Annotated in this window: 46 protein-coding genes and 2 tRNA genes (2 of these 48 only partly in view); 16 read left to right on the forward strand and 32 right to left on the reverse strand. The window is 43.0% G+C overall.

From position 1 onward, the window contains the following. The 7 genes from EZE20_RS07360 to mnmE form a co-directional block, all read right to left on the reverse strand. Window positions 1–823, reverse strand: partial view of an ATP-binding protein gene (locus EZE20_RS07360; RefSeq protein WP_132116073.1) — the 5' portion only. 554 nt of this gene lie to the left of the window's left edge; only the first 823 of its 1,377 coding nucleotides appear in the window; the start codon lies at window positions 821–823; its stop codon lies off the left edge, out of view. Between the two features lie 162 nt (window positions 824–985). Beyond that, the gene (locus EZE20_RS07365) at window positions 986–2,239 is read right to left on the reverse strand and encodes a restriction endonuclease subunit S (protein WP_132116075.1); all 1,254 of its coding nucleotides are present in this window, start codon (window positions 2,237–2,239) and stop codon (window positions 986–988) included. Further along, complete coding sequence (locus EZE20_RS07370) at window positions 2,236–3,672, reverse strand: class I SAM-dependent DNA methyltransferase (RefSeq protein ID WP_132116077.1); 1,437 nt, start codon at window positions 3,670–3,672, stop codon at window positions 2,236–2,238. The genes EZE20_RS07365 and EZE20_RS07370 overlap by 4 nt, the downstream gene beginning before the upstream one ends. 56 nt (window positions 3,673–3,728) lie before the next feature. Then, window positions 3,729–4,409 carry an ACT domain-containing protein gene (locus EZE20_RS07375; protein ID WP_132116079.1) on the reverse strand — a complete coding sequence of 227 codons (681 nt, stop codon included), beginning with the start codon at window positions 4,407–4,409 and terminating at the stop codon, window positions 3,729–3,731. Then, a complete protein-coding gene (locus EZE20_RS07380) occupies window positions 4,364–4,987 on the reverse strand; it encodes a hypothetical protein (RefSeq protein ID WP_132116081.1) in 624 nt (207 codons plus the stop codon). The genes EZE20_RS07375 and EZE20_RS07380 overlap by 46 nt, the downstream gene beginning before the upstream one ends. Window positions 4,988–5,048: 61 nt before the next feature. Beyond that, window positions 5,049–7,442 carry an EcoAI/FtnUII family type I restriction enzme subunit R gene (gene hsdR / locus EZE20_RS07385; protein ID WP_132116083.1) on the reverse strand — a complete coding sequence of 798 codons (2,394 nt, stop codon included), beginning with the start codon at window positions 7,440–7,442 and terminating at the stop codon, window positions 5,049–5,051. Window positions 7,443–7,665: 223 nt separating this feature from the next. Next, window positions 7,666–9,039 carry a tRNA uridine-5-carboxymethylaminomethyl(34) synthesis GTPase MnmE gene (mnmE, locus tag EZE20_RS07390; RefSeq protein WP_228713622.1) on the reverse strand — a complete coding sequence of 458 codons (1,374 nt, stop codon included), beginning with the start codon at window positions 9,037–9,039 and terminating at the stop codon, window positions 7,666–7,668. A gap of 95 nt (window positions 9,040–9,134) precedes the next feature. On the opposite strand from mnmE, the gene EZE20_RS07395 reads away from it, so the two are divergent. Beyond that, a complete protein-coding gene (locus EZE20_RS07395) occupies window positions 9,135–9,656 on the forward strand; it encodes a histidine phosphatase family protein (protein WP_132116085.1) in 522 nt (173 codons plus the stop codon). A 7-nt stretch (window positions 9,657–9,663) separates the two neighbouring features. Here EZE20_RS07395 and EZE20_RS07400 read toward each other — a convergent pair whose 3' ends face one another. Beyond that, window positions 9,664–10,701, reverse strand: a complete 1,038-nt coding sequence (locus tag EZE20_RS07400; RefSeq protein ID WP_132116087.1) for an oxygenase MpaB family protein — start codon at window positions 10,699–10,701, stop codon at window positions 9,664–9,666. A 122-nt stretch (window positions 10,702–10,823) separates the two neighbouring features. Here EZE20_RS07400 and EZE20_RS07405 point away from each other — a divergent pair, with 122 nt between their 5' ends. The 5 genes from EZE20_RS07405 (at window position 10,824) to bshB1 (ending at window position 16,312) form a co-directional block, all read left to right on the forward strand. Next, window positions 10,824–11,465: a 7-carboxy-7-deazaguanine synthase QueE gene (locus EZE20_RS07405; RefSeq protein ID WP_228713624.1), complete on the forward strand. Its 642-nt coding sequence runs from the start codon at window positions 10,824–10,826 to the stop codon at window positions 11,463–11,465. Next, the gene (locus EZE20_RS07410) at window positions 11,465–13,369 is read left to right on the forward strand and encodes an OmpA family protein (protein ID WP_132116089.1); all 1,905 of its coding nucleotides are present in this window, start codon (window positions 11,465–11,467) and stop codon (window positions 13,367–13,369) included. Before EZE20_RS07405 ends, EZE20_RS07410 begins: the two co-directional genes overlap by 1 nt. 108 nt (window positions 13,370–13,477) lie before the next feature. Beyond that, the gene (trxB, locus tag EZE20_RS07415; RefSeq protein WP_132116091.1) at window positions 13,478–14,434 is read left to right on the forward strand and encodes a thioredoxin-disulfide reductase; all 957 of its coding nucleotides are present in this window, start codon (window positions 13,478–13,480) and stop codon (window positions 14,432–14,434) included. 48 nt (window positions 14,435–14,482) lie between these two features. Further along, window positions 14,483–15,562, forward strand: a complete 1,080-nt coding sequence (locus EZE20_RS07420) for a M23 family metallopeptidase (RefSeq protein WP_132116093.1) — start codon at window positions 14,483–14,485, stop codon at window positions 15,560–15,562. 18 nt (window positions 15,563–15,580) lie between these two features. After that, window positions 15,581–16,312 carry a bacillithiol biosynthesis deacetylase BshB1 gene (bshB1, locus tag EZE20_RS07425; RefSeq protein ID WP_132116095.1) on the forward strand — a complete coding sequence of 244 codons (732 nt, stop codon included), beginning with the start codon at window positions 15,581–15,583 and terminating at the stop codon, window positions 16,310–16,312. Window positions 16,313–16,331: 19 nt separating this feature from the next. Here bshB1 and pdxH read toward each other — a convergent pair whose 3' ends face one another. Then, entirely contained in the window at window positions 16,332–16,979 is a 648-nt protein-coding gene (gene pdxH, locus EZE20_RS07430; RefSeq protein WP_132116097.1) for a pyridoxamine 5'-phosphate oxidase, read from the reverse strand. A 99-nt stretch (window positions 16,980–17,078) separates the two neighbouring features. On the opposite strand from pdxH, the gene EZE20_RS07435 reads away from it, so the two are divergent. Together EZE20_RS07435 and EZE20_RS07440 are read left to right on the forward strand one after the other, a co-directional pair. Then, window positions 17,079–19,310 carry a DUF349 domain-containing protein gene (locus tag EZE20_RS07435; protein ID WP_228713626.1) on the forward strand — a complete coding sequence of 744 codons (2,232 nt, stop codon included), beginning with the start codon at window positions 17,079–17,081 and terminating at the stop codon, window positions 19,308–19,310. A 126-nt stretch (window positions 19,311–19,436) separates the two neighbouring features. Further along, a tRNA-Thr gene (locus EZE20_RS07440) sits at window positions 19,437–19,509 on the forward strand. 650 nt (window positions 19,510–20,159) lie between these two features. Here EZE20_RS07440 and EZE20_RS07445 read toward each other — a convergent pair. From EZE20_RS07445 to EZE20_RS07460, 4 genes are read right to left on the reverse strand one after another with little or no spacing between them, the layout of a single operon-like run. After that, complete coding sequence (locus EZE20_RS07445) at window positions 20,160–21,230, reverse strand: dipeptidase (protein ID WP_132116099.1); 1,071 nt, start codon at window positions 21,228–21,230, stop codon at window positions 20,160–20,162. Between the two features lie 35 nt (window positions 21,231–21,265). Continuing rightward, window positions 21,266–22,372 (reverse strand): D-TA family PLP-dependent enzyme, encoded by a 1,107-nt coding sequence (locus EZE20_RS07450; RefSeq protein ID WP_132116101.1) that lies wholly within the window; start codon window positions 22,370–22,372, stop codon window positions 21,266–21,268. A gap of 16 nt (window positions 22,373–22,388) precedes the next feature. Next, window positions 22,389–22,859: a RidA family protein gene (locus EZE20_RS07455; protein WP_132116103.1), complete on the reverse strand. Its 471-nt coding sequence runs from the start codon at window positions 22,857–22,859 to the stop codon at window positions 22,389–22,391. A gap of 42 nt (window positions 22,860–22,901) precedes the next feature. Continuing rightward, window positions 22,902–24,206 (reverse strand): gluconate:H+ symporter, encoded by a 1,305-nt coding sequence (locus EZE20_RS07460; RefSeq protein WP_132116105.1) that lies wholly within the window; start codon window positions 24,204–24,206, stop codon window positions 22,902–22,904. A 352-nt stretch (window positions 24,207–24,558) separates the two neighbouring features. Here EZE20_RS07460 and gyrA point away from each other — a divergent pair, with 352 nt between their 5' ends. The 3 genes from gyrA (at window position 24,559) to EZE20_RS07475 (ending at window position 30,826) form a co-directional block, all read left to right on the forward strand. Continuing rightward, window positions 24,559–27,102 carry a DNA gyrase subunit A gene (gyrA, locus tag EZE20_RS07465; RefSeq protein WP_132116107.1) on the forward strand — a complete coding sequence of 848 codons (2,544 nt, stop codon included), beginning with the start codon at window positions 24,559–24,561 and terminating at the stop codon, window positions 27,100–27,102. Window positions 27,103–27,161: 59 nt separating this feature from the next. Beyond that, window positions 27,162–28,619, forward strand: coding sequence for a tetratricopeptide repeat protein (locus EZE20_RS07470; RefSeq protein WP_132116109.1), 1,458 nt, complete (start codon window positions 27,162–27,164; stop codon window positions 28,617–28,619). Window positions 28,620–28,957: 338 nt separating this feature from the next. Next, window positions 28,958–30,826 carry a gliding motility-associated C-terminal domain-containing protein gene (locus EZE20_RS07475; protein ID WP_165933434.1) on the forward strand — a complete coding sequence of 623 codons (1,869 nt, stop codon included), beginning with the start codon at window positions 28,958–28,960 and terminating at the stop codon, window positions 30,824–30,826. 500 nt (window positions 30,827–31,326) lie between these two features. Here the strand turns inward: EZE20_RS07475 and EZE20_RS07480 are convergent, their stop codons facing one another. Both EZE20_RS07480 and EZE20_RS07485 read right to left on the reverse strand, forming a co-directional pair. Next, window positions 31,327–31,764, reverse strand: a complete 438-nt coding sequence (locus EZE20_RS07480) for a helix-turn-helix transcriptional regulator (RefSeq protein ID WP_132116113.1) — start codon at window positions 31,762–31,764, stop codon at window positions 31,327–31,329. A gap of 252 nt (window positions 31,765–32,016) precedes the next feature. Then, on the reverse strand, window positions 32,017–32,832 hold the full coding sequence (locus EZE20_RS07485) for a 2,3,4,5-tetrahydropyridine-2,6-dicarboxylate N-succinyltransferase (RefSeq protein ID WP_132116115.1): 816 nt from the start codon (window positions 32,830–32,832) through the stop codon (window positions 32,017–32,019). Window positions 32,833–33,394: 562 nt separating this feature from the next. Between EZE20_RS07485 and gap the strand changes: the two genes are divergently transcribed. Continuing rightward, window positions 33,395–34,402 carry a type I glyceraldehyde-3-phosphate dehydrogenase gene (gap, locus tag EZE20_RS07490; RefSeq protein ID WP_132116117.1) on the forward strand — a complete coding sequence of 336 codons (1,008 nt, stop codon included), beginning with the start codon at window positions 33,395–33,397 and terminating at the stop codon, window positions 34,400–34,402. 3 nt (window positions 34,403–34,405) lie between these two features. Here gap and trmB read toward each other — a convergent pair whose 3' ends face one another. From trmB to EZE20_RS07525, 7 genes are all read right to left on the reverse strand, one after another. Continuing rightward, window positions 34,406–35,125 (reverse strand): tRNA (guanosine(46)-N7)-methyltransferase TrmB, encoded by a 720-nt coding sequence (gene trmB, locus EZE20_RS07495; protein WP_132116119.1) that lies wholly within the window; start codon window positions 35,123–35,125, stop codon window positions 34,406–34,408. A gap of 6 nt (window positions 35,126–35,131) precedes the next feature. Next, on the reverse strand, window positions 35,132–36,424 hold the full coding sequence (locus EZE20_RS07500) for a bifunctional folylpolyglutamate synthase/dihydrofolate synthase (protein WP_132116121.1): 1,293 nt from the start codon (window positions 36,422–36,424) through the stop codon (window positions 35,132–35,134). A gap of 5 nt (window positions 36,425–36,429) precedes the next feature. Beyond that, a complete protein-coding gene (locus tag EZE20_RS07505) occupies window positions 36,430–37,347 on the reverse strand; it encodes a hypothetical protein (RefSeq protein ID WP_132116123.1) in 918 nt (305 codons plus the stop codon). A gap of 111 nt (window positions 37,348–37,458) precedes the next feature. Then, window positions 37,459–38,544 (reverse strand): HU domain-containing protein, encoded by a 1,086-nt coding sequence (locus EZE20_RS07510; protein ID WP_132116125.1) that lies wholly within the window; start codon window positions 38,542–38,544, stop codon window positions 37,459–37,461. Between the two features lie 39 nt (window positions 38,545–38,583). Continuing rightward, window positions 38,584–40,257 carry a TonB-dependent receptor gene (locus EZE20_RS07515; RefSeq protein ID WP_228713628.1) on the reverse strand — a complete coding sequence of 558 codons (1,674 nt, stop codon included), beginning with the start codon at window positions 40,255–40,257 and terminating at the stop codon, window positions 38,584–38,586. Window positions 40,258–40,287: 30 nt separating this feature from the next. Then, window positions 40,288–43,299, reverse strand: a complete 3,012-nt coding sequence (locus tag EZE20_RS07520; protein WP_132116127.1) for a tetratricopeptide repeat protein — start codon at window positions 43,297–43,299, stop codon at window positions 40,288–40,290. A gap of 166 nt (window positions 43,300–43,465) precedes the next feature. Beyond that, window positions 43,466–43,720 carry a hypothetical protein gene (locus EZE20_RS07525; RefSeq protein WP_132116129.1) on the reverse strand — a complete coding sequence of 85 codons (255 nt, stop codon included), beginning with the start codon at window positions 43,718–43,720 and terminating at the stop codon, window positions 43,466–43,468. Between the two features lie 103 nt (window positions 43,721–43,823). Between EZE20_RS07525 and EZE20_RS07530 the strand changes: the two genes are divergently transcribed. Continuing rightward, the gene (locus tag EZE20_RS07530) at window positions 43,824–44,759 is read left to right on the forward strand and encodes a tetratricopeptide repeat protein (protein WP_228713630.1); all 936 of its coding nucleotides are present in this window, start codon (window positions 43,824–43,826) and stop codon (window positions 44,757–44,759) included. Here EZE20_RS07530 and menD read toward each other — a convergent pair. From menD to EZE20_RS07560, 6 genes are all read right to left on the reverse strand, one after another. Further along, window positions 44,756–46,582 (reverse strand): 2-succinyl-5-enolpyruvyl-6-hydroxy-3-cyclohexene-1-carboxylic-acid synthase, encoded by a 1,827-nt coding sequence (gene menD, locus EZE20_RS07535; RefSeq protein ID WP_228713632.1) that lies wholly within the window; start codon window positions 46,580–46,582, stop codon window positions 44,756–44,758. The genes EZE20_RS07530 and menD overlap by 4 nt on opposite strands. Then, window positions 46,542–47,405, reverse strand: coding sequence for a sigma-70 family RNA polymerase sigma factor (locus tag EZE20_RS07540; protein WP_132116133.1), 864 nt, complete (start codon window positions 47,403–47,405; stop codon window positions 46,542–46,544). Before EZE20_RS07540 ends, menD begins: the two co-directional genes overlap by 41 nt. 74 nt (window positions 47,406–47,479) lie before the next feature. Beyond that, window positions 47,480–49,615 carry a polyribonucleotide nucleotidyltransferase gene (gene pnp, locus EZE20_RS07545; RefSeq protein WP_228713633.1) on the reverse strand — a complete coding sequence of 712 codons (2,136 nt, stop codon included), beginning with the start codon at window positions 49,613–49,615 and terminating at the stop codon, window positions 47,480–47,482. A 225-nt stretch (window positions 49,616–49,840) separates the two neighbouring features. Further along, complete coding sequence (rpsO, locus tag EZE20_RS07550; RefSeq protein WP_132116135.1) at window positions 49,841–50,116, reverse strand: 30S ribosomal protein S15; 276 nt, start codon at window positions 50,114–50,116, stop codon at window positions 49,841–49,843. 88 nt (window positions 50,117–50,204) lie between these two features. Beyond that, window positions 50,205–51,713 carry an LptF/LptG family permease gene (locus tag EZE20_RS07555; protein WP_132116137.1) on the reverse strand — a complete coding sequence of 503 codons (1,509 nt, stop codon included), beginning with the start codon at window positions 51,711–51,713 and terminating at the stop codon, window positions 50,205–50,207. After that, window positions 51,713–52,105 carry an START-like domain-containing protein gene (locus EZE20_RS07560; RefSeq protein WP_132116139.1) on the reverse strand — a complete coding sequence of 131 codons (393 nt, stop codon included), beginning with the start codon at window positions 52,103–52,105 and terminating at the stop codon, window positions 51,713–51,715. The genes EZE20_RS07555 and EZE20_RS07560 overlap by 1 nt, the downstream gene beginning before the upstream one ends. Before the next feature lie 216 nt (window positions 52,106–52,321). Here EZE20_RS07560 and EZE20_RS07565 point away from each other — a divergent pair. Beyond that, window positions 52,322–52,395: transfer RNA gene (locus EZE20_RS07565), tRNA-Met, on the forward strand. Between the two features lie 83 nt (window positions 52,396–52,478). On the opposite strand, the gene holA is transcribed toward EZE20_RS07565, so the two are convergent. Then, window positions 52,479–53,501 carry a DNA polymerase III subunit delta gene (holA, locus tag EZE20_RS07570; RefSeq protein ID WP_132116141.1) on the reverse strand — a complete coding sequence of 341 codons (1,023 nt, stop codon included), beginning with the start codon at window positions 53,499–53,501 and terminating at the stop codon, window positions 52,479–52,481. A gap of 4 nt (window positions 53,502–53,505) precedes the next feature. Continuing rightward, window positions 53,506–54,111: an acyl carrier protein phosphodiesterase gene (locus tag EZE20_RS07575; protein WP_132116143.1), complete on the reverse strand. Its 606-nt coding sequence runs from the start codon at window positions 54,109–54,111 to the stop codon at window positions 53,506–53,508. Between the two features lie 102 nt (window positions 54,112–54,213). On the opposite strand from EZE20_RS07575, the gene EZE20_RS07580 reads away from it, so the two are divergent. Continuing rightward, window positions 54,214–54,726 (forward strand): FKBP-type peptidyl-prolyl cis-trans isomerase, encoded by a 513-nt coding sequence (locus tag EZE20_RS07580; protein WP_132116145.1) that lies wholly within the window; start codon window positions 54,214–54,216, stop codon window positions 54,724–54,726. 77 nt (window positions 54,727–54,803) lie between these two features. On the opposite strand, the gene EZE20_RS07585 is transcribed toward EZE20_RS07580, so the two are convergent. Further along, the gene (locus EZE20_RS07585; protein WP_132116147.1) at window positions 54,804–55,298 is read right to left on the reverse strand and encodes a deoxycytidylate deaminase; all 495 of its coding nucleotides are present in this window, start codon (window positions 55,296–55,298) and stop codon (window positions 54,804–54,806) included. Window positions 55,299–55,332: 34 nt separating this feature from the next. Here EZE20_RS07585 and EZE20_RS07590 point away from each other — a divergent pair, with 34 nt between their 5' ends. Continuing rightward, entirely contained in the window at window positions 55,333–56,448 is a 1,116-nt protein-coding gene (locus EZE20_RS07590; RefSeq protein WP_132116149.1) for a DUF922 domain-containing protein, read from the forward strand. On the opposite strand, the gene EZE20_RS07595 is transcribed toward EZE20_RS07590, so the two are convergent. After that, window positions 56,445–57,671, reverse strand: the 3' portion of a protein-coding gene (locus EZE20_RS07595) for an ABC1 kinase family protein (RefSeq protein ID WP_132116151.1). Its footprint extends 105 nt past the window's final position; only the last 1,227 of its 1,332 coding nucleotides appear in the window; the start codon falls outside the window, past its right edge — the gene reads right to left on this strand; it ends in the stop codon at window positions 56,445–56,447. The genes EZE20_RS07590 and EZE20_RS07595 overlap by 4 nt on opposite strands.

A 57,671-nucleotide genomic window follows, 5' to 3' on the forward strand; every position in this document is an offset into this window, starting at 1 on the left:
ATTTATATCCAATACTTAACTGTTTAATTGTTACCCATCCGAGCGAAACTTTAAATTCAACAATTGGTGTATAATTGGATAGAGAGGGTAAGTTGAACCGGATATCTTCAACTTCTGGTAAAAGATTTATCAACATATCCTTTACCAATTCTCGTTGACGCGTTGCCCGATTTTTAATTGACGATTCTTTGCTAGCCGCATAATCCAATCGTAAAAGCCATTCCTCTGCGTTTAGTAGGGTAGCATCCGGGGAAAATAATGTTTCATTATTTTGACTTTGACTTTCAGATAGGTTAGTTGAACTAATTCCTCTACTTGCTCCATATGCGTAAACTATTAACTGATTATTACTAAATTGAAAATCACCCCTAAGTTTTATTTGATTATTTTCAAGTGAAAACCATAAATCTATATCAGTTAATGCCTCATCAATAGAATGAATATTATCTATTTTAATTTGATTACTATTTTTTTTATTTTTGTAAAAAAGATTTGACTTAATAGCAGAAGGTTCATTATTTAACGCCAGTCTAAAATCATCTTTGTTGTTAAGAAAATAACCATTAAATAGGCGTATTGGGCCTTTGTATATATCTTCATTTCCAAAATTGTTTGTTTTGAAGTAGGCAGTTTCTAACAACGAAAGACATTGCAGCAGCGTTGTTTTACCTGTTCCATTATCGCCAAGTATTACGGTCCATTTTGCCCAGCTTCCATCGTCTTTTGTAAGATTCAATGTGGAGCGTTCTTTAAATCCCCGAATGTTTTTCAATTCAATACTTGAAAAATAAACAGGAGTATTGTCAGTTGATGTAGTATTCATTGTCCTATCGCTTTACCTTTTACTTCTCTTTGAACAAAAACAGAGTGACTGTGCATAAGTGCATGTCACTCAGATTTTTACATGAATAAACTTTATATAGCTTTTTTGTGGCTTTTGAGTAAAGTACGAAAAGATTTCCCAAAAAAAGAAAAACCGTACACCTCACTCCACCACCTGCCCCTCCGGCGCAAGCGCCTCCCGCAGCACCTGCTGCAATAGCTGCTCGTTGTGCTGCTGACTGCCCCGGATACTCGCCTCCAAAGCATCAGTATATTTGACTAAATTTTCGTATAAATCTTGTTCTGCTAATGATATGACTGGTAAAGGTGTTTCTAGAATTGATGAAACCTTTAATGAAACATTTGCAGCACCTTTCATTTTGTCAACAAAAAAAAAATGTTTGTAATAGTCAAGGTAATGATACATGAATTTCATATTAAAAAATTGAGGTAAGTATGTCATAACACAAGCAAGGATATTTCCGACAGCGAAGTCCCCATCTTCAAAATGAATTCTTTTTAGAGAAGCGTGGCCATGTCCAGTTGAAGAAACTAATGGAATTAAAATACCCTTACCGGAAAAATGAGATTCATTATGTGTTAACCTTTCTTCTCCTGTAACAACAAGTGGTATAACTCCATCAATTGCTTTCTTTATGCCTACTTTTCCTTTTTCCACAATACATACTTCACCTAATCGAATAAAAACTATTTTTTTCCAATAATCAAATGGTACTTCTTCTTCCGAAATAGGCGGTAGAGGTTTTTCTTTTTTGATTTTCTTTTCCTTCACCAACCGGCCTTTTTCGGCTTTTATGCGCGCCAACAGTTCGCTTGCGGGCTCGTCGGTGGGGTCTTGCGCCACAAGTTTTCCCTGCATCGCTTCCCGCAAAAATGCCTGCCGGAGTTGTTTGACGAGGTGTAGCTGGTGCGTGAGTTCGGTGGAGAGGTTGGCGTTTTGTGTTTCTAGGATCAGGTACTTTTCAACAAACTTTATCTGTTCCTCAATCGGAGGTAGCGGAATTTCGATTTTCGCTATTTCTTTCATGGGAAGAGATACATTAGCCATTCCCTTCATTCGCCCGACCAATTCTTCTTCCTTATTTAGATCAAGAAATCGATAGAGGTAATCTGCCCGTAAAACACTTTCGTCTTTTGGCTGAACCACACAAAGGATAGAACCGACTGCAAATTGGCCAGTTTGATAGTGAATCCTTTTCAAACTACGATGCCCATGTCCGGTAGAAGATACAAGAGGAATCACAACGGCGTTTCCTTCAAAATGAAACTCATTGTGTGTGAGTCTTTCTTCGGCGGTTACTACCAGTGGGTACTCGCCAGGAATTGCTTTACTAATACCAATTTTCCCTTTTTCGATTAAACATAACTCCCCGAGCGTAAATTTCTGCCAACTCATAACACCGCTACTTTTAACTGATTCAACAAATCACTACTTTTTTCAAAGGACGCTTCGAGCATCTGCAAGAGTTCGGCACTGCTGTATTCGATGCTTTCTTCGGTCTTTGTGGGGTTTTTGATGTCGAGGTCGTAGTTGCGGTCCAGGATCGTCTGTATGTCAACCTTCCAGCAGATGTCGCTTTCCTGCCGGTTGTTCCACCAGGTTTTGATGGGTTCAAACTCCTCCACCCGTATCGTCTTCGTTTTACTGTATGATTTTTGGCCTTCGGGCAGGCGGTGTTCGTAGTACCATATTTCTTTGGTGGGCTCGCCTTTGGTAAAAAACAGCAGGTTGGTAGCCACCGTCGCATAGGGCTGAAACACCGAGTTGGGCAGCCGGATAATCGTGTGCAGGTTGCAGTCTTCCACGAGTTTTTGGCGCACCCGCTGCTTCACGCCCTCGCCCGTGAGCGAGCCGTCGGGCAGCACAATACCGGCCCGTCCGCCCTGTTTGAGCAGGTGCATCATCAAAATCAGGAAAAGGTCGGCGCTTTCTTTGGTTCGGTAGTTGAGCGGAAAATTGTTCTCGTTGCTATTGGCCACAATGCCGCCAAAAGGCGGGTTGGCCACAATTGCATCCACGCGGTCTTTTTCGGTAAAACTGCTCAGCGGCTGATCCAGCGAATCACGAAACGTGATGTTGGGCACCTCCATGTCGTGCAAAATGAGGTTGGTGGTTGCCAGCAGGTAGGGCAGCGGCTTGTACTCCCAGCCCATGATATTCTGAGACATCAGCGCCAGGTCTTCCACGCTGTTGTTTAGCTTGCGGAGGTGCTCAATCGTGGCCGTCAGGTAGCCGCCCGTTCCGCAGCTTGGATCCAGAATCCGCTCGCCCAGCTGTGGGTTTATAATGTCGCAGATAAACTCCGTAATGGCACGGGGCGTATAAAACTCACCGCTTTTTCCGGCGCTTTGCAGTTCTTTCAGGATCGTTTCGTAGAGCTCGCCAAAAGCGTGACGGTCTTTGGACTTATTAAAATCAATTTTATTGAGTTCGTTCAGCACCTTGCGGAGGTTAATTCCGCTCTTCATGTAGTTGTTGTTTCCCTGAAACACCTCGCGCACCAGCAGCGCCCGCCGCCGGATTAGGCCATCCGTAACGCCCACCGACAGATTTCGCAGGGCAGGAAATAGCTCACGGTCCACAAATTCTACCAGTTCGTCGCCTGTCATGCCTTCGTCGTCCTGTGCCCACGCTTTCCAGTGCAGCAACGCCGGAATGGGGCTGACGTAATCGTCGTTCATGGTTTCGAGTTCAAGGTCTTTATCCGAAAATATTTTGAGGAAAAGCATCCAGCCGAGTTGTTCAATGCGTTGGGCGTCGCCGTTGAGGCCGGTGTCCTGCCACATAATCCGCCGGATGCTATCGAGGGTTCCTTTTAGGTTGGTCATTTTTGGGGGTTAAATTGGTTGAAATAGCACTAAACAGGTACACGGGATTTTTAAGTTTAAGAAATAAAAGTTAGAATCCAGTTGTAAATATATTTACTAAAAACTCCCAATAAATATATAATTATTGTAGAGATTATGTCAGAAAGTACCGAGTTTTTTGTCCCAGAAATTAAACCATAAATTCTAGTATTTTGAATTTTGAAAAATAAATTATCAATGTAACTGGATTTTATTTTTAGAATTTTAACATTATCATATTTTTTAACTTCCATTAGTTTGCTTTCAATATTTAGTGAATAGCCTTGAATTATAACCTTATTAACTGAGGGTAATTTGGAAAGTTCATTGATTAAATTTTTTAATTTATTTAATTGTTCTAATTCCACGAGTGTAAAAAAATGACAGTTATTACCTTCATGGCTTTCAATTATTGCTGTGGCTAATAAAATATTTCCATAATCATTTGAAATTACTTTTGTAATGCTGTTAATGGATCCAATCTTATCTTCATTTAATATATTTAAATTAATAAGATTCCTTTGTCCGTCGAACACACTGGCAATAAAATATGATTTTTGATTTGGATTTGAAATAATTGAATATTGTACTGATGATAAATCAATCCCACATGATTTAAGTATATAGTTAGGCAAAAAGCCTTCATATTTTGAAATTTTGAGAGTACCTTTTTCTAAAATTGAAAACTCCTTCCATAATTCCATATAATTTTTTTCCATATCTCTAACATGATGGTACAAAAATTCCACCCTCTTACATCATCAATGTAACCTAGTCCTTTGAGAATTTTATCGATTTCTTCTTTAATTCTTAATGTTCTTTTTTTATAAAAATATTTTGCGTTGACATTATAATCAAGTTCTTTTTCAAGCTCTGAATCAATGCTTACAGTCTTATCCCAATTAGAAATATCTGTTAGTAACCAAAAGGAATAAGGTTCGCCTGGAAATGTAGGATTGCTTTGTAGTTTTAAGATATTTATATTATGATTTTTCAGTATTCTTGAAAATTTTTCAATATAACCTAATTCATCATTTTTTTTACTAGGAGACACCCTTATTGCATAAATATTCTTCCAGGTCTTTGGTTTAAAAGGACAAAATAAAATATTTATATCACCCTTTTTACCAAGGTAATTAATACTATTTCCAGAGGTTTTTTCTATTGGAATTGGAAAAGCAAATACTTCAATATCGCTTGAATACCAATAATCCTCAGATATTTTTATTTTCAGACCTTTTGACTTATGTATAAATTCAGTTTCAAGTTGACCTAATTGGAAGTAATTATCTTTCATAACAAAAAGTAAACTTTAATTTCATTAACCGACTAACATAAATTTTTTGATAGAAATAGAACTAACCCATTTTATAAAGTTCTGATTCCAATTCTTTGATCGCTTGCAGGTAGTTCTGTTTACTGCCAAACTGACTGATGATTTCCAGCGGGGAGCCGTAGTTGGTCAGAGGTTTTACTTTGAGAATATCCATACTTTCAATATTCGTGACGCCTTCGTCAGCATATTTATCAAGCAGCGATTCGAGTACCTGCCGGGCTTGTCCGCCATACTTTGTGAAATAATCCCGCTTTTTTACAACATTGGCCCGTTCCTTCCGGGTGAGTGGCGGCTGATCAAACGCTACGTGGCAAATCAGGTCAAAGAGATCTACTTCCCGGTTCACGGCATCGCGCAGGGCTTCTACCATCACGCCCCGTTCTTCCAGCTCCTGAACAATCAGTTCTTTCTTATCAGTAGCGTTCCAGTGCGTCAGAAAATCGTCCAGCGAAGCATATTTTCCTTTGATGAGCTCCCTTGTATGGTCTTTCAGACTAGTGGTAATGGGCTTGCCGTTTTTATCAAAATACAGTTCCCGACTAATCAGGATCGACACATCGACGCCATTTACATATATTTTTTGTCGAGGCTCAGCAAGCGTCGGGCTTGTGCCCACCGGAGGGTAGCGAATGGAAGGCTTCACCACCTCAATCGATTCGCCCGTCGTTTCATCCACAAGCGGCGACTCGTCCTGTTCTTCCTCCTCAATCAGCGTAGAGAGGTCGGTATCTTCCGAAACGGGTTTCACCCGGATAGGGTCGCCGTCAAACTCAGCATCTGCAAAAAGGTCGGTTACGTTGCGGAAATCCAGAATGGTAAAAAACAGCTTGCCAAACTCCTCGTTGATGCGCGTGCCCCGGCCCACAATTTGCTTAAACTTGGTCATGGATTTAATTTCGGAATCCAGCACAATGACCTTGCAGGTTTGGGCATCCACGCCCGTCGTCATCAGTTCTGATGTAGTAGCAATGACCGGATAAAGCTCCACCGGGTCGATAAAATTATCTAGTTCACGCTTGCCCTCCTCATTGTCGCCCGTTATCTGCATCACGTACTTGTAGTTTTTGGCTACTTCGTCGGGGTTCAGATTGGCCAATGCGGTGCGCATCCGCTCGGCGTGATCGATATCCGAACAAAAAACGATGGTTTTGGCAAATCGGTCAAAGCCTTTCAGAAACTCCGTCAGTTTGCGGGCTACTGTTTCGGTACGTTCATCAATGACGAGCCTGCGGTCATAATCTTTCCGGTTATACACCCGATCTTCCACCACATTTCCGGCTTTGTCGAGTTTGCCCTGATTGGGACGCCAACCGTCGGCATCCACATTCAGATTGACCCGCACCACCCGGTAAGGCGCCAGAAAACCGTCGTCAATTCCCTGTTTGAGCGAATAGGTATAAACAGGTTCGCCAAAATATTCACTATTAGACGTGTCTTTGGTTTCTTTGGGCGTGGCCGTCAGGCCCACATGCGTCGCGTTTTTGAAGTACGTCAGAACTTCCCGCCAGGCGCTGTCGTCCTTAGCGCTCCCTCGGTGGCACTCATCGATGACAATCAGGTCGAAAAAATCGGCTGAAAATTGCCGGTACGCATTGGCATCTTCGTCCGCTCCGGTGAGTCCCTGATACAAAGCCAGATACACCTCATAGCTTTTGTCAATCGTCCGGTGTTTGATCACCGTCATTTTGTCTTTAAAGTGCTTAAAATCCCCGCGCCGGGTTTGGTCCAGCAGGGCGTTCCGATCGGCCAGAAAAAGAATCCGCTTTTTCATGCCGCTTTTCCACAGCCGATGAATGATTTGAAAAGCCGTGTAGGTTTTACCCGTTCCGGTTGCCATAACCAACAGCACCCGATTTTGCCCTTTGGCAATTGCCTCTACGCTTCGATTGATCGCAATTTGCTGGTAGTAACGCGGGCGCCGGCCACTGCTGTCGTAGAAATAGTCCTGAGCAATTACCTTTTCAGCGGCGGGGGTTTCGATACCCTTGTATTTTTTGTAAATCTGCCAGAGCGCATCGGGACTCGGGAAGCTATCCATGTCAAGTTCAGTTTCCATGGAATTGTCGGGGGCGGTACGGTCATGAAACAGAAAACCGTCTCCATTGCTGCTGAACACGCAGGGAATATCCAGAATTTGGGCGTAGTCGAGTGCCTGCTGAATCCCGGCCCGGACGGAGTGTTTATTGTCTTTTGCCTCAATAATGGCAATAGGAATATTGGGTTTGTGATATAAAATATAATCTGCCCGCTTGCGAATTCCCCGGCCGGTGAGTTTTCCGCGAACATAAATGCGTCCATCGGTGAAAGAGACCTCTTCCAGAATTTGCGTTAGTTTATTCCAGCCAGCGTTTTCGAGGGAAGGGGTTATGAATTTTGTGCAGATGTCACGTTCGGAGAGGGTAGTTTTTGAAATCATAGGTTAATCAGGTGGGATTTAAGAGGGTTTATTAGTGATGTGTCTGTTTCAGAAAGAGTGCTCCAATGGCAAGTTACTTATTTTGTACATAAATGAAAATCCGGCAATATTAGCAGGTAATCAAAATGCGTAGCATCAGCCTCATAGAGGCGACCTGTTTATAGAACATTCCATTTGGAAATACTCACGAGCTCCGTCAGGAGCAGCCCATATTTGTACTTGTTTACTTTCCAATACAAAACTTACTGAAAATATTCGCCAGCAAATCATCCGAGACAATCGTCCCGGTGATCTCGCCTAAATGAAAAAGCGCCAGCCGAATGTCCTGAGCCAGAAAATCGCCTGTAATGCCTGCGTCCAAACCGTTCAAAACTTCGTCGAGGGCGGCGGATGTTTTGAGCAAATGCTCGTAGTGCCGCAGGTTCGTAACGACCGTATCCGTGGCGGCCTGCTGATGTACCTGAGCAAGAATGACGCTTTTGAGCTCATCCAGGCCGATTTGGGCGTGGGCCGAGATTTTTACCTGATTTTCCGACGAACTGACTTCCGAGGTAAAGGTTGAATTTTGATCAGGCAAATCTATTTTGTTCTGTACCCAAATATACTTTTTCTCAGTGTTTAGTCCTTTCGCCAGTTGTTCCACCTCGCGCAGGGTTTGCTCGCTGTCGTACAGAAACAGCACCAAATCTGCCTGTTCCATCGCCCGGCGCGAGCGCTCAATGCCCATCGATTCTACGACATCGAGCGTCTCACGGATACCGGCGGTATCAATGAAGCGGAACTTCATGCCTTCGAGCACGAGCGTATCCTCAATGACGTCGCGCGTGGTTCCGGCGATTTCCGTCACAATGGCTTTTTCTTCGTTGAGCAGTGCATTCAGCAGAGTAGATTTGCCCACATTTGGTGAACCGATAATCGCTACCGGAATGCCTTCTTTGAGTGCATTACCAAAACTGAATGAGTCAATCAACGGATGTATAGTCTGATGCAGGTGCATGATTAGCTGACGGAGGTCGTCGCGTTGGGCAAATTCTACGTCTTCTTCGCCAAAATCCAGTTCCAGTTCAATCAGAGAAGCAAAATGAATCAGTTCTTCACGAAGCAGATATAATTTTTTGGAAAAACCACCCCGCAGTTGATTCAGGGCGGTACGATGGCTTACGTCCGAATCGGCGGTAATCAGATCGGCTACGGCTTCGGCCTGTACAAGGTCAAACTGTCCGTTCAGAAACGCCCGTTGGGTAAATTCCCCCGGTTTAGCCATTCGGGCGCCCTCGCTGACGAGCATTTTCAGGATTTGCCGTACGATGTAATCGGAGCCGTGACACGAAATTTCCACGGAATCTTCTTTGGTAAACGATTTCGGCGAACGAAAAACTGTGGCCAATACTTCGTCAATCAGCAAAGATTTGTATTGGAGCGTGCCAAAATGCACGGTATGACTCTTTACTTTGGTAAGATCTTTGCCATAAAAAAAACGATTGACGAGCTCGACCGATCCAATGCCCGAAACCCGAATGACGGCGATGGCACCTACACCCGAAGCCGTGGCGAGGGCACAAATAGGCTCTTGTTGCTGAATGAAGGGTTTTTCCATAAAAAAAGCCGGGCAATTGCCGGGTATATAATTTGTCTATATTTACGCAAGTTTGTCTGATTTTATAAACCTGCAATTCGCACAAAGATACTGCTATGCTTCAAACCCTGTCCAAATCGCTTGTGTTTGCCCTACTTCTGATTGGGATTTCGTCCTGTTCTACTTCTACAATTTATCTGGTTCGTCATGCCGAAAAGGCTTCTCAACCAGTACAGGATCCACCCTTAACCGCTATCGGTGAACAACGGGCAGAGGATTTATTGAATGTATTGCGGGATAAAAACATTCAGTATGTTTATTCAACACCGACCGCCCGCACGCAGGCAACTGCTGCGCCATTGGCAAAGCAAATGAATGTAGAGATAAGGCCTTACGGAACGGATACGCTGTGGGAAGTAGCCCGGCATCTTGCCAAATTAAAAAACGGGAATACGCTCGTCGTCGGACACAGCAACACGCTTTTGCCGCTTTTGGATCAATTTCCGGTATCGCATAAGAAGTCCAGCATTCCGGATTCTGATTACGACAATTTATTTATTGTCGAGGTAAAAAGGCGTTTTCTCCGGCCCGATCAGTTTACGTTAACTGAAAGCACATTTGGACAACCTGCTGAATAGGAAATCCTTAACGCCAATAGCGTTCCAGTACGGGCGAATCGGGTGTTTGCAGGCTCAGAAGTTGAGGAAAAAGAGTGGACTGCATGGCAATTTTCACAAACCGTTCTTCCCAGGCTGCCTGCGGAACTCCCAGTAAATCAGCTGTTTCTTTTCCCAGAAAAAAACGCATGTGCGCTGCCGGAATATTCTGTAAACCCGGCGACGGAATCTGCTGCTCAATTGCTTTAAGCAGGGCGCTCGTTAAACCAATACCCGCTTCTGACGTTCGGAACTGCCTTTTGGCAATTGCCCGATCCAGCCGGTAAGCTTCCAGCATATTCTGTGGCAGAAGTTCTTCTTGTAGCCCAAGTTGCCGACCGATTACATTCCAGAAATACAAGAATGAGTTTTCCTCAGCGGTAGATATAGAAATATTCAGTTTCCGCAAACCTTTCAAAATGATAAAAGAAAAGGAAAGGTTTGTACCGGCCATATCCTCCTGACACACGGGATGTCCCCAGGTTGGATTCCATTTTCCGCTGTGCAGCGTAAACCATCGAATGGCGGCATGCAGCAACCGGATCTTGGCAACCCGACGAAAATTCAGGCCATTGATCCAGTCTTTTTCCTGCATAATTCCAAAAACAAAGGCACCGGTTTCTTCCAGGCGTTGAATGGTTTTGGTCCGAATCCGCTCCGAAAGCCACAGCACCTGAGCGCCATTGGCACCGGCATAACAGTACGGAAGCGAATAGGTGCCGAGAAGAAAGGAGATAACTCGAAAATGTTTCCAAAAAAACTGAATTCCATTCGCAAACTCCTTATTTTCAAGGAGATTAGTTGTGTGGATTTGACTAGTGATAAAATTCCGAACACTGTTAGATTGATCATCTACGTCCAGTTTTTCGTAATCTGTGAGGAATTTCATGAGCGTACCAACTGCCGGAAACCCTCCCTGAATGGCTAGCTGTTCGATAACCTCATCAGCTACCGAATCTCCCAGGTGTCGGTAAAGTTCAAGAAAAGCATCAGAAAAAGCTCGACCAGTTAGTGTATTTTTGTGCATCTTCAATTAACCATTGACGTGTGTTGGTAGAACTTCCGGATTATGAATTTGGTTTATTCCCCAACTAAATTAATTGCACTCATTTCCCAGGCCAAGCCGGCTTGTTGGTTTGTTATTTATTCATGAATCTTACAGTAGAACATACAGAAAACGTTGACCTTTCTACAACGGATCTTCCGATTATGGAAGCATTCTATACCTTGCAGGGAGAAGGCGCACATGCAGGCAAAGCAGCCTACTTTATACGATTGGGTGGTTGTGATGTGGGCTGTCATTGGTGCGATGTAAAAGAATCCTGGGATGCGACCCGGTTTGCCCGGCAGTCCATTGCCGATATTGTGGCCGGAGCGATGCAATTTCCGGGGCGTTTAGCTGTAATTACGGGTGGTGAGCCACTTATGTATAACCTAAGTGCTTTAACAGGAGCATTGCAAGCAGCTGGTTTTCAGACAAATATTGAAACTTCGGGCGTGTATCCCATCACAGGATCCTGGGATTGGATATGTTTTTCTCCTAAAAAATTTAAAGCCCCTGATCCCGGCATCTATGCTCAGGCCAACGAGCTTAAAGTAATTATCTATAATGACAGCGATTTTGCATTTGCCGAAGAACATGCTGCCCTGCTTACGAGCCCCTGTAAACTGCTGCTGCAACCCGAATGGGGGAAGCGGGAGAAGATGTTGCCCAAAATCATTGAATACATCAAATACAATCCACAGTGGCAAATATCGTTACAAACGCATAAATACATGAATATTCCCTGATGAGTCCTTTGGCGCGCCTTTTTTTTCTGATTGTGTTTGTGCTTGAAACACTGGCAGTTACTGCCCAGGACAAAGTAATGTCACGCCGCACCCGGGAACTTTATGAAAATGCCTCTACTGCCTGGAAAGAGCGTAAACTGGATCAGGCACTGCTTTTTTATGAAAAATTGGTCGAACTGGAACCCGGCCTGTCAGAAGCGCATCTGCGGTTGGGGCAGCTGTATGAATGGCAAAGAAAACCACAGCTTACCCGCCACCACTACCAGCAATCCATTGCTTTAAATCCCAACGGCGCTGAATCGGCCACTGCCTATCAGTGGTTGGGCAGAGATACGTTTCAGCGGGAGTGCTACGACTCTGCCGAGGTGTATTTTACCAAAGCGTTATCGTTGTATCCAGAAAAATCGAATCTTTCGGCGGTCACCAAAAAATGGAATTTATCGGCTCAATTTGCCCAAAAAGCGTTGGTACGCCCCTTGAATATTACCAAGCGCTCCCTGGGCGATACGGTCAATTTTCTGGAAGCACAGTTTTTTCCGGTACTTACTGCTGATAACGAAACCCTCATCTTTACGGGCCTTACGCTGCAACGTGATGAGAATATGTACATTACGCACCGTACGGCTACGGGCTGGGAAATTCCTAAGGAAATTTCTGAAAAAATAAATTCTACAGATAACGAAGGCACCTGTACCATTTCGGCAGATGGCACCACGCTGGTATTTACGGCCTGTAATCGAAAAGATGGCTATGGCGGCTGCGATTTGTACATTACCAGAAAAGAAGGCAACGAGTGGCTAACGCCCAAAAACATTGGCGATGTGGTCAATAGTCGCTATTGGGAGTCGCAGCCTTCGCTGTCGGCAGATGGTACAAAATTGTACTTTTCGTCCGATCGCCCCGGTGGACAGGGGAAGTCTGACATATGGTTGTCTCAACGTGACCCCACCGGTAGCTGGCAGCTACCGCAAAATCTGGGGCCCAATGTCAATACTGCGGATGAAGAAAGTGCTCCGTTTATTCATGCCAATGGACGCACGCTGTTTTATGCCTCCAATGGTCTTCCGGGCATGGGAGGGTACGATTTGTTTATGTCCCAACAAACCGACAGTAGCTGGACCGAGCCTCGGAATTTAGGGTACCCTATCAACACCGTCTCCGATCAAATCGGATTTTATATTTCATCAGACGGACAAAAAGCCTACTATACCGACGACCGACGAGACGCCAAAGGCCGTCGGGCTATGTTGTATGAATTTGATATTCCGGATACATTAAAATCCATGTTTGTACCTACAAACTATATCAAAGGGCGGGTTTTTGATCAACGGACCAATCAGCCGCTCATGGCTAGCCTGGAATTGTACGATTTGGGGACTCAGAAAAAGGTTTCAACCTTTACCTCTCAGGCAGAAACCGGCGCTTACCTCACCGTTTTGAACCGCAATTCTGCACATGCCATTTACGTACAGGCAGAAGGTTATTTATTCAAAAGCCTTACCTTTTTGGCATCTGATTCACTGCCTTCCATACAATTGGATATTCCACTGGAAAAAGTAGAAAAGGATCGGGTGGAGGTTTTGAATAATATATACTTCGCAACGGGAGAATATGCGCTTGATGAGAAATCACGGGTGGAACTTTCTAAAATGCTTGATTTTGTCAAGGCAAATCCGACCCTGAAACTGGAAATTTCCGGACATACAGATGATGTTGGTGGAGATAAAGAGAATAAAGAACTCTCGCTCCGGCGGGCGCAAAGTGTAGTAAAATATCTTGTCGACTCAGGCATGCCCGAATCTCGGCTAGTGGCGGTTGGCTATGGCGAAACAAAACCCAGAGTACCAAACGACTCCGCTGAAAATCGCCAGCTAAACCGACGGATCGAATGGCGCATCCTGTAATGATTTTTGTGTTTTAGCGGGAAAAGTTGCACTTTTGTGGCCTGGTTCTTGTTGCAAAATTGAGTACCCTAGTAGAACCAAAAACAGAGACATTATCTCCTTATTTTTATGAAACCTGAAAAAATTGAATGCCTGATTATCGGTTCAGGACCCGCCGGATATACGGCCGCTATCTATGCAGCACGGGCCGGACTTAAACCCGTACTTTATCAGGGTCCACAGCCCGGAGGACAGCTTACCATCACTACCGATGTTGAAAATTATCCGGGCTATCCGGATGGAATAACCGGTCCTGAAATGATGATGGAATTTGAAAAACAAGCCAAACGATTTGGTACAGACATCCGCTACGGACTTGTAACATCAGTTGATTTTTCGGCAGGTGTACATAAAGTTGTTGTTGATGAAAAAGTTGAAATTGAGGCCGAATCCGTCATTATTTCAACCGGTGCTTCTGCCAAATGGCTCGGAATTCCGGGTGAAGATCGCCTAAATGGAAAAGGTGTTTCTGCCTGCGCTGTGTGTGATGGATTCTTTTTCCGCGGTCAGGAAGTAGTCGTTGTAGGCGCCGGAGACACGGCGGCAGAGGAAGCAAGTTACCTTTCCAAGCTCTGCCGCAAGGTTTACGTACTCGTTCGTAGAGACGAAATGCGTGCATCCAAAATCATGCAAAAAAGGCTCATGTCGCTGACGAACGTGGAGATTCTCTGGAACACCGAAACCACCGAACTACTCGGCGAAGATGTTCTTGAAGGAGTGAAGGTTTTGAATAACAAAACGGGTCAGGAAACAGTCATTGAAGCCACAGGTTTTTTTGTAGCCATCGGTCATAAACCAAATACGGAAATTTTTAAGGATTATCTGGATTTGGACGCAGCCGGATATATTCAAACAGTCAAAGGAAGTACCCGTACTAACGTAGAAGGTGTATTTGCCTGTGGCGATGCGCAGGACAATGTTTATCGGCAGGCAGTAACGGCCGCCGGAACAGGTTGTATGGCGGCGTTGGATGCTGAACGTTATCTGGCAGAAAAAGAACTTATGGCCGAAGAGCAGGAATTATAGAAACCAGAAAAAGGAGGGAACTCTAAATTTTTTCGTCAAGCTATTACCATGAAAGAAAAACTTGTAGTGTGCTTGTTTTGGGCAATGTGTGTGGTTGTTGGAAACAGTGAAGCCCAGGAACGTGGGAAATTTCGGAAGAACCCAAAAATTAAACAAAATACCACAAATACGTATAATCCAAACTTTCCGGTTGTGGAACCACAGCGGGAAGCAGAATCGGAATTTAAGGTTGAAACGTCAACCTTAAATTTCCAAAGTCAATTTGAGCCGGTCAAACCACTGAATCCCGTGGTTAGTGAAGATACAAGTTCGCTTGATGAAGGCGAACCGGAAGTACTCGAAGTGGTAGATTCCATGCAAATTGGGGATGAGTGGGTGAAAATCGCTGACTATTTTGTGATTTGGGATTCGAGATCCATCAATCCTTACAACATGAATCCCAGGGAGTTTGAAGAAACGATTGACCTTAAACTGTATGATCCGGCTGAAAACCGCTTTTGGAACACGCCCGTGGAAGGTCCTCGCGTAACCTCAAACTTTGGATATCGATGGGGACGGTGGCATACCGGTACGGACATTGACCTCGAAACCGGCGATCCGGTTTACAGTACCTTCGACGGTATGGTACGAATAGTTGGTTGGGATGGCAGCGGCTACGGACGCTACGTAATGGTACGGCATTATAATGGACTTGAAACGCTGTACGGACACATGTCTAAACCTCTCGTTGAATCAGGCCAAATTGTTCGGGCGGGTGATATTCTCGGGTTAGGTGGAAGCACAGGCCGAAGCTCAGGCTCACATCTGCACTATGAAAACCGCTATGAAGGAAACCCCTTTGACACTAAATATATTTTTGACTGGGAAAATCAGCAAATTCGCTCGGATCATTTTGTACTTACCTCACAGGTCTGGGATTACCTGCGTGGCGGTAAAGCTGCTAAAAATGAGTTTGAGGAAGCAAATAAACCTGCGTATAGCCGTACAATGCTGCACCGGGTTCGTTCCGGCGAAACTCTTTCGTCGATTGCCAGTCGGTACGGCCTCAGCGCTTCTGCCCTTGCCAAAAGAAATCGTTTATCGTTGCGATCAACCCTTCGGATTGGCCAAAAGCTGATCATAAAATAAATTCCTTTTTTCAGACACATGAAGTTAGATATACTAGCCATTGCAGCCCATCCGGACGATGTAGAGTTGAGTTGTTCCGGTACTTTAATGGCTCAAATTGCCCTGGGTAAAAAAGTAGGAATTCTTGATTTAACTCATGGTGAATTAGGCACACGCGGGACTCCGGCACTTCGGCTTCTGGAAGCCGAGGCTGCTGCCAAAATAATGGGTGTGTCCGTACGGGAGAATGCAGGAATTCCTGATGGGTTTTTTCAAAATAATGAAGACACCCAGAAAATCCTGATACATTATTTACGAAAATATCAACCCGACATCGTGTTGGCCAATGCCGTAGATGACCGGCACCCGGATCACGGAAGAGGAGCACAGCTGATCCATGAAAGCTGTTTTTATTCGGGTTTGCGAAGAGTAGAAACTTTTGATGCGGACGGAAGCCCTCAAAAGGAATGGAGACCCCGGCAGGTATTTCATGCCATTCAGGACAAGTACATAAATCCGGATTTTGTTGTAGACATTACACCTTACTGGGAAAAGAAAAAGGAAGCAATGCTTGCCTTCCAAAGTCAATTTTTTGTGCCCTCCTATCAAACCCAAAGCGACGAGCCACAAAGTTATATTTCCAGTCCCGAATTCCTGGATTTTATAAAAGCCCGCGCCGAAGAAATGGGACACGCCATTGGCGTTAAGTATGGCGAAGGCTTTACCTCCAAACGTCGACTCGGGGTAACGGATATTTCAGTGTTTATATAGGTACACACTTAGAAGGTCACTAAGGTGAAAGCCTTCCTGAGGTCCAGGTTTCCGAAGCAGCATCCCAAACATACTGAATGCGGTCGTGCAGGCGGCTGGGGCGTCCCTGCCAAAATTCAATTGTTGTCGGAATGACCCGATAACCTCCCCAATGTGGCGGACGAGGAACTTGTATTCCTGCAAATTTTTCTTCGTAGAAATTCTGCTTTTCTTCCAGAACAGTCCTACTTGCCAAACCTGCACTTTGCTCCGAAACCCAGGCGCCTATCTGACTGCCTCGGGGACGAACGGCAAAATAGTCGTCAGAATCTTGCTCGCTTACTCGCTCCGCATACCCCTCAATCCGAATTTGGCGTTCTAGTTCTACCCAGAAAAAAGTAAGGGCGGCCCATGGATTCAAGGCAAGGTCAGTGCCTTTTTTACTGGAATAATTGGTGTAAAAAACAAAGCCCTGTGCGTCAAGCTCCTTTAATAACACAACTCGGGAGGCCGGGCGGTTGTCTGCATTTACCGTGCTGAGCATCATGGCGTTAGGTTCAGGGATTTCGGCTGCAAGTGCTTCATCAAACCAGCGTCGGAACTGATGCAGTGGATCCGGCAAAATATCTTCTTCACTCAGGCCATTTAAACTATACTCTCGACGTAGATCCGCAAGGTTGGGTGTCATTCTTTTTAATGAAGTTCAAGGTTAACAGACAAATTTAACCATTTCAATAGAAAGATTGTTAATTTTGTACTTCTACGTACTTACGAAACACCGATTACGATGGCTCAAGATGAACACGATGCGCTGGATGCGAAAAATCAAACAACCGAAGATTCAGCATCTGCGAACGCCGAAAAGGCAAATGAAGAGGAAACACTTGCTGATAATGAATCGGCAGAAGTTTCCCAAATAGTTGTGTCAGTTGCTGATACCACGTCAGCAGAGATAGAAGCTGAAACACCTGTGGCAGAAGATGAAGGCATGGAAAAAACGGAGACCCTTTCTGAAATGCCTGATGAAACTCCATCGGCTATTTCGGGCGAGAGCGTTGATGAACCGGCGTTAGTAGACGAAGCCTATGAGGTTGTTGAAGCTGCCGCTGCCAGCGAACTTGCACCTGAGGCCATTGAAACTCAGGAATTATCAGAAGAGAGTCCTTCGGACACCGAATCTCAGCATGAGTCAATGGCTGATTCGGAAGAGGAGGATGCTGATGAAGGGGATTCCGGAGAAGAGGTAGATTACAGCCAATTGAGCAAGGAAGAGCTTACCGCAGTTTTACAAAAAGAATTGGAAGCTATTTCAGTAGCAACAGTTGCGGCGGGGCGTTTTAAAAAATCGGATGCACTTATTAAAGAAGTTCGTCCGGTGCTTGATCAGCTCAAACAGTCGGAATGGAATGCTGCCAAAGAAGCCTATGTGGCAGATTCCGGGTCAGAAGATGGATTTGAATACAAGCATGAAGCTGGCACAAAGGCTATCGAAGACTTGATTAAAGAGATTCGGGCAAAGAAAAATGCTTTCTTTCAGGCTCTCGAAAAGAATAAAGATCAGAACTTCAATAAAAAGACCGAGCTGTTGCAGCGTCTTCGTGAACTAGTCGATAAAGACGAGAGTCATGAAACCGATGCTGCGGATATGAAGAGCAGCTGGGAAGAATTCAAGAAGATTCAGGAAGAATGGAAAAGTGCCGGGAATATTTCATCTCCCCATAATGGTACCCTTTGGGCTACTTACAATGCGCTCATCGACCGTTATTTCTCCAACCGTAATATATATTTTGAGCTAAAAGAGCTGGACAGGAAACGCAATTCGGAATTGAAGATAGAATTGTGTGAAAAAGTTGAAACGCTCGTAGGCTCCCTCGAAAACCGTGGCATGTCACGGGAGATTTTGCAGGAAGCAAATCAGATTTTTGAGGAATACAAACATGTGGGTCCCGCTCCCCGGGAAGAGCAGGAGCAACTCTGGCAACGCTTCAAAAAATCATTGGATACGTTGTACGACGCACGCCGCAGGCAGTACGAGATTCAGAAAAAGGCGATGTCGGAAGTATATGACAAGAAGTCAAAAATATACGAAACGATTCTGCCCTATACTGCATTTTCATCGGGAAGTATCAACGAATGGAATACCAAAACCAAAGAAATTATTGCTTATCAGGAAGAGTGGGTAGCCACGAAGGGTCCGATGCCGCGCGATGAGGGGAAAGAACTCAGTAAAAAGTTCTGGATTGCACTTAAAACCTTCTTCCAAAATAAAGGAGAGTTCTTTAAGCAGTTGGAATCCCGCCGTGAGCAAAACCTGAAAGCAAAGACAGAACTCTGCGAAGAAGTTGAAAAAATAGTGGAAGCTGCCGAAGATACTGCTGCCAATACACAGCGGGTGATTGAGCTCCAAAAGAAATGGAAAATGCTAGGACAGGTTCCTGAGAAATTTAAAGACTCTATTTATCTGCGTTTCAAAAAAGCCTGCGATGGATATTTCGAACAGAAGCGGTCGAAAAACAAAGATCAGGAAAAAGAGTTTGAGGAAAACCTCGCCCAGAAAAAGAGCCTTTGTGACCGCATAGAAAAAGCCGCCGGAACACCCAAGGAAGCGTCAATTTCTCAATTGAACGCATTCAAATCTGAGTGGGCGGGCATTGGCTTTGTTCCCAGAAAAGACATGCAATTTATCCAGAAAAGATACATTGCGGCAGTTAATGCGTATGTCAGTGCGATTGGTAAGTTATCTACGAAGGAAAAGGAGCAGGTAGTTCTCGAAAGCGAAGTGGAACTGGTGAAAGAAGGGGAGTCGAACCGTGGACTTTTCCGCAAAGAGAACGACATACGCCGGAAGGTTACGCAATTAGAAAATGATATTGCTTTGTGGCAAAATAATATTGAGTTCTTTGCCAAATCAAAAACGTCGGACAAATTGAAGGCGACTTTTGAGGAGAAGATCAATAAGGCATCTGAGCAACTGGAAGAGTTGAAACACCAACTTGCTATAATTCAGGAAGCTATCTAATCAGGCAAAAAAAAGATGAAAAAAAATGCAAAAATAGTGGGCGAAAAGTTGCGCTGAATACTTTCAAACACTATTTTTGCACCACGTTAAAAGGGAAAGGAAATAAACATTTCCTCATAACAAAAAGCCTCCATAGCTCAGCTGGTAGAGCAACTGACTTGTAATCAGTAGGTCGTTGGTTCGATCCCGACTGGAGGCTCAAAATGAAAAGCCGGACTATCATCTGATAGTCCGGCTTTTTTTGGTGCTTTACAACTAAGGAATATTAAAACGTGTTTATATCGTTTAATATGAATTTTTATGATTTAGCATAATGTAGTGTCTAAATAATTTTTGGTCATGCGTATTCATACGTTTTTATTTGCTGACAAAAATGGAGGATGAGGCCTGGAATCTTATTTCATTATTTTCAATTGCATGGGCTTCGTCATTGTGATCCACTTCCCTGGCCTTTGATTAGGTTTATTCTATCTCCTGTAAGTAGGAGGGGCCAAATAACCACTTACAGCTTATTTAATGTAAAGAAAGTCTTCGGGGGAGCGTTTCCATGCTAATTTCAACACTAAGGTAACCTACAAAAAGAGTTAACACCTTAATATGTTTAAAACGTTTGATTCTAACCTCTCAACATACAGGTTCAGCAGATCAGTCTGAACAAATATTCATTGTCAAAGAAGTCTTGGCCTCCAACAGGGGTTTGGAAAGATAAATCTCCATTGGGGTTTTTAATGGTAGAGTCTATTTGATATTGCTTATTCGTTAGTTTCTAATATTATTTATGTAGAATTAAAACGTGTTAAATGCGTTATATAAAGATTGAAGAATATGTTTTTAAAAAAAGGAATAAATCTAAGCCCAGGCTTTTTCAAGAAAAACCACCCAGTTTTTCCACATTATACCTTCGATGTCCGCTTCCGAATATCCACGGATTCGGAGCAAATCGGGTAGTATCTGCAAGTCTGCAATGGAGTTAAGGTCGGAAGGGGTTTGCTCAGTACCAAAAGCCCCGTCCAAATCAGATCCAATGCCTAGGTGTTTGCTGGTGCCTGCAAGTTGGCAGATATGATCAATATGCTCCACGATTTTTTTAATATATAGCCCCGAAGACTGTGGCGTAGTAACTCCTCGCTGCCACCCGGGAACCATCATCCAGGCGTCAAACGCCATGCCGATGACGGCTTCACGTTCAAAAAGAAGTTTAAGCTGTTCATCTGAAAATTGACGGTTGTGGGGAGTAAGAGCACGAACGAGATTGTGACTTGCCCATACCGGACCGTCATAGGTCGGTACGGCATCCCAAAAGGCGCTGTCGCACAAATGCGTAGCATCCAGAATTATTCCCAACGCTTCCATTGCACGTAATAGTTGCCTGCCTTTCTCTGAAATGGGTTCATCAGAATCAGTTCCATATGCATATACGCCGGGGCCGTAATGCGCAGGACCAACAGCCCGCAGGCCATCCGCATGTGCCTGTTGCAAATGATCTATGGAAAGAATGGAGTCGGCACCTTCCAGACTTAGTATATAGCCAATCGGCAACTGACTTGTATCGGATGCGGATTGCCAAAGCGTCAGGTGTTTCCGTAGCTCTGGTAAAGTACGAATCTGTTTCATTTCCCCTGCCAGCTCCATCGCCTGATACCAGGCCAGTTGTCCCTGCGTTTGAGCCCAGGCCTGGGCTTGCGAATGCCAGCCGGGAATAGCACTTCCGGGCTTAACAAATCGGGCGATTTGGGTGGCCACACATAGGCCAATAGAACCTTTGCGCATCTCGGGAAACGAAACGACGCCTCGGCCCCGGTCAGGCTTGTCGGTGAGCTGTTTTTCCCGGTCACGAATCTGATCAAGGGGCTGAGTAAGATCCCGATTCCATTCCAGGGCATTCATGGAAAGGTCGAGATGGGCATCAAAAATAAACATATTAACTAATCAAAAAGGTACTAAGGAATTTTGGCTCAAAAAGTTATTTTCCGCTTCCTGGCCACAATTTCCCACTTTTCTGTCGGTGTTAGATCCTCGACCACTGTGACATTTTCATGTAAAGCGACAGTTGGGCAGATATGGTAAGGTATGGCATAAAGCAAATCGCCTATATGGAGATCATCTGAATTTTTTACGGCAATCACCCCATGTTCTTCGCTTTGGCTCAGAACCTGATAGTCATTTAAATTCAAAAATCTGAACCGTTTTTCGATTGAATTCTCTGCCGCAACAGCCTTGTGGCCGAGGTCAACGGTGATGATTCCGGGCGCTGGTTTTGACACTACGCGCGTCAGTAAAACAGCTGCATGCAAAAAGGGTTGATCCAGAAAACGGTCTCCATATCCCCAATCCCATAACAGGCAAGTTCCGGGGCTACACAGTACGCCTGTCCGTTGTGCATGTACCGTAAAAGTAGGGGAGCCTCCCGCAATAATCACAGGTGATTCAAAGCCTTGCTGCCGAAGCAATTCACAAAAATCAGTTACGGGTTCAAATGCCAGATCACTTGCTTGCTTGCGTGCCATGAAATCTTCGTCTCTGATGTGACCGTCATAAACATGAAGGCCGATCAGCCGTAAATTTGGCAGGGAAACTATTTCCTGATAGAGTGAAAATAGTGCGTCGTTGGTCAGATGACCAGAACGGTTCATGCCATTATTTATATCAATAAATACATCATATGGTTCAGGCATCGTTAACTCATTTAGCTGCCGGGCAGTGTCAATAGAATCAATAAGCGATGAAAAGGTAACAGCTGGGAAAGCGAGTTTGAGTTTTTGCAGACGCAGAAGATTAGGCCCGGTCAGTTGATAGGCAATCAGTATCCACGGAGCACCGGTCATTGCCAGCATCTCAGCTTCGGCAATGGTTGCGCATTTAAATCTTTGAATGCCGGCATCAAGCTGCATTTGTACAACTTCTGCCATTTTATGTGTTTTTACATGGGGCACGAGTCGGCCCGGACTTCCGGCGATCCGAATCATGAGCTCTATGTTATGCAAAATGCGATCTTTATAAATCACCAGGGAAGGCGAGTCTATTTCTTCACTATGCTGAAATTCAAACCAATTGTTTGCCATGTTGTAGCTAAAAAAATCAGACATTAAGTTCAAACATAGCTTCAATCTCAACCGGAATATTATCAGGCAAGGAACCCATTCCAACTGCCGAACGTACACCAATGCCATGTTCCTGTCCCCATACAGCGGCGAACAACTCGCTGCACCCGTTGATAACGTAGGGATGACGTTCAAAATCTGACGTACAATTCACCATTCCAAGTACTTTAATCACCCGTTTTATCTGATTCAGACTCCCAAGGTTTTCTTTTAGCGTAGCCAAAATGGCGAGCCCGACCTGCCGGGCAGCGAGTTTTCCCTGATCAATATCCAGGGCTTCGCCTACTCGTCCCCGAATGAGTGTTCCGTCCGTTTGCACAGTACCATGTCCGGAAACATATACCCATCGGTTATCAACAATTAATAGAGGTTTATAAACTCCCAATGGTTTGGGAGCCGGGGGTAATACCAGATTTAATGCTTGAAAGTTATGTTCTGCGGACGACATTTGATAAGTTAATTTTAAATAAAAAATATAATAAAGAGTAGTTTACAGAAATAAGCTAAGAATTAGAACACCGATTAATCCAACCACAGATACGAGCGTTTCCATAATGGACCAGGTCAGAAGGGTTTCTTTGATGGATAAATTAAAATATTCCTTAAATAGCCAGAAACCACCATCGTTCAGATGCGAGAACATCAGACTACCGGCACCAATCGAAAGAACGATAAGTTCGGGCTGAACGGTAGATTGCATCAGCAGCGGGGCCAAAATCCCAACCGTCGTCAATCCGGCTACGGTAGCCGAGCCAACGCATACGCGAATGATGGCGGCAATGGCCCAGCTCAGGATAATCGGAGAAATGTCAATACCTTTCAAACCTTCGGCGATGTACTGATTCACGCCGCTTGCGGTCATGATCTCCTTGAAAACACCGGCACCCGCAATAATCAGCAGAATCATAGCTACCCCTTTAAATGCTTCTTCCATAGATTTTGATAACAGTTTCATGCTGAGCCCCCTGCGAAGGCCAAGGGCATAAGCTGCAAAAAGAACCGAAACCAACATGCTGAAATTAGGATCTGCGAGAAGTTCGATAAGTTGATAGCCTGGAATTAATTTATTGATTCCTGACATGGCAGTTAACAAAAAAACCGGAAGCAGAGCGGCCAAGGCGCTTATACCCAGGCCGGGCAATGTTTCCTTTGGACGTGGCTTTACATCAAAAAGTAAAGGATCGGGTTTGGGAGTAAATCTAGTTAAGGTTTTTCCAAAAATAGGCCCTGCTATGGCAATGGCCGGAATCGCCACAAGTATTCCATATAAAAGCGTTTTTCCTAAATCGGCATTTAATTGCGAGGCAATAGCCGCAGGTGATGGATGCGGAGGCAGGTAGCCGTGAGCCACAGAGAGGGCTGCCAGCATCGGAATTCCCACGTATAGCAGAGGTAGTCCTGCGGAGGTAGAAATCATAAAAATAAGCGGAATTACGATTACAAATCCGGCATTATAAAACAAGGGAATGCCAATCACAAAGCCAGCTAAGGCTAGTCCCCACTGAATATGTTTTGTACCAAAAATACCAATGAGTGCATCTGTAATGCGTTGAGCGGCACCGCTATCTGCTACAAGTTTACCTAACATTGCCCCAAAACCGACAATTAGCACAAGGTCACCCAATGTGCCGCCCACGCCTTTTTGAATTGCCGCCCCGATCTGACTAACCTCCATGCCGCTCATCAGACCCAGACCGATAGACACCAGCAGAAACGAAATGAACGTATCAAGCTTTAACCAGGCAATAAGCAGCACTAAAAAAAGGATAGCGATAAAAGTAAGAAGTAAAGGCATAAGGGTTTTGATTAGGAAATAAAGTTTGGTCTATAAGCGTAGAGGAGGCCAAATATAACCAAACCAGGATAAATCGCCGACGGCTTGACCCGGAAGAATGAAGTTTGGCTTACTGAAAGCCTCAATAACTGATAGTTTTTGGAGTAAGATTCGCTCTTTGGTACAAAATAGCCCCTGAGGCGTGTCGGAATAGGCGAGTAGTCAGTTATAGTATGTTTGACTACGGTTTGTTAAAACCGCCAAAAATGACGAAATTTGACTCTTTATTATGAAAACTCAAATACACTATTTTCTTATTGTATCAGATTGAGTATTTCATCAACTTAATAATTTTTGATTCGTCACAATTTTTATGGCAGAAACAACAAGTGGAAACATCATCCCTATTAATATAGAGGATGAAATGCGGGGAGCGTATATCGACTATTCCATGTCGGTTATTATTTCCCGCGCTCTTCCCGACGTACGCGATGGGCTCAAACCCGTACACCGACGCGTACTTTTTGGCATGTCGGAACTCGGTGTGAATTACAACAAATCCTACAAAAAGTCGGCTCGTATTGTTGGAGAAGTACTCGGAAAATATCACCCACACGGTGATTCTTCGGTATATGACACAATGGTAAGGATGGCTCAGCCCTGGTCGCTTCGCTACACACTAGTAGATGGACAGGGTAACTTTGGTTCGGTTGATGGTGATTCTCCTGCCGCTATGCGATATACGGAGGCACGTCTGAAACGAATTGCCGATGAATTACTGAATGATATTGGGAAAGATACCGTAGATTTTCAGCCTAACTTTGATGACTCCCTGCAAGAGCCTTCGGTGCTTCCGGCCAAGTTCCCCAATTTGCTGGTAAATGGTTCCTCGGGAATTGCCGTAGGTATGGCTACCAACATGGCTCCGCACAATTTGAGAGAAGTGGTGGATGGAGTTGTGGCCTATATTGATAACAATGACATCACGGTTCAGGAATTGATGGAGTATGTAAAGGCCCCTGATTTTCCAACCGGCGGTACTATTTATGGGTATCAGGGCGTTCGTTCTGCTTTTGAAACCGGTCGGGGACGGGTCATTATCCGGGCTAATTCTCACATGGAGGTTTCCAAAACAGGCAAAGAACAAATCATTGTTACGGAGATTCCGTATATGACCAATAAGGCGGCAATGATTGAACGTATCGCCGGACTTATTAATGAGAAAAAACTGGAAGGAATTTCGGATCTACGCGATGAGTCTGACCGGGATGGTATGCGGATCGTCTTTGATTTGAAGAAAGATGCGATTCCAAACATTGTTCTCAATCACCTGTATAAATATACACCTCTTCAAACATCGTTTGGTGTCAACAATGTGGCTCTTGTAAAGGGGCGCCCGATGATGCTGAACCTGCTGGATCTGATTCGGCATTATGTGGAGCATCGTGTGGTGGTGGTAACCCGCCGGACTGAGTTTGAACTGCGGGAGGCCGAAAAACGGGCGCACATTCTGGAAGGTTTACTGATTGCCCTGGATAACCTTGATGCAGTCATTAATCTGATTCGTAATGCCAAAGATCCTGATACAGCCAAAGTTGGATTGATTGAGCAATTTGCTTTATCAGAAATTCAGGCAAAGGCAATACTGGAACTTCGTCTGCAACGTCTTACCGGACTGGAAAGAGACAAAATTATCAAAGAATACAACGAGATCATGGCTTTGATTACCGATTTGCGGGACATCCTGGCCAATGATTATCGCAAATTTGAAATTATCAAAACTGAACTCGCTGACGTGCGTGAGCGCTATGGAGATGAACGACGTACTAAAATTGAGTATGCCGCCGAGGAATTCAGTGATGAAGATATGATTGCCGATGAAGAAATGCTCATTACCATTTCGCATCAGGGTTATATCAAACGTACGCCTTTGCAGGAATATCGTACCCAAACCCGTGGCGGTGTAGGTGCGCGAGGAGTTAAAACCAAAGATGATGATTTTACCGAGCACTTGTTTTCAGCAACGATGCTCAATTATTTGTTGATTTTCACCGAGTATGGCAAGCTTTTTTGGTTAAAAGTTTATGAGGTTCCCGAAGGATCCAAGAATTCAAAAGGCAGGCCGATTCAGAATTTGATCAGTATAGAATCGGGAGATTCCATTCGGGCGGTTATTAATGTTCGGACGCTGAGCGACGAAGATTATATCAACAACAATTACCTCATTATGTGTACCGAGCAGGGAACAATCAAGAAAACCTTGCTGGAAGCCTATTCAAGACCTCGTCAAAACGGAATCATTGCAATCTCCGTGCACGAAGGCGACCGACTCCTCAATGTAGCCTTAACCAATGGTGATAATGATATTGTCATTGCATCAAGCGTAGGTCGGGCAGTTCGTTTTAACGAAAAAGGAGTAAGGCCCATGGGCCGGACCGCGGCCGGAGTGCGTGGAATTAACCTGAGTGATGTGCCTGGAAACAAGGTAATTGGTATGGTTTGTATTAATCGGGAAGATGCGCAGCTGATGGTAGTATCTGAAAACGGTTTTGGAAAAAGATCTCCCTTGGATGATTACCGCGTAACTAATCGGGGAGGCAAAGGTGTTACCACTATGAATGCAACCGAGAAAGTTGGTAAACTGGTTGCCATTCGAGAAGTTACAGAGCAGGATGACCTGATGATTATTACCCGTAACGGAATCGCCATTCGAATGAGTGTGACTGATATCCGGCAGGCAGGTCGAAATACGCAGGGAGTGAAATTGATACGGTTAAATACTACCGACGAAATCTCTTCTGTCACGCGGATATTGAAAGAGGAAGACGAAGAGGAAAGTGTTGTTCCCGGTGAGAACGGTCAGGTGATGTCAGCAGGGGAGGATACTGCCGAAATTAACCCTACGGAGGAATCTTGACAATAATTAACCCAAATAATCGTAAATAGAATCAATAATCAACCCCAACAATCATTTTTATGAAAAAATTAATTTTTGTTTCTGCGCTTAGCCTCATGAGTTGTTTGGCGCTAGGTCAGGCAGCCATCGATCAGGTAATGATGGATCAGGCTCGCAAGGACAAGGAAAAAAGCGATAAAAGTATTCAGGACCCCAAAAGCAATGTTAAGGCGGCTACCTGGATGGAACGTGCAAAAACGTATGAAAATATCGCTCTTCAATATACGCAGATCGATTCGAGCGCTGCACTTACCGCTTATGAAGCCTATAAAAAGGTTGTTGAGCTGGATTTAACCAAAAAAGGAGAGCCTGGCCGTATTTCTAAGGAAGCTCAGGCAGTTCTGGATGGTGCAGAAGGGACTAACCTTTATAATGCATTTGTAAAACAAGGTGCAGAAAAATATCAATCACAAAATATGATTGACGCGCTGAAAATGTTTCAAATGGCACAACAGATTAATTCAAAGGATACACTAGCTGCTCTTTACGGAGGTATTTCTGCGCAGCAGGCCGATAAGAAAGAGGAAGCCGTTAGTCAATTTGAAACGTATATTACCAACGGAGGTAAAGATCCAAGTGTATACTACGGTTTGGCTCAATTGTATCGGTCAGACAATAACTTCGACAAGGCTGTTAACACGCTGGAAAGAGGTTTGGAAAAAAACGCCGATAACAAAGATTTGAAATCTGAAATCGTAAACATCTACCTGGCATCTGGCAAAGAAGAAGAAGCCATCAAGCAATTGAAAGATGTTATTGCCAAAGATCCATCAAGCGTACAAAACCTGGTAAACCTTGCTATTTTGTATGACAATTCGGGCATTAAACTTTCAGGTAAAATCCGTGATCTGGAAGAAAAAGTAAGCGGTTCTTCAAAAAAGTCAGATCAACTTACTAAACAAATTGAAGACGAAAAAGGTAAGCTTGAAGTATTTGAAGGTGAAGTTAAACGTCTGACAGCACGATTGAAAGCACAACCTAAAAGTGCAGATTTGAAGCGTCAGTTAGGTGAAGTAACTGCGACCCGGGATGAAACAAAAACTAACCTGGCGAAATATGAAGCTGATTTGAAAGCATTGGCAGCCAATGCAGCAAACTCGGATAATGCAGCCGCAGAAAAGGAATTGGCAGATTTGAAAGGACAGTATACCGAAAGTAGAAACCTTGCCATCGAAACCTACAAGAAAGCTCTGGAAGTAGATCCAAATAACTACGATGCTTTGTTCAACCTGGGAGTGTTTTACTTCAATGATGCCGTAGAATTGAAGCGTGAAGTAGACAACATGAACATGCAGGAATATCAGCAGCGTGGCAAGGAAGTTGAAGGCCGAGTGTGTGGACGCTTCAAAAAGGCGCAGCCTTTCTTTGAAAAAGCTGTGAAGATTCGGGATGATGAAGATGCAAAATCGACATTGGAGAATCTAAACAATGTTCTTACTCAATTTGAGGGCAAGAATGTGACTTGTATTCAGGAATAAAAGAAGTAGTGCAGAGCATCCATAAAGAATGGATGCTCTCTTTTTGAAAGGTCTATTTAACATAATATAAATTATAAAACACTTTTAAGAATAAAAATTGACCTTAATTTCAGGTAGTATTTGCTATAAATATAGGAGAAGGATTTAGATCAGTATGGACAGTAAGTAGCTCATTACCGACGAAGCCTTTTTACGTAATGCTTTGAAATTCAAATAAATTGTATGTAAGGTGATTTGCATTTAATTCAATTTACGTAGTTTAGAGTATACTTAACCAAATACTCTCTACTTTGGATAAAGTCTGATAATAAAATAAAATGAACGATCTGATTTGTGGTATGAAAAAAATAGTACGCATTTTATTTTTTCTCCTTAGTACCTATACTTCCGGACATGCTGCACATATCGTTGGTGGCGAAATTCGCCTGGAAGCTTCCAATACATCCAATCGATATACAATTACGATGGTTCAGTTTTGGGATGAAAATACCTTGACAAACGGAAACCGGGACGCAAATGCTGAGCTGCTTTTTTTTCGTAAGAGAGATAATCGTTTGATGATGAAGGCAGTATTGCCTTATATCGGTTCGCGAAAAGTAAGCTATCAAAATAAAGCCTGCGCCGCATTTCGGTCGTTACAAACTGTCGAAGGCACATACAGCACTTCTGTTCTGCTTAGTTCTGCCGATTTCAATGATCCTGAGGGATATTACGTAATTTGGGAACGCTGTTGTCGGAACGATGATATCAACAATATTATTCAACCGGGTTCCAGCGGAATGGTCTTTTATCTCGAATTCCCACCGGTTTCCATTCCGGATTCTTCCCCGATATTCCAATTTCCCAATGGAGAATATATTTGTAAAGATCAATTTTTTACAATGGATATGTCCGCAAATGATGCGGACGGCGATAATTTGGTGTACTCACTCGTTACGCCTTTACGGGGAAACACAAGTCGGAACAACCCGATCGGAAATGATTTCCCAAAGTCAGGCTATCCCTTAGTCGAGTGGTCGCCGGGCATTTCCCTACAAAATAGTATTCCTGGCACTCCTTCTTTACGGATCAATGCTGCTACCGGCATGTTATCTGTCACGGCCAATCAGCTGGGATTATTTGTTTTTTCGGTGCAATGTGAAGAGTTTAGAAACGGACAAAAAATTGGAGTTGTTCGACGCGATTTTCAATTACTTGTTATTGAATGTAGCCAAAATTCACCTCCCGAACCAGTTATTACCTATAATAAAAAGCGAACATCAGAAATTGAATTTTGTAGTGAGCGTCCGGTAGTTCTGGAAACTGAGGCTGCTGCCAATTGGTCTTACCAATGGCAATTGAACGGACAGAATATCCCAGGGGCAGTGGCATCCACCATCACGGTGCAGGATACAGGGCGGTATAGTGTAGTGAAGTCATTCACCGATATTTGTTCCAAAGACACCTCTTCTCAGCAGGTAAAGTTAAAGGCAGGGACGCCACCGGGTGTTAACATAGAACAGGAAAGTGATACGATATGTGAGGGAGAAATCATCCAACTACAAACCGAGGAGAATAGTGGATGGAGGTATCAGTGGCAATGGGAGAAAGAGAAGTTACCAGATACAACGTTCTATATTTCGGTAAAAAATGCTGGAAATTACCAACTTTTTATTCAGGATTTAAAAACTGGTTGTATAAATTCAGATAGTTCAACGGTTTGGATTGAAAAAATTAAGGTCGAGACTCCCCTACAACTTAGTGTTTTGCGCGGAAATTCCCTTCCTCTGCCCTCATTGGTACAATCCTCGGCTTATCCTATCACTTACCAATGGAGTCCTTCTGAGAGCTTAAATTCCCCCTCCGACTCTACTCCAATTTGTACACCTATCAGCAGTACGGACTACATTGTACAGGTGACCTCCCCTTTTGGCTGCCTGGCTTCGGATACCATTCAGGTGACGGTTTTTGATAGAATTTATATTCCGGATGCATTTAGTCCTAATGGCGATGGATTCAATGATCTGCTGGAAATACAAAATGGATCTGCGCAAATTCAGAAAATAATGATTTACAATCGTTGGGGGCAGGTCATGTTCCATTCAAAAGGCTATGACGCTCCTTGGGACGGATCTTTCAGGAATGAGCGTGTTCCAAGTGGATTTTATCTATACGTTATCGAAACTCCTTATTATACCTACAAAGGCACTTTGTCAGTTTTGTATTAAAACCAGTTTAAGGTTATCTTCTTTTCCACCTTATAAATCCACAAAATGTTAATTGCTTAATTCTTAGGCAGTTATAAATCCACGTGGAACAGTATAATGTTAATTGTTTCATAATCAATAGAATAGCTAAATATTTTAAAGCATTCTGAAAGTTTTGTTGATTCCACGATGGTGACTTTGGATCAGAATAATCCCAGATAAACTTCAAGATTGTCACTCAACTATTTTTATAATTTCTCAAAGGTTCTGCATGACGAAGAATGAATTAGTTCTACTTAAAAAATGGTCTTCCGCTTGTTCCTAATTTATGTTAATCAAGGAGGTTCCGTTTGAAGATGTATCACTAGTTTTTAGAACAAATTATTGACTTGTTGATAAAAAGGCATACCTGTTGAATAAAACTCCCCAAGTATTCGAAACGTGTGCGATTGATAGCACTCTCTCATTTATCGAATACTTGGGGAATAGGCAATAATTATTTTAAATTAGTCTAAATAAAATTAGACTGGATTATATTGTTTAAAAGTGCCGTCACTATAAAAGATCAGAATTTTTTCAATAGTTTTTGGATCTCCTTGTTCCTGATTAGTCCCATTTAGAATTGGTTGTTCCGGGCTGTGGGACATATTTTTTTTTCTATGCAAATCTGAGGCGATTGCAGCGGCAGGTTGAGCAGGTATTTTTTCGGTATAAGTTCTTGATTCATATCGCTTTCTTTCTTTTTCAACGGGAGGCATTTCTTCATCTTCCCAAATCCAATCCATTCCCAAATCCGGGTATCGGCGAATGATTTTTTGCACTATATCAAGACTAGGCTTATTTCGACCGGCCAGGATGTGCGAAATACTAGACCGCTGCACACCTATTTCATCGGCAAAGTGAGAGGGTGATATATTTTTGTCAACTAGAATGTGTTTAATTTTGTCATTCAAATCCATATGATACAAATGTTAATTGATGTACAAATGTATAATAGTTTAACAACATATACAATTAACAATGTAAATTAGTTAATTTACAAAAGTGTTTTGCGTAGTTTTGTGTTGTTTAATATTGTGAACTGCCTGTAATTAAGGAGATTACCAGGTATGTATAAAAAAATGCAGCGAAGAAGCCCTCGCTGCATTTTTTGTTGAATGAACTAAACTGCTAAAACAGATAATTGCTAAATGTTAGCAGAAATGACAATACTAAACTGCTACGTGATTCTCCCGGAGTGCATCATTTAGTGAAGTTTTCAAATCTGTACTCGCTTTACGCTTGCCAATAATTAGAGCGCACGGCACCTGATACGTTCCGGCTGCAAAAGTTTTTGGTACTGAACCAGGAATTACTACTGCGTTTTCAGGCACGAATCCTTTGTATTCGATAGGTTCCTCCCCTGTTACGTCAATGATTCGCGAACTACCGGTAATCGTTACACCTGCGCCTAATACTGCACCTTTACTGACGTGAGCGCCCTCTACAACGATACAGCGTGAACCAATAAAGGCTCCGTCTTCAATGATCACAGGTGCTGCCTGAACAGGTTCGAGCACGCCGCCAATGCCTACTCCCCCACTTAAATGGACATGCTTGCCAATCTGCGCGCAGCTTCCAACGGTTGCCCAGGTATCTACCATCGTACCTTCATCTACGTATGCACCAATATTTACGTAACTCGGCATCAATATTACGCCTTTGGCCAAATACGCGCCGTAACGGGCTACGGCTGGAGGTACTACACGAACACCTAAGGTATCATATCCGGTTTTTAACCTCATCTTATCGTGATACTGAAAGATCCCAATTTCACTAATGGACATTTGCTGTATGGGAAAGTACAGGATAATAGCCTTCTTCACCCATTCGTTCACTTTCCAACCACCCTCAGGTAAAGGCTCAGCAACTCGCAAAGTACCTTTGTCCACTTGATCTACAATCGAATGGATCGTCTCAATCGTTTGAGGGTTTTTTAAAAGTTCACGGTTAGTCCAGCATTCTTCAATAATTGATTGACTGCTCATGTTAAAGTAATGGTTTTATAAAATAGTATTAAAACATTGAAAATGAGGATGTTATAAAAATGATAATTTGCTCAATTATTAAACTTTGACTTGTATAATTTATATATATTACAAAAATAACACATAGTACAATTCCTCACTCCTATGTAAAAATACACACTTCCCTCAAATTGAAATCATTTATCATAAGATAAGAGATAATTGACTTGACATTAAACAAATAGAATAAGTATCGGTGAGACTAATTTTTGCCAGGGGGACAGTATTGCATCTTTTTCAAAAAACGCTTGTCTTAAAAGGTACATTATTCATTTAGGGTCTAAGAATAACATAAGAGCTATAAACAATGAACACATAACAGGATTCTTTATACTATTATTTTTAGTAATCACTAATCCAAAAATTCCTGTTTGCTATCTCAAATAGTACGATAATACTAATTGAGATAGTTAGTATATCCTTTTGTTTGCTAACCCTGTTACTTTACTTTTTCTACTTAGATTTTATTACCGCTCTACGTTTATTTTTATTAATATTGTCCTGTAAACAAATCATATAAAAAATGTCAACAGTAAAAGTCGCTATCAACGGTTTTGGTCGAATTGGTCGTCTTGTTTATCGTCAGATTTATGACATGCAAGGGATAGATGTAGTCGCAATTAATGATCTCACAAGTCCTTCTGCCCTCGCCCATTTATTGAAATATGACACTGCACAAGGAAGGTTTAATGCAGCTGTTACTTCCACAGATAATTCAATAATTGTAAATGGTGAAGAAGTTGTTATTTATGCTGAACGTAATCCTGCTCAAATTCCATGGGGACAGCACGATGTAGACGTTGTACTTGAATGTACCGGTTTCTTTACCAGCAAAGAGAAAGCTGCGGATCACATCACAGCCGGAGCAAAGAAAGTAGTTATCTCTGCTCCTGCCACCGGCGATTTGAAAACCATTGTATTTAACGTAAATCACAACTTGCTTGATGGTTCTGAAACAATCATCAGCTGTGCTTCATGTACTACCAATTGCCTCGCTCCAATGGCTCAGGTTTTGGAAGAAAAATATGAAATTCTGAATGGATTGATGACAACCGTTCACGCCTACACAAACGATCAGAACACACAGGACTCTCCGCATCCAAAAGGTGATATGAGAAGAGCTCGTGCCGCTGCCCAAAATATTGTTCCAAACAGCACAGGTGCTGCAAAGGCTATCGGGTTAGTTCTGCCAAGTCTGAAAGGAAAATTGGATGGATCTGCTCAACGCGTACCTACACTCACAGGCTCACTTACTGAGCTTACCTGTATTGTAGGTAAAGAGGTAACTGTTGAAGAAATCAATGCCGCTATGAAGGCTGCTTCAAACGAGAGTTTTGGGTATACCGAAGATGAAATCGTGAGCAGCGATATCATCGGAATTACCTACGGTTCACTATTTGATGCTACCCAAACGAAGGTTCAGAAAGTAGGCGACACACAAATTGTCCGGACCGTAAGCTGGTATGACAATGAAATGTCCTACGTATCTCAACTAGTAAGAACAGTAGACTATTTCGCAAAATTGATCTAACGATTATTGTACTAACTCCTGGTTCTCAGGAACTATTGAAGCGGCAGCCTTTGGGTTTGCCGCTTTATTGTTTACAGCCTGAATATAATTGATCGTAAATCCTTTGGCTACAAAAACACGTTCGTAATGTGTTTCAATATCATGATGAAACGCCCGAAGATCTGATTGATATAAATCCGAGGTAAATGCTTGAATAGAAAGCACATCCATTGATTTAATTGTATCCAGACTGTATGTGAAGAGCTGAGGATTATCCGTTTTGAAATGAAAGAATCCTTCTGCTTTTAGATATTTAATGTATTTTTTAAGATAAAATGGATTCGTCAATCGTTTCTTTTCGTCACGGTCACGGACGTGCGGATCAGGATGAATAAGCCACAATTCACTAATTTCATTTTCTTCAAAAAACTCATCCAGGTAATTGATTGAAGTTCGCAGGAAAGCAACATTTGTAAGCCCCAAATCTGACGCTAACTTGCTACCACGTGCAATGCGATCGCCTTTAAGATCAACTCCTATAAAGTTTTTATCAGGAAATTTCTGCGCCAAACCTACCGTATACTCACCTTTTCCACAGGCAAGTTCTACAACAATTGGGTTTTGATTTTGAAAATATAGCTCATTCCATTTACCCAAAATTGCGGTGTAAAGTGGTTTTCCGCGTTCAATTACGTTTTCAGCCAGGTTACTAAAAAGATACTTATCTGTTTTACGACGTGTCACTATTCTCTATAATTGGTTTAAATCTGCAACAACAAAAGTACTTCCTCCCACATAAATAGCATCTTCGGCATCAGAATCTTTCAACGCTTCTGCCAAAGCATCATTTACGTTTTCCCGGATTTTTCCTACTATACCTAACATTTTTGCCTGATCAGCTAAGCTTCCGGAATCTAATGCCCGCGGATTAGTAGGCTGACAAAAGTAGTAGATTGCCTCTTTTGGAAAAAGGTTTAGGATATTTTGCACATCTTTATCTGCCACAAATCCAAGGACAAATCGTCGAGCCCTTGCCGGAATTGTCTGGAATTGCTCAATGGTTTGACTTATTCCAGCCTCGTTATGGGCCGTATCACAAACTACAAAAGGAGATTTTTGCAAAACCTGCCATCTACCCAACAAACCCGTTGATCGCACTACACTACGTAATCCAGAGGCAATCGCCTCTTCTGAAATTCTATAAAAGGGATTTTCCCGAAGCTTTTCCAAAGCTGTCAACACTCCTTTTATATTGTTTCGCTGGTAATCACCCTGCAAATCCAACGCATAGACCTTTCGCTCACCTTGAATGTTAACAGTTATTTCCTGATACATTTCATGCTGATATTGGTCAATCACCGCGACAAAATCAGAAGCCCAGGCTACATGAGATTGCTGTTCATCGGCCACTTTCGCAAATACTCGTTGGATATCCTCGGTTTGTTTCTCGCTAATCACCACCGGAATATTTTTTTTGATGATACCAGCTTTTTGAAAGGCAATTTCCGGGAGCGTATTCCCCAAATGGATCATGTGGTCATAACTTATGTTAGTTATTACAGACAAATCCGGCAAGATGACATTCGTAGAATCTAATCTCCCTCCCATCCCTACCTCAATAACTGCTACATCAACTTGTTTCTGAGAAAAATAATCAAATGCCATCGCTACCGTTACCTCAAAAAATGACGGATGAATGGATTCTATGAATTCCTGATGTGCTTGCACAAATTGAGAAATGAACTCCTGATCTATGGGCTCGCCGTTGATGCGAATCCGCTCGGTAAAGGATTTTAAATGTGGCGACGTATACAATCCGACCCTGTATCCTGCTGCCTGCAGTACAGAAGCCAGCATGTGGGAAGTACTGCCTTTCCCATTTGTGCCCCCTACATGAATGGTTCGGAAATTTTTCTGCGGGCTATTTAGATACGTACACAAGGCTTGTGTAGTAGTAAGGCCCGGCTTATAAGCACGGGCCCCTTGATTTTGGAAGATTGGCAAACGACTATACAGATAGTCAATTGCTTCATTATACGTCATAAATACTATTTTGCGCTAATCTTAAAGGTTATTGTTCCCACAGATTCATTAGGAACATTGGCTGCTTTTTGTACAAAAGTCAGGGCTCTGACAGCCTCTTTATATTTATTTATTACTGCATAGTCCGTCACCGTTGAACGTTGCTGAATGACGTTAATCACGCGGCCATTACTCCCAACGATTATCTTAAAAGTAATTTCTCCCGTAGCATCCGAATTATCATTTACCTGCGGCGGTCTTGACCACGCCCAACCGTTCAGATTCAGACCAACGGCGGTTCCGCCACCTCCTCCACCGCCACTGTATGTTTTGGAATACAGGCTACCCGATTTGGCGCCTTTATCCCCAATACCACTTGCGTCATCGCCGTTGTTATTACCACCAACTCCCGATTTTGTTCCGGTTGTACCATTACTACCGGAACTCGTTCCTGTGGATTTTTTAAATAATGCATCATTATTTATCTTTTTTTCAGGAGCCGGAGCGGTTGTGGTTGATGAGCTGGACGTATTGCTGGCTACTTTTTTGGATTCATTCTTCACAGGTTCTTCTACCGGACTATCTACTCTGGAAGTAATCGCAGGTTTTTGCGCTACTTTGGTCGTTGGTTTGACGGGTTCCGGACGGGGTGAGGGTGGTGTGGGACGGGGAGCCTCGGCTTTGCGTTCAATTTTTTCTTCGCCGGCTTTCATGTTTTCGGCGATCTTGGAATCACTCGGTTTATTAAATGTCTGAATATCACCACTTCCTACATTGCTTGTTCCATAATTCACTTCTACAAACAGCTCCATTGGACCCGTTTTTGGCATAGATTCACTGATTTTCATAAAGAAAAAAGCAGTTAAAATCAGTAAAGTTGTAGCAACCGAAATAACCCAGGAAAGGGCAATTCGCTCGCGGTCTTCGGCATTGACAAGTACCATATTCTTCGTTTTTTGGGTATAACGTAAAATTACTCCGAAATCGTGTATATACAAAAAAAGGCCCTTTCGGGCCTTCGTTCAAATATCTAATGTCTGATGTCTGATCTAAAATTATCGTTTGCGGAAAACCCAGGCCTCTGCATTGGTCAAGGCATCCAATTTGCTTTTGTCAGCCATCGCCAGTTTCATATTCTTGTAGCTACCTGCTGACACCTTAATTAATTTACCCGCTTCATTTTCCAGAATCATCGCTTCCTCAAAACCATTCCGGAGTAATTTTTTTTTCAGTTTAACAGCATTTCTTTCTTTTTCAAAGCTTCCGGCAATCAAAAAATATTTTTCCGCCGTGGCTGATTCTGCTTTCTCAAACTCCCTGATTTCTGTACTAACCTTGGAATCTTCGATACCTGTACTCACTACGTTAGCGGCTTCTGTTGGTTCTAAATCAAGCGCAACAATTGGCTCAGTTGGAGCTGTAACGATTGGTTCGTCCACAAAAACAACAACCTCCGTAGGTTCAGCAACCCGTGGTTTTGAAATAGTTGAAATGTATAAATCCTTTACCATGGTAAATGGATTTAACGTACTTAACAAACTATCTGAATCCATGGGTTTATACAGAATACTAACGGAGATGATTGTACCTGCCAATACTGCCGCACTTGCCCATTTAAACCAGGATACTTTTCCAGAAATATTTGCCTGTTTTGTTGTATCGAGCTCAAACACAGTTTCTTCTGAAACAGTCGCAGACAATTCAGCTTCAACGACTGTACCTATAACTTCTTTTACCTGAATGGGTTGCAGGCCGTACCATTCAGCGTTATAATTTTGTGAATAGTCGGGCTCAAAGACAAGTTTACCTTCGTTGTTTGTTTGAAAAACCCCGATTCGCTCAATTTGAACCGATTGCCCACCTTTTAACGCCTGCCATAGCCCATCCACGTATTGACGGATATACTGAGCCGCTTCTTCACGCGCTACCTTTTCATTGACAGATACGTAATAAGCCAATAGCCCATCATCAATTTTCAGTACCTCGTTAAAGGCAAGTCTTTTCCTTGAAGGATGATAGGTCGCATTTACTTCATCATAGTGAGCGCTTACATGATGCGTAAGCAGTCCACCGAATTCGGGGATAATTACACAATCATGCTCAAAAAGGAGCTTTCTGATATACTTGTCGACTTTAATCATTGCATCCGGCAGTTTAACTTAACTTTAACTTAAACGAAGTTAAAAAGAAAAAGATAATCCACCAACAAAATTCAACCCCTGCTGTGGGTAATACTGATACCGCTGATATTGTTTTCCCAGGATATTGTTCAATGAGACAAAGGCAGAGAAGTTCCTGGTTAACAGATAGTCAATCTTCATATTCAGGTCTATAATCGTAGGTAATTTTGTAATTATTCCGCTATCGAAATTTTTTGCTTTTAAACCGCTCACCGTGTAAAGTTCTGAGGTGATAAACAACTTTTTACTTAAAGTAAATGCGTTAAACCAGTTTAACGTAAAGGTGGGACGATGCCAGGCTTCTTCGAGTCCTTCCACATCATAGTTATAGTAGTTAACTTTAACGGAAGTCTTGAACATGTCATTTACGTTGTAGCCCGCCTGCCCCGAAATCGTCAGGACATTGGAACCAAGGCTATCGTATAGAACAGAAAACTTGGAGGTATCAGTCAGCGAGTTATTGAATACATAGAAATTGCCGTACCGGGCATAGGAGACTTTTCCTTCAAAATTAAACCCGCCTGCATTTTCGCCTTTCACTCCTGCGTACCAATCAGATTTCTTTTCGGTGTTGGCCAATATAAAATCCGGGGCAAGCCATTGATTCTCTCCCAACATACTACGAAGGGTATTCCGGACAATATCACCGTTCCAACCGGCAAAAACATGCAGCCCCGGAATCGGAACTACATCAAAATTCAATACCGGATAGGCTTTGGTTTTGTTAATATTAAGGGTGTTGTCCGTCTCATTCACTACGTTGATACCACCGGTTACCGAGAAAAATTCAGAGGTATATTTAAACGTTGGTTTTACTCTAAACAGATTTCGGTTGAACGTTTCGGTATCTACCCGTTGTGAAATGAATGCACCAGCTTCAAACAAGGCATTAAATCCAGTAGCGATTGGAACGGACCCAGTCAGAGTTGTACCCCAATCAATCTCGGAGGCATTGTAACGATCCTTCAAGGTATAAAAACTAGTATTTACGGAGTAATCTACGATTGACGCCGGTTCGGTATTTTCAAAGCCAATGTTAACCCCAAATAGATTGGTTGTTTGGCGAATACTATCCCGATTGATTTCTACGGTTTCGAGCTGTGGCTGATACCCGTAGAAATAGTAGTTTGAACGGGCATATTCCATGCTCCCGTCAACTTTATACGCATTGCGGATGTACTTCCCCCCCAACTTGATTGAAGTGGCTGAATTAGCCGAATTTGCGCCATCCTTTGGCCCTGTGGCTGCCGATTGTTGATTTAGGTGTGCCATAAATACCAGGTCATCCGTGGCGCGGGTACTTACAAATCCTTCTCCCAAAAAGCGGCCATAATTACCAGCACCGAGTTTTAGGAAATTGTTGAGTCCCTCAGGCATTTCCTGGCGATTTTTTTCATCCGAAGAAACCACCGCCACAGGCGTAAGCTTTGGAGATGCTAACGTAATAGCGGGATCAATAAAGGCATAATTCACTTTTTTATCTCCCGAATTTCCCTCTTTCGGCTGCATTTTGTCAAACAAGCGATTGGCCGGTGGAAATTCAATACTTTTTTCTTTTACAATCTCATAGGTCTGACTTTCGATTTCTCCCCGTTGTGCCATAGCAGTACCTGCAAATGAAAATACGGAAGCGGCCGTCAGCAGAATATATGTTTGATTTATTCGTCGTTTCATGGTTGTTTTTGGATAAAGAGCGGAGAAAGATTATTTTTTGTCAATTTCGGCAAGTTTTACTTTGGCAAGTGCCACAGCCTCAACATCCTCTGAATTTTCGATAATGGATTGCAGCGTTGCCTGAGCCTGAGCCTTTTCATTCATTCCCATGTAAATGTCAGCGAGCAAAATGAAAGAACGCACCCGCCAAAAGTCAAAGCCTTCAAATTGTTTGCTGAGATCGAAAACCGTGGCTTCTGCCTCAGGATATTTTTTCTCTTTAAACTGAATCATTGCGATCCAATATTTTGCTTCCGCTCCGTATTCATCTTTACTTGCCGCCGCAATCTTCCTGAATTCATCCATAGCTTTGCCATAATCTCCACGCTCGTAAGGTACTTTTCCACCATACAGTTGCGCTTTCCCAATTCCTCCCGGCACAATATTTCCAACGTTGATAACCTCCCGTGCATAGTGCAAAGTAGAATCATACGATTTAAGGGCATAGTAAGTATCCATCAGGCCAATCCATGCAATCGTTTGTTCTTTTTTATTCTCAGCATTTCGAAGTAAAACTTTGAAGCTGGAAACAGCATTAGAGAAATTGCCTCTCGCAATTTCCAGTTCAGCTGATTTTTGTGCCGCCGCAGCTACGTAGGACGAACGATTGTCTTGTACGACCATCGAAAAGTAACTCAGGGCTTCCTGAACCTCACCTGTTTTTTCATAGGCAGCTCCCAAAAAATATTTGGCGTCATACTGATTTTGACTTTGTGGATAGCCTTCCAGATATTCCAACAGCGCACGAATAGCCTGCGGGTATTTTTCTGCGTAAAACAAATTGCGGGCATTGTCAAATTCTACGTTGTCGAGCTTGGTATTGCCTGGATTATTCTTCCTGACAATGGCAAGTACCTGCGTAAACTCCTCCGGACGACCCACTGCGTTATAACTTTCCTGAATCCCTTCCAACGCGCTTGTCGCCGAAGGGGAAGAAGGATATTCCTGCAAAATGCGCTTGAAGTCATTGATCGCCTGCTCGTATACCTGAATATTATAGTACGATTGTGCACGACGCAGCAAAGCCGCCGGAATAAGAAAGCTTTTTGGCTTTTCATTGATCAAACGCGTAAAGGAACGTACGGCTTTTTGAAAATCATCACTCTGAAAATCAATATCTGCCATTTGAAACATGGCGTCATCCACGTATCGGGAGCCGGGAAACTGACTGATCAGCAGTTCAAATTGGCGTCTTGCTTCCAGAACACGATTCATGTACACATAGGCACGCCCTTTTTGAAAATAAGAATAATCTTTATCAACCCGTCCATTGACTGTTACTTTTTCATAGGTCTGAATGGCCAAATCATAATTTTTCTGGGCAAGGTAGGAATCAGCAAGTCGTACATAGGCATCTTCAATAATTTGCCCATCTACCCCTTCGGTATTTTGGGTAAACTCTTTAAAGTAGGGCAATGCCTGACTATATTTTTTCTGATTATAGTAAGCGTATCCAAGTGCATAAAGGCTTTTTCGTTTAAAAATTGCCGCATTCGGATTTTTGGAAAGTTGTGTATAAATCGGAATAGCCTGATCATATTTTTGCTGGGCAGAATAAGCCTCCGCTTTATAATACGTGGTTGCAATAAACAAATCGTCGGCAACGGGGTACTTCAACGATTTATTGAAATTCTCAATCGCCTGCTCATAGCGCTCGGCATTAAAATCTGCAACGCCCTGATTATACGTCAACCGCTGATACGTTGCATTGATCTGAGGAGTTCTCTTTTTTAGATTCTCGATATAGGCAATTGCCCCCGCATTATTACTTGACCCCGAGTACGCCTCGGCAATTAATTGATTCGCCTCATCTTCATATTTGGTGTTGGGATATTTTGATAAATAGTCATTCAACTCCTTAATCGCCTCATTACTACTTCCTGTTTCAAGTTGCACTTTGGCATGATTATACATGGCCTCTTCCTGAACAATCGCATTAAATGGCAGACGGGCAGCATTGTCAAAAGCGGTAAGAGCAAATTTTGGATTGTTTTCTTTTAAATAACTGATCCCCACAAGATAGGATGCATACTGCGCCACAGAGTCTTTTCCGGGAGCAATATTTTTCAGGTTATCAATGGCGCCCTTATAATTCTCATTTCTAAATTGAGAATGCCCAAAGTGAAGCGCAACTGTCGGCGGCATCGTACCAGGCCGCATGCGCTTATAGCGCTCATAGGCTGTGACAGCACCTTTATAATCTCCTTTTTCGTAGTAAACTTCGGCGACGTACAAGGCAACATCATCCAATTTTGAGTTCCCCCGCTGTTGCGCAAGAATACGTTCACCGTACGTAAGCAATCTATCAAAGTCTTTAAGCTGATACAACGAAGAAACAATCCAATTAGGAGCTTCATTTTTGTAATACGGATCATTCTCAACCCGCAAAAAGTCATCGTATGCTTCCTGATAGCGGTTGTTACGGTAATTTATAACCCCTGCATAGAAGGAAGCATCCGCTGCGTGGGCAAATCCGGTTTCATTTTTTATCTGATTGAGATAGGTTAGCGCCTGATCATATTGCTGTAAATTATAATATGACATCCCAAGTTGATAGGTACTTTCCAAACGCTTGGCTGGATTTCCTGTCAGCTGAACCGCTTTTTCAAGGTACCCAATCGCTTTTTGATAGTCGCCGGCTTCGTAATAAAACGTACCTAAATCCGAATAAATGAGCTGGGCTTTGGGATGCTCGGCATGGCTTCTGACAAAACGATCTACCTGAACTTCGGCCTCAGGATAATTGAGGTACAGGCCCGTAACAGCAATGTAATATTCAGCAGTAACGGCATTGTAATCACTTGTGGAAAGCAGCTTATCCTGATTTTTGAGATATTCGCCGAACTCCTGACGGGCTGCCACGAAGTTTGATTTTTCAAAATATTCCAGTCCGTTGCGGTAATGAGCCTCAGGCTCGGTATATCCCATGGTATTTTGGCCCCGGGCAGCAAGCGCGGTACACCCTAGTATTCCTAGTGCAAGAAGACTACGTTGTATAAACATAGAGGTGAAGTTGGTAAATTGGTTATTGGAAGATCAAATTTAGATTTTGTCATGTAGTTATTCAAACTTCATGCCTGACTGCTATGGGCATTTACTTACCGTAATAAACGTTTTGATACCCAAAACCGTATGATTCTACTTATTACTTTACTAATTTACTGATGTATTAAAATAGCAGATTATTACGCTCCATACTTTCCTGAAAATCCTGAAACATCGTACCAAAGCGTTCAGTTACAGAAGATACAAAAGTTGAGTCGAGCAGTGCGTCAATGTCCTCTATACCTCCCAAATCCGTTTCGTCGATTTTGTAGATTTGTTCAAACATCCTGCCGGCTTCAAACTTTATGATATATTTACCATTCCATTGGTAAAGGCTTATCTTATATTGACTATGAGGCATGTCTTTTACGTATCGCATTGAAATTCAATTGTTTATGAGATTTATATCTATTTTATTTCTTGGCTTTTTTTATTTAATTGCCTGTAATTCAGTCGACAAAGAGGACGCCTCTTTGTTTTTCTTGAAAGGCAATGTACAACTTACCGCGAAAAATTACGAGCAGGCAATACATTATTACGATGAGTCAATTCTAAAAAATCCTGATTTTGCCGATGCCTATTTGAACCGTGGTCTTGCTCTTTTGGCCACTGATAAAACCGAAGAAGCACTCAGCTCTTTATCAAACGCTATTGAAAAAGATGACGAACTTTTTCCTGCCTATTTGGCTCGCGCGGAAGTATACAACCGTTTGGCTCTGTGGGAAAATGTGGAAAAGGATTTGGCTGAAATTCAAACGTTGTATGCCGATTCTTCTCAATTTCATTTGATCAGAGGTAATTTTATGGTGGGTAAAAATAATTTTTCCAACGCCCTTGCTGCTTATGATCGGGCGATTACACTTAATCCCGGCAATGTGGAAGCACTCGTAAACCGCGGAGCTGTGTTTTTTGAGAACAAAGAGTTTGAACTTGCCGGAAAAGATTTTGAACAAGCGGTACGGTTAGATCCCAGGCAGGTTCAGGCGCTGAATAATTTGGGACTGCTTGCCTCACGCCAGCAAAATTGGTCGGCTGCCCTCGCCTACTTCGACCGGGCCCTATCTGTCAATGCGGTTGATCCATTCACACTTAATAATAAAGGATATGTACTTTTGCAAACAGGCAAACTTGACGAAGCCCAAACGCTGATCAATCGCTCTCTGAGTAATAAGGCTGACAATGGGTACGCCCTGCGGAATTTGGCCCTGTACTATCAAAAGAAAAAGGATTTGATCAAAGCTATCGAAATTTATCAGAAGGCCATAGACCTGCAACAATCCGTTGAATTGCTTTTCGGCTATGCGGGTGAAGCATATTTTCTGAATGGAAATAAAATCGAGGCTTGTCGGACCTGGTCTACCGGTGTAACGCTCAAAGACAGTCTTGCCATCAATTCGCTCAATAAATATTGTAACTAATTTTTCTTTACCATATTTTTCAATTCCTTCATCACACGTACATTTTCTTCGGCCTCTGTTTTGATTTCAAGCAAAGCGATTTTCGTGCCTGACCTAAACGTTTCCCATATTTTGGGCAATGCTGTCCACTCATCTACATGCAGGTAGTCAAGTCCCGAATCTTCCGCTGTCCGCTGCGCAGTATACGAATGCTTTGTCTCGAAAAACGTTTCCAATTCGGGCTGTTTTGCAGGCCCATCAATCATACGAAATATGCTTCCACCCGAATTATTCAATACGATTATTCTAAGATTATCGGGTAATGTTTGGAGCATTAATCCATTTCTGTCGTAAAAAAAAGACACATCGCCTACGATAAGGTAAACAGGCAGGCCTGTCATAAAGGCTGCTCCAATTGCCGTACTTACACACCCATCAATTCCACTAGTTCCCCGGTTGCAATACACTTCAACACCCTCATTATCAATTCCTAAAAAATTCGCATAACGAACCGACATGCTGTTACCCAAATGAAGAATTGACTTTTGAGGTAGATTTGAAAGTATAAATCTTACAGCTATAAATTCATTTAACAGTGTTAGATTACCTAAATAATCATTCATTTTACGACGCACGCGTCGGTCTTCGCTTAGCCATGCTTCCAGAAATTGCTCTTCCTGTTCATTCTCTCCATGTTGGACAAAACGTTTATAGTCGATTTCTTCAAACACCTGTGAAAAGAACTTTTGCGGGTTCATTGGGATGTGTTTGGTCAGAGTTTGAAAGGTATCAATGATATGCGAATCTTCCGAAATATGCCAGTGTTGCTTTGGTGGATTTCTTCTTAAAAACAGTTTTAAATTCTTGGAAATAAACGATTGCCCGAGAGTAATAAGCAAATCAGGTACAAGCTCTTTCGGAGGATCATTCGTCAGGAAAAGATCTTGCCTCGCGATGCTTTGCTCGTGTGGCGAGAGATTGCTTATAACGTCTCCCAATACGGGAATTCCAAATTCCTGAGTGATTTTTTGTAAACTCTGGTTTAATTCCAAATCAGGTGCCATCTGCCCCACAGCAATCAAAATTCGGGGGGAATCTTCCCATTCGTCCAAAATGGAATGCCATATAGTTCTATCCATCTGTGCGAACGTTGGTGTACGTTCTATTTTTCGGATTTCAGGCGAGGCAACTGCCTTTTCATCTTCGGTCGGATAGAAAGGCTCCCGGATTGGTACATTAATATGTACAGGCCCAAAAGGTGCGCTCCTTGTCAAGAGCAGTGCTTCGTTCACAACACGATTGATGAACCAACGCGAATCTTCCACAGTATAGTCTGCCGGAAGTGTGACCGACTCTTTCACGTGCTTCCCAAAAATTCCGGATTGATAGATCGTTTGTCCATCATGCTGATGAATCCATTCGGGTGGGCGGTCAGCCGTGAGTATCAGTAAGGGTACATGCTGGAAAAATGCCTCCGTCACGGCAGGAGCGTAATTATAAGCCGCCGAACCGGAAGTACACACCAACACGACCGGATGCTGCAGCTGTTGCGCCATACCCAATGAAATGAAGCCGGCTGAGCGCTCATCCATCACTACGGTACACTGTATGCCCGCATGTCGGGCGAAAGCGAGAGTAAGTGCGGCACTGCGGGAACCGGGTGAAATTATTGCCTGACGGACTCCATGTTCATAACACAATTGAACCAGATCAAGTAGAGGTTGTAGAACGGCCATGATGCTGTGGGGATCAAAAAAAAAGCCTCCTTTGACAGAGGCTTTCAATAAATAATGAACGGGATTATTATCCCAAATAGGTTTTAAGTGCTTTGCTGCGGGATGCATGCCGAAGGCGACGAATGGCTTTTTCTTTAATCTGCCGAACTCGCTCGCGGGTCAGGTTAAATTTCTCACCAATTTCTTCGAGGGTCATTGCGTGCTCTCCGTTCAAACCAAAGTACAGGGCGATTACGTCTGCTTCACGCTGAGTCAGCGTGCAAAGGGCACGTTGCACTTCCTTGCGCAAAGATTCATTGACAAGTCCCGAATCAGGCTTATCTTCCAAATCATTTTCCAGTACATCAAGCAAACTATTTTCTTCACCCTGAACAAAGGGAGCATCCATAGAAACGTGACGACCGGAAATCTTCATGGTATCAACTACCTCAGAAGATGAAATTTCCAGTACTTCTGCCAGTTCTTCGGGAGAAGGCTCGCGCTCAAAGCGTTGTTCTAATTCTGAAAATGTTTTCGAAATTTTATTGAGAGATCCTACCCTGTTCAGAGGAAGACGTACAATCCGTGATTGCTCGGCCAAAGCCTGCAAAATTGACTGACGAATCCACCAAACGGCGTATGAAATAAATTTAAAACCTCTTGTTTCGTCAAAACGCTGAGCAGCTTTTATTAATCCCAAATTCCCCTCATTAATCAAATCTCCAAGGGATAATCCCTGATTTTGGTATTGTTTAGCAACCGAAACCACAAACCGGAGGTTTGCTTTGGTCAATCGTTCCAGAGCCAGCTGATCGCCATCCCGAATCTTTTGAGCCAACGTAACCTCTTCGTCAGGTGTTAACAAATCCACCTTTCCAATCTCCTGTAAATACTTATCAAGGGATTGGCTTTCCCGGTTGGTTATCTGTTTACTGATTTTTAGCTGTCTCATCTATATAATATTGTAAGTATTAAGTGTATAACGCATTACTCGGCAAAATCATTTCCTATTGGAAAAATAATATATTAAGAATTTTTATTTTCCGGTTTGGGAAGCAATACTTTGCGAGACAAACGGTACTTTCCAGTCTTTTTATCAACATCTACCAGCTTTACACGCACTTCTTCGCCAACTTCAAGTACGCCTTCCATGTTTTCAAGCCGTTCCCATTTAATCTCAGAAATGTGCAATAAACCATCTTTGCCAGGCATGAATTCTACAAACGCTCCGAAGGGCATAATTGTTTTTACCTTGCCTGAATACTCTTCCCCGATTTCGGGTACGGATACGATTCCTTTGATTCGGGCTACGGCTTTGTCCATCGCTTCTTTATTTGCTGAAAACACGCTTACGTATCCGGCGTTGTCTTTTTCTTCAATAGAAACGGTTGCGCCGGATTCTTTCTGAATATCCTGAACAACTTTCCCACCGGGACCGATAACGGCACCGATCATTTCACGCTCAATCTTAATGACGATTGCACGGGGAGTATGTGGTTTGAGGTCTGGACGGGGAGCCGCCAGTGCTTTGTTCATTTCGTTCAAAATGTGCAGACGACCTGCTTTGGCCTGCATGAGTGCTTCGGTCAATACGTCAAACGACAAACCTTCCACTTTCATATCCATTTGGCAAGCCGTAATTCCCTGTGCCGTTCCGGTAACTTTGAAGTCCATATCTCCCAGGTGATCTTCATCACCAAGGATATCCGAAAGTACCGCATACTTTCCGGTTTCAGCATCTGAAATCAGACCCATCGCAATTCCGGAAACAGGAGCCTTAATGTTAAGTCCGGAATCCATAAGGGCAAGTGATCCAGCACAAACGGTCGCCATTGATGAAGAACCGTTTGATTCAAGAATATCAGATACAATTCGGATCGTGTATGGATTTTCGCCTTCGGCAGGAAGTACTTTCTTCAAGGCGCGCAGGGCAAGGTTTCCATGTCCTACTTCACGACGTCCGGGACCACGGTTCGGTTTTACTTCACCCGTAGAAAATCCGGGGAAGTTATAGTGCAGCATAAATTTGCTGTACCCAAACTTCATGGGTGTATCAATAATTTGCTCATCCATTTTGGTTCCCAGCGTCACTGTTGTGAGCGACTGAGTCTCGCCTCTTGTAAAAAGTGCAGATCCGTGAGCGCCTGGCAGAAAATCTACTTCCGAAATAATGGGACGAATCTGATCGAGCTTGCGGCCATCAAGGCGCACACGCTCGTCCAGCACCATCCGCCGAACGGCTTCTGATTCGAGATCGTGAAAATATTTCTTCAAAAGTGCAGAATCAATTAGTTCCTCTTCACCGATTGTGGTCTTGAACTCTTCCAGAACTGCCTTGAAACCATCTTTACGAACCTGCTTGTTGTTTGATCCCTGCATGGCAACGGCATAAACTTTGTCGTAGCAAAAAGCACGAACCCGCGCTTCGAGCTCAGGGTCAGAAGGATCACCTTCGTAGCTGCGCTTTTCAGTTTTGCCGACGGCTTCTTCCAATTCCTTTTGTACGGCACATTGCAGCTTGATTACATCATGCGCTATGCGAAGGGCATCAATAATTTCTTCTTCCTGTGCTTCGTTCAGCTCACCTTCCACCATACAAATATCTTTTGCTGTGGCACCTACCATCAATTCCAGGGATGCACGAGCCAAATCAGATGTTTTTGGATTCACCACGTAGTTCCCGTCGATTTTTGCCACACGAACCTCAGAGGCAGGACCGGCGAAAGGAATATCAGATACCATCAGGGCAGCTGACGCAGCCAAACAGGCAAGCGCATCAGGCAGTACTTCGGCATCTGCCGAAATCATCATAATGTTTATCTGTGTATCAGCATGATAATCAGAAGGAAATAATGGACGCAGCGCACGGTCTACGATCCGGCAAACGAGTACTTCATGGTCACTCAGCTTTCCTTCGCGGCGCATAAAGCTACCGGGAATACGACCTGCCGAGGCAAATTTTTCCTGATAATCGACTGAGAGTGGAAGAAAATCGACTCCCGGCTTGGCTTCTTTATTGGCAACTACCGTGGCAAGAAGCATAGTATCACCCATGCGTACTACGACCGAACCGTCAGCCTGCTTGGCTAGTTTACCAGTTTCAAGTGTGATTGTTCTGCCATCAGGTAGAGTAATTGTCTTTGTTACGACATTAAACAGCATAAATTGTTGGATTGTTGAATGAAAAACCGCTTTTAGATCCGCTTTTATTTTGACTTTGGTATTGATTTACTAGTGTAGAAAGTACGATAGGATGTGTATATATCCGCTTGTAGAAAGAAAAAGTTATAATTATTCGTAAAACAAGTAGTCTATCATTTTAATAGAGAATAACGACTAACAAAAATCAGGGAATTTACATTCCTGTAAATTCCCTGATTCATTCTGCTACTTTCTAAGATTAAGTTCCGCAATGATAGCGCGGTAGCGGTTGATATCCTTTTTGTAAAGGTAATCCAGTAACCGTCTACGCTTACCTACCATTTTGAGAAGACCCAAACGGGTATCATTATCTTTCTTGTGCTTTTTCAAGTGCTCGGTCAAATAATTGATCCGATACGTGAAAAGTGCAATTTGCGATTCGGCAGACCCGGTGTCGTCAGATGATTTTTTGAAACCCTGGGTTCCGAAAATCTCTTTCTTCTTGTCCGTGGTTAAATACATGATTGTAACAACAGATTAAATTAAAAATTTTATTTAAAAACAGCCGCAAAAATACGTCTTTCCTTTTACAACTGCAAATTCATTTTGATCAGGAAGCAAGTGGCTCTGATTTTGCAGAAAATCGGTGTATGATCCGGGCTTTCATTTTTGCGAAATACATCTGATAGACATCTTTTTCGAAAATTCTGGAATCGTTACGCGCCTTCTCAATGAAGTACAACCCAATCGCCAGCAAAACGGAATTGGCAATCCATGCGCCTAGTGTCACATCTATTTGATCATCCTTTACGTACTTATCTGCCTGTATTGTCATTACGTACATTAGAATGAAAAAAATAATCGAAATAAGTACCGGCACGCCAAAACCACCTTTTTTGATAATTGCTCCCAAAGGCGCACCGATGAGCAACATCACGAGGCAGGAAAAAGCCTGTGTGTATTTATGCAGTTTTTCCAATTCGTACGCATTTCCCTCTTTTCTTTTGTTGGTCAAATACTCTGCATTCGATTGGGCAAAACTTCTGACGCTATTTGCAGCGCTCTGCGCATTGGTAACCAAGACAGCCCGAACACTATCGCTGAGCGGCTTGGCCAAAAGAGAATCTACCCAGGGACCTTGTTTGAGCTTTGCCACATAGTCGGTGCCAACACGAAATTTATATGAAAAATACTGTTGACTATTCGGAATTAGGTTTTTCTGCGTGCGTTCAAAGTCTTTCCTCAGCGAGTCGGTTGTGAGCGTCAGGTCTTCAATATTTTTCATAAACTGATGATATTTGAACATTTCCTCATCGGTTCGTTTCATACCGAAGGATTCCATGCTCACCACCAGCTTATAGCTATCAAAGCGATTTTGCATAAAATTGGCATTTCCCATGCCATTAGATGCACTTGAAGATGTAGAATAAGCTACCGATCGGGTATTGGTAGCATTTTGCACTTCCTGATAATTATTGCCGCTAAATAGTTCAATAACCAGGTAGCTATCATCATTAATAGTATAGATTTTGCCGGAATCGGCCAATATCACCTGATTATTTCCTGAATTATTGTAGTTAACATCATGCTTATAGATAATCATACCCTTCATCCGGACTGCATCAAGCTTTTTATCCACTTTAATACTGTAGCCGGGAAGATCATTGTAGAAAATTCCCTCTTTGATCTTCATCGTTGCCTTGGAGGTTTTAATATCCCAAAGAATAGTATACCCTTTCAAATTAGCCCAGGGAACTACCCGATCATTGAAGAAAAAAGAGAAAATACTTATCAAAACAGCCACCACAAAAAGGGGCATCATGATTCTGATCACGGACACACCGGCACTTTTAAGAGCGGTGAGCTCGAAAAACTCACCTAAATTCCCGAAGGCCATCAGCGAAGAAAGCAGCATTGCCAACGGAAGGGCAATTGGAACGGTGCTCAGGGCGAAGAAGAAAAACAGACGGGCATAATCCGTTATTCCAACATCTTTGGAAACAAAGTGATCGATATAGGCAATCATGATCCGCATCAGGAAAATGAACACCACTACTGATAACGTGATGATGAAAGGTCCCCAAAAAGATTTTAATACCAGCTTATCAAGCTTCTTCATTAACTACCAACTATTTCTTTAAGACTATCCATTAATCCATCCCAAAGCGAAGAAAGTTCCTCTTCGTCCATAGTTTGAGAATAATCAACGATACGAAGGTAGGTAGATTGCGTCAGATCGCTTACTTCGAGTTTCATTTCAATAAAATTCGAGTCTTCGAGTACATCATTATTCCCTTCAAACTCGTAGCGAACGGCCTTATTTAGACGATGTGCTGTTTGTCGCGCATAATGACTGCTGCCATCCCATTGAAAATCGAAACGCTGATCGGGCAGTACGCGAACCTTCTCGGCAAACCATTGTTCGAGCCCGGAAGCTGTGCTTATGTAAGGAAAAAGTACTTTTGGGGAAGACCGTAGCTCATATTCCGTAATAAATTTTTGCTTTTCCATAATTTCATAAAAAGTTTAGATCTTAAAAAAATCCTGCTTTGCATTTCTATTGCCAGGCTAACAATCAATCAATTATCCTATCTATTGATAGAAATAAAAAGGAAAAAGACGTCCCTGAGCGCCGCTTTGATTGATTTGTAATTTAGACTTATGCTACGAAATAAACAAAATTTGTTGCAGTATATTTTTTTTTGGCCTAGCTTTGCACCACAATTCGGCGGGGTAGCTCAGATGGTTAGAGCGCAGGATTCATAACCCTGAGGTCGGCAGTTCGATCCTGCTCCCCGCTACTAGTTTAAAAGAAAGTCCCTGACAGAGTTTTTTGTCAGGGACTTTTGCTTTTTGAGGCTCTACTAGCAAAATAAGGCAACTCTCAGGGATGAATGATTCGGAACACAAGATCTTTGAGCAATTCGCCTTCGGTAGTAGCGCCCCCCTCGACACCTTTCAGGCGGGCGTCCGTTTGCCGCAATGTATGAATGATCGCTGCCAGTGCGTAGACCGGGTAGTTACGGGCGGCATGAGTATAATCTTTTACGAAAAAAGGATTAACTCCTAACAAAGACGCTAACCCCTGTTCCGAACGGTCCGGCGCAACGTGGGTCATGAGCACTTTACTGAAAAAATTATATAAAATAATCACCATCGGCGCCAGGGGATTGTCTTTGGGATTGGAAGCAAAATAATTGGCAATTCGATTGGCCTTTAATACATCCCGATTGGCCAACGCTTTCTGAAACTCAAACACATTGTATTCTTTGCTGATGCCAACGTACTGTTCAATCAGGGTAGCATCGATTCCTTCACCGGCTTTCAGGTTGATCAGCATTTTTTGAATTTCACTTACCAGTCGTTTGAGGTCATTCCCAATATTATCCACCAGCATCTGAATCGCTTTCGGACTGATTTTCACGCCATGCGAATGGCAGAAATTGGTGACCCATTCGGGCAATTTGTTGTCATACAGCCGTTTACTTTGCACAACTGCCCCGTGCTGATTCATGGCCTTGATAAAGGTTTTACGTTCGTCGGCTTTATCATGAAAACAGAACACAAGGACAGTACTTGCCAGCGGATTCAGTGCGTATTCTTCCAGTCTTTTCTGATTTTCTTTCTGATCAAAACCCGACAGCTTGTGTGCTTCCTTGACAAGAATCAGTTGACGTTCGGCCATAAAAGGATAACGCCTGGCATATCCCAACACACCAGTTATGTCGGTATCTTTTCCATAAATCACAAATTGATTAAACCCTTTTTCTGATTCTGAAACAACCCTTTTTTCCAATTCCTCAGCTAATAAATCAATATAGTAGGGTTCATCTCCATATATAAAATAGAGCGGTTTTATTTTTTTTGCCCGAATTTCTTTCAGGACAGCTTCCGGTGTTAAGGCCATGTGATCAGGGCAAAGTGTTTTCTAAAATAAAAAAATGACACTCCTGCTGCAAAATTGGGTAAAATGCATGGAAGGCCGTTTCATAGGCTGCAAAATTAGTTAACAGTTCGTTTTCTGCCCCCCGTAACGTTTGCAAAAAGGCAAACCGATTGGCCAACCCATCAAACGAGCGTTGAATACCAGCGACATCCTTATAATTATAAAGCCAATTATGGCGAATCATCGCATCAACCATCGGCAACATTGCGTTCGGAATCAAATACTGATGTTGACGAATTCGTTGGTAGGAAGTCTCGACAAACTCCGCAAGTTCCAGCTTGTAGTAGTCAGAAAAATGATTAGCCAGAAAGTAATCAAAATATATGTCCAGAATCACTCCACCAACTTTTGGATGCTTCTGATTCAACAGACTTTTTGCTTCCCTGACAACTGAATGCGAATCAGTAAACGAATCGATAAATCGGTGAAGCCGGATACCGAGAGTATAATCTGTCGACCATAGTTGGGTTCGTTCCGGTGTCAAAGTACCTTTTATGAAGTCTCCGGTGTAGTTTCCCATCATCACAAGCGGGCGGTCACCGGACAACGCAATATGTGCTAAAAAATTCATCAATTAGGGGTTTATGGCAATATCTCGTAGTTTTGTATAAATATCAGTAAGCGTTAAAACGTATTATCGCTTCAACAACAACACTTTTATCTTACCAAGCAAATGATTATCGAAAAAAATAAAGTTGTAGCGCTCGCCTACAATTTGAGTATTCCTGATGTGGACGGAGAGATGAATCTCGTTGAAATCGTCAACGAAACCGACCCTATGTATTTTATTCATGAAATGAGCGGTTTACCCGAAAAGTTTGAAGAACAACTATCCGGACTTTCCGTAGGTTCAACTTTCGATTTTACCATAGAGCCCGAAGAAGGCTACGGTGATTTTGACCCAGAAGCAGTGGTTGAACTTCCAAAGTCTCTGTTTGCTATGGAAGGTGTTGAGCAGGACGAACTTCTCCTCGTAGGCAATATCATCCCGATGACCAACGAAGAAGGCGAGCGCCTTCAGGGACAGGTTATTGAAGTGGGGGAAGAAAATGTTGTGATGGATTTTAACCATCCGCTCGCCGGCAAAACCATGCACTTTGAAGGTAAAGTACTCTCCATCCGTGAAGCCACTGAAAGTGAGCTCGAACACGGACACGTTCACGGAGAAGGTGGAGTGGAGCATTAAATATTTTTGGAGTTTGCCCGGCATTTCTTTACCTATTTATATGAAGGAATAAGAAAAGCCGGGCAAACTCTCCCCTATTAAAGCACTAGTCCATGTGTACTTGTGCCATACTGACTTACCTCTACACCAAATTTTTTAAGGAATTCAACACCTTCCTCCACTCCAATTCCTTTGTAGGCTGCATACGAATCAAGATATAATACCTTACTTATTTTCATGGTAAATATAATCCTGGCACAGGCAATGCATGGAGCCAGGGTTACATAAAGTGTTGAACCTTCGATATTTGATCCATTTTTTACGGCATATAAAATAGCATTTTGCTCAGCATGTAATGCCAATGAACAGCTTCCTTTGGAATCGCGGGGGCAGCCTGTTTCAGAAAACTCTTCATCGCAGTTGTGGGTTCCGGACGGAGGACCGTTATATCCAATTGAAATGATCCGGGTATCTTTTGTCAGGACTGCTCCAACCTGTGCCTTGATACAATGAGATCTTTTTGCTAAATTTTTTGCCAATTCCATGTAAATATCATCGAAATCTGGCTTGGGGTTCGTTATAGATTTACTCATAGTTGCTCATAAAGGCATGCAAATTAGACAAAGGATGGCATTCATTCTAATAAATAACCGAAATTGGCTCAGGCTACTACCGCTCCTGCTGCTTTTCCTGGTACAAATTGCCGGGAAAGCGCAGTCAGTTCCAACCGCTAATTTACAATTTCAAAAAGAGAAAATTGCCCTGGCCAATACACGCTCTTACTACGTTTTGGATGTTATCGACAAACGAAAACTGAAACCAAATGAACTGGGAGAGATTAATCTGCTGGGAAAACCGAACAACCTGGTCATACAACCCACTCTTGCACGTGCGCTATATGATTTTTGGTCAGGCTCGACGCGCGTCCGAAATGAACTCAGCGTACCACTTGAAATTATACTTGAAGATGTCTCTGTAAGTGAAAAGCGAATTGCTCCCAATAAAATAGCCGGCGAGTTAAAAGTTCGGGTTTCGTTTCAGTGGACACGTTCCATGGAACCGCTGCATTTGACCACCTACCAATCGGCAAGTACGTATACCCGACCGGAGGGTAGTTACGATCATGAAGTGGTATTTCGTCGCATGCTTACGGGTGCTATCAAGCACTTTGATTCCTGGATTGGCCAGAATGATGGGAAAAACCCTCTTTTGGCCCGAGGTGTAAAACTCGTGTTTGATGAGGTCGACTATGCTGAAAAGGGTGATACTGTATTTTATAAACCTTCCAGAAAACTAACCTGGGAAGATTTTCAGGGATCCTATAACCGGCCCGGGAGCAAATATTCAGCAGCAGTATTTTCCAGTTTATCGTATGAAGGTGGTTCACGAATGCGGAATAACTTGCTGGAAATACGAATCTCTTTAAAAGTATTTATGGTCAAAAGCATGTCGTGGGGAAGGCCCGAAGCCCGCAACACCTACACACTTTCTCATGAGCAACTGCACTTTGATATTACCCGAATCGTTGCCGAACGATTTAAAGAGAAGTTAAAAAAAATGGATCTGACCATCGAAAATTATGATAGTCAGATCCAATATGAGTTTCTGGAAACCTTTCGGGAGTTAAATACCGAACAGGAAGCCTACGATGGACAAACGAGTCATGGACTAAATTCGACGCAACAGGCTGAATGGCACCGAAAAATTAAGGCTGAAATCGCCCGGATTTATCAGGGCACCTAGGCTAATTGTTTCTTTTTGCTGCTTACCAACCAATCCGGCTTGTTCGTCACCACATTGGCTTTCAACTCATTAAGCATCGAATACAAACCAAAGTACGTACGGTTAATATACAAGCCATGCTGCGAACCACGGGCAACCTTTGAGTTTTTCAGTGCGTCTACTTTTGCCAGATCATCCGCAAAAGCATACACAGAATCAAAATACGTTTCGTCCCCGAAATCAAAGGAATCAACTGCAAACGGACGGCCCAATAAATCAATCATGGTTTTGAACAAATCTGAAAACATCCGGCGTTCGCTTTCTGTATCCGTGTCAACCAAAAATTCAAGGTTGTAAAAAATTCGCTCCGTTTTGGCCTGATCTTCCACTGTATCAGGATTGATGAGGGCAAAATAATTTTCGTAGAAAAAATCAGGAATGACCTTTACGCACCCAAAATCAATCACGCCCATTGTGCCGTCGGCCTGCATCAGAAAATTACCCGGATGCGGATCAGCATGTACCTGCCGGAGTTGATGCACCTGAAAATCATAAAAATCCCACAAAGCCTGACCAATTTTATTCCTCACGTCCTGCGAAGGATTAGTCAATAAAAAATCTTTCAGGTGTTGCCCATTGAGCCAATCCATTGTTAGAATCCGATTGGCCGAAAACTCTGGATAATAAACTGGAAACTGCAAATTGGGAATATGCGCACAGGCTTTTGAAATTTCCATCGACCGTCGCAATTCCAGCTCATAATCCGTTTCTTCCAAAAGTTTGGATTCTACTTCGCCCATGTAGCGTTCAATGTCGCTTTCGTTCAGGTTAAACAACCGAACCGCCATAGGTTTCACCATTTTCAAATCTGAGCTGATGCTGTTGGCCACGCCAGGATACTGAATTTTGACCGCAAGTTTTTTACCATTCAGCGTCGCTACGTGCACCTGACCAATAGACGCCGCATTCAGAGCTTTTATTTCAAAGGAATCAAAAAGCTCATGAGGCGCTTTTCCAAAATAATTTTTGAACGTCTTTACGACCAACGGTCCCGACAGCGGAGGTGCTGAATACTGCGACATTTGGAAGCGATCTACGTACGCTCTTGGCAGCACGTTGCGATCCATGCTCAGCATTTGGGCAACTTTCAGCGCCGAACCTTTCAATTGGCTCAGCGAATCGTAAATGTCTGTGGCGTTGTCAAGATGCAGTTCATCTTTGGTGAATGCAGGATCCACCATTTT

The sequence above is a fragment of the Arundinibacter roseus genome, assembly GCF_004348825.1.
Taxonomy (GTDB): domain Bacteria; phylum Bacteroidota; class Bacteroidia; order Cytophagales; family Spirosomataceae; genus Arundinibacter; species Arundinibacter roseus.

Excerpts from the sequence above, each read along its gene's own strand:
- EZE20_RS07365 (WP_132116075.1), bottom strand. The coding sequence starts at position 2,239 with ATGAGTTGGCAGAAATTTACGCTCGGGGAGTTATGTTTAATCGAAAAA.
- EZE20_RS07370 (WP_132116077.1), bottom strand. The coding sequence starts at position 3,672 with ATGACCAACCTAAAAGGAACCCTCGATAGCATCCGGCGGATTATGTGG.
- EZE20_RS07375 (WP_132116079.1), bottom strand. The coding sequence starts at position 4,409 with ATGGAAAAAAATTATATGGAATTATGGAAGGAGTTTTCAATTTTAGAA.
- EZE20_RS07380 (WP_132116081.1), bottom strand. The coding sequence starts at position 4,987 with ATGAAAGATAATTACTTCCAATTAGGTCAACTTGAAACTGAATTTATA.
- hsdR (WP_132116083.1), bottom strand. The coding sequence starts at position 7,442 with ATGATTTCAAAAACTACCCTCTCCGAACGTGACATCTGCACAAAATTC.
- mnmE (WP_228713622.1), bottom strand. The coding sequence starts at position 9,039 with ATGGAAAAACCCTTCATTCAGCAACAAGAGCCTATTTGTGCCCTCGCC.
- EZE20_RS07395 (WP_132116085.1), top strand. The coding sequence starts at position 9,135 with ATGCTTCAAACCCTGTCCAAATCGCTTGTGTTTGCCCTACTTCTGATT.
- EZE20_RS07400 (WP_132116087.1), bottom strand. The coding sequence starts at position 10,701 with ATGCACAAAAATACACTAACTGGTCGAGCTTTTTCTGATGCTTTTCTT.
- EZE20_RS07405 (WP_228713624.1), top strand. The coding sequence starts at position 10,824 with ATGAATCTTACAGTAGAACATACAGAAAACGTTGACCTTTCTACAACG.
- EZE20_RS07410 (WP_132116089.1), top strand. The coding sequence starts at position 11,465 with ATGAGTCCTTTGGCGCGCCTTTTTTTTCTGATTGTGTTTGTGCTTGAA.
- trxB (WP_132116091.1), top strand. The coding sequence starts at position 13,478 with ATGAAACCTGAAAAAATTGAATGCCTGATTATCGGTTCAGGACCCGCC.
- EZE20_RS07420 (WP_132116093.1), top strand. The coding sequence starts at position 14,483 with ATGAAAGAAAAACTTGTAGTGTGCTTGTTTTGGGCAATGTGTGTGGTT.
- bshB1 (WP_132116095.1), top strand. The coding sequence starts at position 15,581 with ATGAAGTTAGATATACTAGCCATTGCAGCCCATCCGGACGATGTAGAG.
- pdxH (WP_132116097.1), bottom strand. The coding sequence starts at position 16,979 with ATGACACCCAACCTTGCGGATCTACGTCGAGAGTATAGTTTAAATGGC.
- EZE20_RS07435 (WP_228713626.1), top strand. The coding sequence starts at position 17,079 with ATGGCTCAAGATGAACACGATGCGCTGGATGCGAAAAATCAAACAACC.
- EZE20_RS07445 (WP_132116099.1), bottom strand. The coding sequence starts at position 21,230 with ATGTTTATTTTTGATGCCCATCTCGACCTTTCCATGAATGCCCTGGAA.
- EZE20_RS07450 (WP_132116101.1), bottom strand. The coding sequence starts at position 22,372 with ATGGCAAACAATTGGTTTGAATTTCAGCATAGTGAAGAAATAGACTCG.
- EZE20_RS07455 (WP_132116103.1), bottom strand. The coding sequence starts at position 22,859 with ATGTCGTCCGCAGAACATAACTTTCAAGCATTAAATCTGGTATTACCC.
- EZE20_RS07460 (WP_132116105.1), bottom strand. The coding sequence starts at position 24,206 with ATGCCTTTACTTCTTACTTTTATCGCTATCCTTTTTTTAGTGCTGCTT.
- gyrA (WP_132116107.1), top strand. The coding sequence starts at position 24,559 with ATGGCAGAAACAACAAGTGGAAACATCATCCCTATTAATATAGAGGAT.
- EZE20_RS07470 (WP_132116109.1), top strand. The coding sequence starts at position 27,162 with ATGAAAAAATTAATTTTTGTTTCTGCGCTTAGCCTCATGAGTTGTTTG.
- EZE20_RS07475 (WP_165933434.1), top strand. The coding sequence starts at position 28,958 with ATGAAAAAAATAGTACGCATTTTATTTTTTCTCCTTAGTACCTATACT.
- EZE20_RS07480 (WP_132116113.1), bottom strand. The coding sequence starts at position 31,764 with ATGGATTTGAATGACAAAATTAAACACATTCTAGTTGACAAAAATATA.
- EZE20_RS07485 (WP_132116115.1), bottom strand. The coding sequence starts at position 32,832 with ATGAGCAGTCAATCAATTATTGAAGAATGCTGGACTAACCGTGAACTT.
- gap (WP_132116117.1), top strand. The coding sequence starts at position 33,395 with ATGTCAACAGTAAAAGTCGCTATCAACGGTTTTGGTCGAATTGGTCGT.
- EZE20_RS07500 (WP_132116121.1), bottom strand. The coding sequence starts at position 36,424 with ATGACGTATAATGAAGCAATTGACTATCTGTATAGTCGTTTGCCAATC.
- EZE20_RS07505 (WP_132116123.1), bottom strand. The coding sequence starts at position 37,347 with ATGGTACTTGTCAATGCCGAAGACCGCGAGCGAATTGCCCTTTCCTGG.
- EZE20_RS07510 (WP_132116125.1), bottom strand. The coding sequence starts at position 38,544 with ATGATTAAAGTCGACAAGTATATCAGAAAGCTCCTTTTTGAGCATGAT.
- EZE20_RS07515 (WP_228713628.1), bottom strand. The coding sequence starts at position 40,257 with ATGAAACGACGAATAAATCAAACATATATTCTGCTGACGGCCGCTTCC.
- EZE20_RS07520 (WP_132116127.1), bottom strand. The coding sequence starts at position 43,299 with ATGTTTATACAACGTAGTCTTCTTGCACTAGGAATACTAGGGTGTACC.
- EZE20_RS07525 (WP_132116129.1), bottom strand. The coding sequence starts at position 43,720 with ATGCGATACGTAAAAGACATGCCTCATAGTCAATATAAGATAAGCCTT.
- menD (WP_228713632.1), bottom strand. The coding sequence starts at position 46,582 with ATGCATCCCGCAGCAAAGCACTTAAAACCTATTTGGGATAATAATCCC.
- EZE20_RS07540 (WP_132116133.1), bottom strand. The coding sequence starts at position 47,405 with ATGAGACAGCTAAAAATCAGTAAACAGATAACCAACCGGGAAAGCCAA.
- pnp (WP_228713633.1), bottom strand. The coding sequence starts at position 49,615 with ATGCTGTTTAATGTCGTAACAAAGACAATTACTCTACCTGATGGCAGA.
- rpsO (WP_132116135.1), bottom strand. The coding sequence starts at position 50,116 with ATGTATTTAACCACGGACAAGAAGAAAGAGATTTTCGGAACCCAGGGT.
- EZE20_RS07555 (WP_132116137.1), bottom strand. The coding sequence starts at position 51,713 with ATGAAGAAGCTTGATAAGCTGGTATTAAAATCTTTTTGGGGACCTTTC.
- EZE20_RS07560 (WP_132116139.1), bottom strand. The coding sequence starts at position 52,105 with ATGGAAAAGCAAAAATTTATTACGGAATATGAGCTACGGTCTTCCCCA.
- holA (WP_132116141.1), bottom strand. The coding sequence starts at position 53,501 with ATGGCCTTAACACCGGAAGCTGTCCTGAAAGAAATTCGGGCAAAAAAA.
- EZE20_RS07575 (WP_132116143.1), bottom strand. The coding sequence starts at position 54,111 with ATGAATTTTTTAGCACATATTGCGTTGTCCGGTGACCGCCCGCTTGTG.
- EZE20_RS07580 (WP_132116145.1), top strand. The coding sequence starts at position 54,214 with ATGATTATCGAAAAAAATAAAGTTGTAGCGCTCGCCTACAATTTGAGT.
- EZE20_RS07585 (WP_132116147.1), bottom strand. The coding sequence starts at position 55,298 with ATGAGTAAATCTATAACGAACCCCAAGCCAGATTTCGATGATATTTAC.
- EZE20_RS07590 (WP_132116149.1), top strand. The coding sequence starts at position 55,333 with ATGGCATTCATTCTAATAAATAACCGAAATTGGCTCAGGCTACTACCG.